The following is a 56,966-nucleotide window of genomic DNA, read 5'->3' as shown; positions in this document are numbered from 1 at the left end:
AAGCCGGAATTCGTGCGCATCACCGGCGCCGGCATGGCCGAGTCCCATGTCCACGACGTGCAGATCACCAAGGAAGCGCCGAACTACCGCGTAGGTTAAGGCTTCCAGCAAAACGTTAATCACCGGGGCTGTTCATTCAGCCCCGAGTTGTTTCTGATTCACTACATGAGAATGAGTCATGGCCCTCGACATTCACGCTCACCGCATCCTGATCCTCGACTTCGGTTCCCAGTACACCCAGCTGATCGCCCGCCGCGTGCGTGAAATCGGCGTGTACTGCGAGCTGCATCCGTTCGACATGGATGACGAAGCGATTCGCGAATTCGCTCCGAAAGGCGTCATCCTCGCCGGCGGCCCCGAGTCTGTGCACGAAGCCGACAGCCCGCGCTGCCCGCAGGCGGTGTTCGACCTGGGCGTGCCGGTCTTCGGTATCTGCTACGGCATGCAGACCATGGCGGAACAGCTGGGCGGCAAGGTCGAAGGTTCGGACCTGCGTGAGTTCGGTTATGCCCGCGTCGACGTGGTCGGCAAGAGCCGCCTGCTGGATGGCATCGAAGACCACATCGACGCCGACGGCCTGTTCGGCCTGGACGTGTGGATGAGCCACGGCGACAAGGTCACCAAGATGCCGGAAGACTTCCACATCCTGGCCAGTACCCCGAGCTGCCCGATTGCCGGCATGTTCAACGATGATCGCCGTTACTACGGCGTGCAGTTCCACCCTGAAGTGACCCACACCAAGCAGGGCGGCCGCATCCTGTCGCGTTTCATCCTCGACATCTGCGGGTGCGAAGCCCTGTGGACCCCGTCGAAAATCGCTGAAGACGCCATCGCCCAGGTCCGTGCCCAGGTCGGTACCGACAACGTGCTGCTGGGCCTGTCCGGCGGCGTCGACTCCTCGGTGGTTGCCGCATTGCTGCACAAGGCCATCGGCGACCAGCTGACCTGCGTCTTCGTCGACAACGGCCTGCTGCGTCTTCACGAAGGCGAGCAAGTGATGGCCATGTTCGCCGAGAACATGGGCGTCAAGGTGATCCGCGCCAACGCCGAAGAGCAGTTCCTGAACAACCTGGCCGGCGAGTCCGACCCGGAGAAGAAACGCAAGATCATCGGCCGCACCTTCATCGACGTGTTCGATGCCGAATCCTGCAAGCTGGACAACATCAAGTACCTGGCCCAGGGCACCATCTACCCCGACGTGATCGAGTCGGCCGGCGCCAAGAGCGGCAAGGCCCACGTGATCAAGTCCCACCACAACGTCGGTGGCCTGCCAGAGGAAATGAACCTCAAGCTGGTCGAGCCGCTGCGCGAACTGTTCAAGGACGAAGTGCGTCGCCTCGGTCTCGAACTGGGCCTGCCCTACGACATGGTCTACCGCCACCCCTTCCCGGGCCCGGGCCTGGGCGTGCGGATCCTCGGTGAAGTGAAGAAGGAATACGCCGACCTGCTGCGTCGCGCCGACCACATCTTCATCGAAGAACTGCGCAAGGCCGACTGGTACCACAAGGTCAGCCAGGCGTTCGTGGTGTTCCAGCCGGTGAAATCGGTGGGCGTGGTTGGCGATGGCCGTCGTTACGCCTGGGTCGTGGCCCTGCGTGCCGTGGAAACCATCGACTTCATGACCGCTCGCTGGGCACACCTGCCCTATGAGCTGCTGGAGACTGTTTCCGGTCGGATCATCAATGAGATCGAAGGTATTTCCCGCGTCACTTATGACGTGTCGAGCAAGCCGCCAGCGACGATTGAGTGGGAATGATGAGGCGTCCGACATTGTCCGGCACCCTCTAGCAAGAAATGTCCTGAAGCCCGCGTAATTGCGGGCTTTTGGCTTTTTTGGCCTGGCAAGTTCTGGCCGCTTTGTGCATCGCCGAGACCGTGTTTATGCGGTGTGGTACGGGGCATTGGCTGAGCCAAATGCCCTGCTGGGTGCTCGATGGTGTTATTTTTCGTGCGCGGCGATGAACATGGCGACGGCCGCCCGGCAATAGGATTCGATTTCGTTGTCGTCCTCTGCTCTGGCCTCATCGAAGCGCGCGATTATCAGGAGATCGGATCCTTTGAAAAGCGCGGCAAACAAACGGGCGGACCGCAGAGGATCGGGCACGTTCAGAACCGCCTTCGCGTGCAACTGACGCAACAGGGCCTCGATCTGGGCAATGACATAGGCGGGACCGGCTTCGTATTGGCGCTTGCTTAACGACTTTTGATTCGTCTTGTCGGCCATGATCATGGCTTCGACACTGCGCACGTCCGGACTCAATAGCGTGCGAAGCAAGGTTGTTCCCACCGCCATGAGCTGATCTTCGGCTGAACCGTCGACGCCTGCAAAAAGGGCCTGTGGTGCAAACTGCTGGCAGTGGGCCGCAATGGCCGCACTGAACAGCGCCTCCTTGTTCTCGAAGTGCCGATAGATGCTGAGCTTGGATATCTTCGCCCGCTGGGCGACCTTGTCCATTGTCGTCGCTTGAAAACCCAATTCCACAAAAAGTTCGCCCGCGGCGTCGACTATCGTTTGGCCAAGTGCCTCGTTGGCGGGCCGGCCGCGACGGGCCTGGCTGTTTTTGGTCATAAAAATTCCAGTACTTGACAGTATTATAATTCTTGAATTATGGTACTTAAAAGTATCTTAAAGTACAAACCAATCTCCCTCCATCCATAAACGGAGCCCATCACCATGAATGATGTCATCATCATCGGCGGCAGTTTTGCCGGTCTTGCCGCCGCCTTGCAGCTCGGCCGTGCCCGCCGCAAGGTCACCGTCCTCGATACCGGCCTGCCGCGCAATCGCTTCGCCGACCACTCCCATGGCCTGCTCGGCCACGACCACAAGCCACCGCTGGAGATCCTGGCCGAGGCGCGGCAGCAACTGGCACGCTATCCCACAATCCAACTGGTCAATGCCCGGGCCGAGAGCGTCTCCGGCGCCATCGACGATTTTTCCGTCCTCACGGGCGAGGGCGAAACCCTCAGGGCGCGCCGCCTGATTCTGAGCTATGGCGTCGCCGACCAGATGCCTGAACTTCCCGGCTTTGCCGAAGGTTGGGGCACCTCCATCGTGCCTTGCCCCTATTGCGACGGCTTTGAAGTTGCCGGCCGGCATTGGGGCCTCGTCTGGTCCGGCCCAATGTCGCACAACTACGTCAGGCTGTACCACGATTGGACCGACACATTGACGGTCTTCGCCAATGGTCACGACATTCCACCCGACATCCGGGCCGATCTGGCTCGCCGTGGCATCCCTGTCGTCGATGGCCGGGTCACCGAAATCGACCATGACGAGAGCCATAACGCCACCGTCAGGCTCGACGCCGGCCCCTCTGTCGCGGTCGACATCCTGTTCGCGCATCCGCGCAACAAACCGTCCGCACGCCTGCATGAATCGCTGGGTCTCGCCACGGTCGATACGCCCCAGGGCATCGTCCTCAAGGTCGACGAGCGCCGCGAAACCAGCGTGCCCGGCATCTACGCCGCTGGCGACCTCGCCAACCCCGCAATGCCCTCGGTCACCACGGCATCATGGCAAGGCGCGACGGCGGGCATCTCCGCCCAGCAGTCGATGCTGGTTTGATGGCACAGATTCCAACGATCAGGACTGAGATAACATGACAGAGCAAAAAGCCTATCAGGTCGCCGACTGGAATGGCCAAAGCGGTGAGTACTGGGCTGCCAACCAGGCCCGGCTCGACGCCATGTTTGCGGTGTTTGGCCAGGCCGCGATCGAAGCCGCCGCGCCCGCCATGGGCGAACGCGTGCTGGATGTCGGCTGCGGCGCGGGCGCATCGAGTCTGGAGCTGGCTGGCCGCGTCGGCGCGGGCGGCCATGTGCTGGGCGTGGATATCTCCGAACCGCTGATCGGCCGAGCGCGCGCACTGGCGCCACAGGATAAGCCGGCCCTGTTCCGGGTAGCCGACGCCAGCCGCGCCGAGCTGCCCGAGGGCGCGTTCGACATCCTGTTCTCGCGCTTCGGAGTCATGTTCTTCGACGATCCGACAGGAGCCTTCACCCATATGCGACGCGCGCTCCGGCCGGGCGGGCGGGTCGCTTTCGTCTGCTGGCGCGGCGTGGCCGAGAACGATTGGGTGCGCCTGCCGATGGGCGCGCTCAAGGGCATTGTCCCAATGTCCGCGCCGCCCGGTCCCGAAGCGCCCGGCCCATTCTCGTTCGGCGACCGGGGGCGGGTGACACGCATCCTGACGGCGGCCGGCTTCACCGATATCGCTATCGCGCCCTTCGATGCTTCTATCCCGTTCGGTGAGGGCGGGACGCGGGACGAGGCGATCGACGACGCGGTGAAGATGGCGTTCGAGGGCGGCCCGCTGTCGCTTGTGCTCGCTGACCAGCCCGACGACATCCGCGCCCGCGCCTGGGCCGCGGTTCGTGCCGCCTTCGCGGGCCTTCCCGGCGAGCGGTCGGTGATGATCGACGGCGCGGCGTGGATCGTCACGGCACGCAATCCGGCAAGCTGACAGGGATTCCTGGCGGTGAAAGCCGTCATGAATCGGAGGAAAAACCTCGATGCTTACCGACACCGCACGGCACAACTTCAAACCGGGTCCAAGACGCTTGCCCTAGAACCGATCGAACGGTTTGCGATCCAGGAGACAGTCGATGAACGCCCCGAGGAGGGCTGGTCGATACTGGCGGCTCGGCCGGAACGGATTACGAGGGCGGCAAGAAAATCGTCATGGGTTGGCTGGGAGGAATTCCAGTGGGCCGATTTGAGCGCTTTCCTGGCGTCTCCTCGGTCCGGTATCAATGTCCACCCGCAAACGCCCCGTCGCTACAGTCAAAGCTCTGTTTTCAAACTGTCAAAGGCGTCCTGCAGGAATTTGGCCACCGGCTTTCGCTGGCCGGTCTGATCCCGCCACGCCTGGAGCGCGAGCCTCATCGCACCGACGGACACCACAGCCACCATCCGAAGGGCCAACCGCCGCTCAGGCTGCCGCCAGACCTCACACAGCGTGTTGAACAGCGCTTGTTCCTGTTGCGCGTAGTACGCCTGCTTGCGCGCAAGAAGCGATTCGCTCGAACGCATGAGATTGTCCACGGCTGTCATCTGCTCGGTCGTATAGCGCGCGATGTGCTTGACCATCACATCGCGCACGGCATCGAGTGGCGGTACGTCGGGCGATGTCTTCAGCAGATCGGCAATCAGCCTGGCCGAATCGGCGTCCTGCCAGAACAAGATGATGTCGTCCTTCGATTTGAAGTACGAGAAAAACGTGCGGCGCGAGATGCCAGCCGCTGCCGCGATGGTGTCCAGCGTTGTGCCTTCGTAACCGTTGGCGAGGAACAAGCGCTGGCCGGCCTCGGCGATGCGCTGGCGTGTTTCGCGGCGCTTGCTTTCCCGCAAGCCTTCTGTGGGTGCTGCATCTGCGGGAGGGAAGGATTCTGACATTCCGATGGCCTATTGCATTTCTGCACTAAGTGCAGCAGAGTTAGCACTGAGTGCATATTTATATGCACCTAGTGTATATTCCTACTTCTCGGCAGGCAAGGATCATGACCCACTGGACAGTTTCCGACATCCCTTCCCAACGCGGCCGTACGGCGGTCGTCACCGGTACTGGCGGCCTTGGCTTGCAAGATGCACTGGCGCTGGCCCGTGCCGGTGCGAATGTCATCATCGCCGGTCGAAATCCGTCGAAAGGCGCCGCAGCAGTCGATCAGATTCGCCAAAGGGTTCCCGGCGCGAATGTGACTTTCGGGGCACTGGACCTTGCCAGCCTCGAATCCATCGAGTCGTTCGGCGAGCGTCTGCGGAGTTCGCGCGACAGCCTGGACTTGCTGATCAACAACGCGGCAGTGATGGCGCCGCCCAAGCGTCAGGTAACTTGCGACGGATTCGAGTTGCAGTTCGGCACGAACTACCTGGGGCACTTCGCCTTGACCGCCCAGCTGCTGCCGCTGCTGCGCAAAGGCAACAAGCCACGGGTGGTCAGTCTTTCAAGCGTCGCCGCCCGAAGCGGCACGATCAACTTCGATGATCTGCAAGCTCAGCGCAGCTACAAGCCGATGCCGGTTTACAGCCAATCGAAACTCGCTTGCCTGATGTTCGCCCTTGAATTGCAACGCCGCAGCGATGCTGCGGACTGGGGCATTCAGAGCATCGCTGCCCATCCTGGCATTTCGCGCACCGATCTGTTGCCCAATGGCGCCGGCGCACGGAGCATTCCGGGTATGGCTCGCCGTTACATGTGGTTCCTGTTCCAGCCGGCAGCGCAGGGGGCGTTGCCGACACTCTTCGCCGCGACGTCACCGCAGGCTCAAGGCGGTGCCTATTACGGCCCGGACAGGCTCGGCGAAACACGCGGCTATCCGGCCATTGCCAAGGTTCCTGCGCAAGCACTGGACACGAGCGTCGCTGCGAGGCTGTGGATTGAGTCGCAAGGGCTTACGGGAGCGGTCTTTCGGTAAACCAGCCATGTACAAATACGTTGTCGTCGAACGGCCTGTACTGGGTCGGTGAGGCTAGATGCGTTCTATACTCTTGGCACCCATTGCGACGATGAGAGGTCGCAATAAGGAGCCTGCCATGAATGACACTCAGAAACTGGCCGCCTTGCGCATCGTTTTGATCGTCGTCGGTCTGATAGCCATATTCGCGATCTGGCCGCTGATGATCCTGTGGCCGTCCGGCTGGGCGTGGCACAGCGGCCATTCCCAGTACCCGCTGATGATCGTCGGCATTTACGCGACGCTCGGTGTGTTCTTGCTGATGGCGTCGCGCGATCCGATGAAGCATCTGAGCCTGATCTGGTTCACCGTGTGGTCGAGCGTCGTGCACGGCGCGATCATGGCCGTGCAGTCCTTCGGCGAGATGGACGGGGCAAGCCACATCGGCCATCTGGTGGGCGACGTGCCCGCGTTATTCATCGTTGCGGCGGCGTTAGCCTTCTTCACGCCGCGGCGCAGCCATGCATAACCAGCGAATGGATTGATCCTGTCGAAAAGGCTTGCTTCGATGTGCACGAAAAAATGCCCTGTGGATAACTTCCCCAGGGCATTTTCATTTTGTTTTTTTCATTTTCGCTGGCCTTACTGTTTCTCATCTGCGGGTGTATCGTATTCGCCTTTTGCGGGCCCAACGGTTCGCGCGGATTCAATAGGTGGTTGCGTTCATGTCCTTTACCCGTCGCCAAATACTCGGTGGCCTGGCCGGTCTTGTTGTCGTTGGTGTGGGTGCAGGCGGCGCGTCGCGGTATTGGCTGGGCAAGCGGGCCGACGCCGAAGCCGGCCACGACTATGAATTGATCGCCGCGCCCTTGGACGTCGAGTTGGTGGCGGGGCACAAGACCCAGGCCTGGGCGTTCGGCCCTTCGGCGCCGGGCACCGAGCTGCGGGTGCGCCAGGGCGAGTGGTTGCGGGTGCGCTTCATCAATCACCTGCCGGTCGCCACCACCATCCACTGGCACGGTATCCGTTTGCCGCTGGAGATGGACGGCGTGCCGTATGTCTCGCAACTGCCGGTGCTGCCGGGCGAGTATTTCGACTACAAATTCCGTGTGCCGGACGCCGGCAGTTACTGGTACCACCCCCACGTCAACAGCAGCGAAGAGCTCGGGCGTGGGCTGGTAGGGCCGCTGATCGTCGAGGAACGTGAGCCGACTGGCTTCAAGTACGAACAGACCCTGAGCCTCAAGAGCTGGCATGTGGACGAGCAAGGCCAGTTCGTGGAGTTCAGCATTCCCCGCGAGGCGGCGCGTGGCGGCACGGCCGGGCGGCTGGCGACCATCAACGGTGTGCCGCAGGCGGTGATCGACCTGCCGGCCGGGCAGATCACCCGGGTGCGTTTGCTCAACCTCGACAACACCCTGACTTACCGTATCAACATCCCTGGCGTTGAAGCGCAGATCTATGCGCTGGACGGCAACCCCATCGAACCGCGCCCGCTGGGCAAGGAATACTGGCTGGGCCCGGGCATGCGCATTTGCCTGGCGATCAAGGCGCCGCCGGCCGGCGAGGAATTGTCGTTGCGCAATGGCCCGGTGCGCCTGGGCACCTTGCGTTCGGTGCCCAACAGTGACGCCCCGACCCAGTGGCCGCCGGCACTGCCAGCCAACCCGGTGTCCGAGCCGGACCTGGCCAATGCCGAGAAGCTCAACTTCAATTTCGAATGGGTCGGCTCGGTGTCGGTCAATGTCGACAATGGCAAGCCGCCGAGCCTGTGGCAGATCAACGGCAAGGCCTGGGACATCACCGACAAGACCTGCGCCGACCGGCCGATCGCCACGCTGAAGAAAGGCCAGAGCTACATTTTCGAATTGAAGAACATGACCCAGTACCAGCATCCGATCCATTTGCACGGCATGAGCTTCAAGGTGATCGCGTCGAACCGGCACAAGGTCGTGCCGTACTTCACTGACACTTACTTGCTGGGCAAGAACGAACGGGCGCAGGTGGCGCTGGTGGCGGATAATCCAGGGGTGTGGATGTTCCACTGCCATGTGATCGACCACATGGAAACCGGCCTGATGGCCGCCATCGAGGTGGCGTGATGCGCCAGATTCGTCCCGCCAGAATCATCGACCGTAGCCGCGACCAGGACTTCATGCGCGAAGCCCTGGCCCTTGCCGCCCAAGGCGCCGCCCTGGGGGAAGTGCCGGTGGGCGCGGTGCTGGTGCAGGACGGCGAGATCATCGGGCGCGGCTTCAACTGCCCGATCAGCGGCCACGATCCCAGCGCCCATGCGGAAATGGTCGCCATCCGCGCCGCTGCCCAGGCAGTGAGCAATTATCGTCTGCCCGGCAGCACCCTGTATGTGACGCTGGAGCCGTGCAGCATGTGCGCCGGCCTCATCGTCCACTCGCGCATCGCCCGGGTCGTCTACGGCGCCCTGGAGCCCAAGGCTGGCATCGTGCAGAGCCAGGGGCAGTTTTTCAGCCAGGATTTCCTGAACCATCGGGTGATGTTCGAGGGCGGGGTGTTGGCCGAGGAGTGCAGTACGGTGCTGAGTGAGTTCTTCAAGGCCCGAAGAGCCAAAGCCCCGGACTGAACACCGAGCCCTTGTGGGAGCGAGCTTGCTCGCGATAGCGGTGGGTCAGTCAACATCTGTCTTAACTGACTGTCCGTCATCGCGAGCAAGCTCGCTCCCACAGGGGACTTGTGGTGTTTGGGCGTTTTATTTACGCGCCACAATCACCGCCCGCATCGGTGCCGGCAGCCCTTCGATGGTCTTGCTGTGGTCGGCAGGGTCGAGGAAATCACTCAATGACTGATACTTCATCCACTCGGTGCTGCGCTGTTCTTCCACGGTCGTCAGGCTCACGTCCACGCAACGCACGTCCCTGAACCCCGCGCGGCGCAGCCAGCGTTCCAGGGCCGGGACCGATGGCAGAAACCACACGTTGCGCATCTGCGCGTAGCGGTCCTCGGGCACCAGCACCTGGTGTTCGTCGCCTTCGATCACCAGGGTTTCCAGCACCAGTTCGCCGCCCTTGACCAGGCAATCCTTCAGGGCGAGCAAGTGTTCGATCGGCGAGCGGCGATGGTAGAACACGCCCATGGAAAACACCGTGTCGAAGCCTTCCAGTTCCGCTGGCAGGGCCTCGAAGGGAAATGGCAGATGCCAGGCGTTGGGCTGCGACAGGTAGCGTTGTACCGCCTGGAACTGGCAGAAGAACAGCCAGTTGGGGTCGACGCCGATCACCGTGTCCGCCCCGGCGCCGAGCATGCGCCACATGTAGTAGCCGTTGCCGCAGCCCACATCGAGGATGCGCTTGCCCGCAAGATCCAGGTGCGGAGCCACCCGCGACCACTTCCAGTCCGAGCGCCATTCGGTGTCCACGTGCACGCCGAACAGGTCGAAAGGCCCTTTGCGCCAGGGTGACAGGCCCATCAACGCGGTACGCATTTGCCCACGGGCTTCATCGGAACAATCGGTGTCGAGCGTCAGGCCGTTCAGCAGGTCGACGGTGGTGGGTTGCAAAACCGGCAGTGCATCGAGGGCGCTTTGCCAACGTTCCAGGTCGCCGTGGCCCTTTTCCATCTTGCTGTCGAGTTGCGTCTGCAGCGTCGCGGCCCAATCGGCCAGGGGCGTGCCGGCCAGATGGCGGGCGAGGGGGGACAAATCGATCATGGCAGGGCAATCAACGAGGCGAAGTTAAGACACTGGAACCATGGCACGACTTTCGAGAAGCCGGCCGCCAAGAGGCGCTCGCGGTGCTCTTCGAGGCTGTCGGGCTTCATGACGTTTTCGATGGCGCTGCGTTTCTGGGCAATCTCCAGCTCGCTGTAGCCGTTGGCGCGCTTGAACGCCACGTGCAGGTCGGTGAGCAGGGCGTGTTCCTCTGCATCGTTGAAACGCAGTTTTTCCGACAGGATCAGGGCGCCACCCGGCAGCAGGGACTGGCGGATGCGGCTCAACAGGGCGGTGCGCTGGTCCGGCGCGATGAATTGCAGGGTGAAATTCAGTGCCACTACCGAGGCTGGCTGGAACGTCAGGGCGAGGATGTCGCCTTCGATCACTTCCACCGGCAGCAGCTCCTGGAACATCGAGTCCTGGCCGTTGAGGTATTCACGGCAGCGCTCGACCATGGCCGCCGAGTTATCCACCGCGATCACCCGGCAACCGTCGGTGCGCACATGGCGGCGCAGGGCCTGGGTCACCGCGCCCAGGGACGAGCCGAGATCGTAGAGCACGCTGCCCGGCTGGGCGAATTGCGCGGCGAGCACGCCGAGGTTTTCGACGATGGTCGGGTAACCCGGCACCGAACGCTTGATCATGTCCGGAAACACCCGCACTACGTCCTCGTTGAAGGCGAAGTCCGGCACTTGGGCCAGGGGTTGGGCGAATAGGCGATCAGGGTCTTTGCTCACGGCGGTTCCAGCGGCATGGGTGGTGAAAAGGCCGGCATTTTAACCAAAAAACCAGTGGGAGCGAGCTTGCTCGCGATGGCGATGGTTCAGCCGGCCATAATGTTGACTGACAGACCGCTATCGCGAGCAAGCTCGCTCCCACATTATTTGGCTCAGTGTGGCTTTTGGGCGAACGCCGACGCGGTAATGCCCCATTGGCCCAGCCAATAACTGACGATGATCAGGTAAGGCGCGGCATGGAAGGGTTGCACGAACCGGTTGATGCCGATGAGGCTGTCGGAAAACACAAACGCCAGCGCCCCGGCGGCGGCCAGCCAAGCCGGACGCTTGGGCACCTCGGTGCCCAGTCGTGCCAACGCCCGCCAGAGCATGGCGCTGATGACCAGGCCGTAGATCACCACCGGCACCAGCAACGGCCCGAGACCGCTCGACACCAGGATTGCCAGGAGCGCCGCGCCGATGCCCAAGGCCAGGGCCAAGGGCAGCAGCGCCGGTCGGCGGCAGTCGCTGAGGTAGGCTTTCAGGTAGGCCAGGTGCGCCAGCAGAAACGCACCAAGGCCGAACACGAACAGGTCTCCCGGCCAAGCCAGCACCATATCGCCCACCAGAGAGAAAATCAGCCCGAGGCTGATCCAGCGCCGATATTCGCTGGGCGGCGCATCGTGCAGCCAGCCGAGCAGGGCCAGCACCGGCATGGGCTTGACCAGCAGGCACAGCAGCGTGGCATGCATGGCCAGGCCGTACAGGTAGGTGGCCGCACCCATCAGTGCGAGGATCAGCCAACCCACGGTCAGTTCACCGCGATAGCGCAGTCAAAGGTTTCCACGGGCGGCACTTCCGGCGCCCAAGGCTGTTGATAAGTCAGGCGCAAACGCCCGGTGCCGGCGCTGAACGCCTGGAAGCGCCAGGTCGAGACCCCCGCGGCGCCAACGATGCCGGCGTCTTCCGGATTGCGATAAACCTCCGGCCCCAAGCCCTTCAACACGCCACCGGCCGAATCCTGGATCGCCCAGCGATAACCGGTGCTGGGGTTGCTGGGCAGGCTCAGGATCAGGTTCTGTCCGTTATTGAGCCTCACGGGGCACTGGCTCAGTTTTTCCACGGTCACGTTGTTGCTGGTTTGCGTGGCGCAGGCGCTCAGCAGGGCGAGGCTGAGGGGGACGAGCAGGCGAGTGGGGGACATAAGGGCAACGGCTCCGGCATTCACGACGAACGGTGAGCATAACCGAAGATGCTACTGGGTGTGTCAGGTGGGGATGTGTTGTTGCTGATGGCGCCATCGCGAGCAAGCTCGCTCCCACAGGGGATTTGTGGTGTTCACAGCATTTGTGATCCACACCAAACCCTGTGGGAGCGAGCTTGCTCGCGATCAGGCCGGCACAGCCGCTACAAAACCCTCAGAACAACACCTTCGCCACATCCGCAAACCGCTTGGCAAAGTGCACCGTCACCCCTTCCTTGAGGTAGTCCGGCAATTCTTCGAAGTTGCCCCGGTTGGCTTCCGGCAGGATCAGTTCGTTGATTTTCTGCCGGCGCGCCGCGATGACCTTCTCGCGTACGCCGCCAATCGGCAGGACGTGCCCGGTGAGGGTCAGTTCGCCGGTCATGGCCACGCCTTTTTTCGGCGGCTGGTTGCGGGCCAGGGACAGCAAGGCACTGGCCATGGTCACGCCGGCGCTCGGGCCGTCCTTGGGTGTGGCGCCTTCCGGTACGTGCAGGTGAACGAAGGCCTCGTCAAAGAACTTCGGATCGCCGCCGAATTGCTTCAGGTGCGAACTGACGTAGCTGTGGGCGATCTCCGCCGACTCCTTCATCACCTCTCCCAGTTGCCCGGTCAGCTTGAAGCCGCGATTGAGGGTGTGGATGCGCGTCGCTTCGATCGGCAAGGTCGCGCCGCCCATGCTGGTCCAGGCCAGGCCGGTAATCACGCCGATGCCGGACAACACCTGCTCGTTGCGGAACACGGGTTTGCCCAGGGAGGCCTCGAGGTCCTTCGGCCCGAGCTTGATCACCGCTTTCGGGTCGTCGATCAGCTTCATCACCGCCTTGCGCACCAGTTTGCCCAGCTGTTTCTCCAGCTGTCGCACCCCGGCCTCACGGGCGTAACCGTCGATCAGGGCCTTGAGGGCGCTGTCGTTGATGCTCAGGCTACTCTTGGACACACCGGCCTTGGCCAGTTGCTTGGGCCACAGGTGGCGCTTGGCGATGGCGACTTTTTCTTCGGTGATGTAGCCCGACAGGCGGATCACTTCCATCCGGTCCAGCAGCGGGCCAGGGATCGAGTCCAGGGTGTTGGCGGTGCACACGAAGAGCACTTTCGACAGGTCCAGGCGCAGGTCCAGGTAGTGGTCGAGGAATTCGACGTTCTGTTCCGGGTCGAGGGTCTCCAGCAAGGCCGAGGCCGGGTCGCCCTGGTAGCTCTGGCCCATCTTGTCGATTTCGTCGAGCATGATCACCGGGTTCATCACTTCGACATCCTTGAGCGCCTGCACCAGCTTGCCCGGCTGGGCACCGATGTAGGTGCGTCGATGGCCCTTGATCTCGGCTTCATCGCGCATGCCGCCGACGCTGAAGCGGTAGAAAGGCCGGCCCAGGGATTCGGCGATGGACTTGCCGACGCTGGTCTTGCCCACGCCCGGCGGGCCCACCAGCAGCACGATGGAGCCGCTGATCTCACCTTTGTAGGCACCGACGGCGAGGAATTCGAGGATGCGGTCCTTGATGTCGTCCAGGCCGGCGTGGTGCTGGTCGAGCACCTTGCGTGCATGCTTGAGGTCGAGTTTGTCCTGGCCATACACGCCCCACGGCACCGAGGTCGCCCAATCCAGATAATTGCGGGTGACGGCGTATTCCGGCGAGCCGGTTTCCAGGATCGAGAGTTTGTTCATCTCCTCTTCGATACGCTTCTGCGCCTGGGCCGACAGCACTTTGCCTTCCAGCCGCTGCTCGAATTGTTCGATGTCGGCGCTGCGGTCGTCCTTGGTCAGCCCCAGTTCCTGCTGGATGACCTTGAGCTGCTCCTTGAGGAAGAACTGGCGCTGGTGTTCGCCGATCTTGTTGTTGACCTCGGCGGAAATCTCTTTCTGCAACCGCGCCACTTCGACTTCCTTGCGCAGCATCGGCAGCACTTTTTCCATGCGCTTGAGCATGGGCACGCAGTCGAGCACTTCCTGCAGCTCATTGCCGGTGGCGGAGGTGAGCGCGGCGGCGAAGTCGGTCAGCGGCGAAGGGTCGTTGGGGCTGAAGCGGTTGAGGTAGTTCTTCAGCTCTTCGCTGTACAGCGGATTGAGGGGCAGTAGTTCCTTGATCGCGTTGATCAGCGCCATGCCGTAAGCCTTGACCTCGTCGGTTGGCTCGCTCGGCTGGTGCGGGTATTCGACTTCCACCAGGTACGGTGGGCGATGGTGCTTGAGCCAGGTGCGGATGCGCACGCGGGTCAGGCCCTGGGCGACGAATTGCAGCTTGCCGCCTTCCCGGCTGGCGTGATGGACCTTCACCAGCGTGCCGTACAGCGGCAGTTTCGAAGTATCGAAATGGCGCGGGTCTTCCTGGGGCGTGTCCATGAAGAACAGGGCCAGGGAGTGGTGATCGGACTTGGCCACCAGTTCCAGGGTCTCGGCCCACGGTTCTTCGTTGACGATGACCGGCAACACCTGGGCCGGGAAGAAGGGGCGATTGTGAATGGGGATGATGTAGACCTTGTCCGGCAGGTTCTGGCCGGGCAGCGCCAGGCCGGTGCCGGAGGACGTGTGTTCGATGTGTTCGGAATCAGCGTAGTCGTTAGTGGCTTCAGTAGAGTGCTGGTCGCTCATGGGGCACCTGCGCAATGGGGTATGGGTCTTAGATGGGGCAGGTGGGGGGTGGTTTCAATGGTGGGCGATTGTTAACGGTTATTTCATTGGCCGGTTTTACCCCGTAGGAACTGCCGAACGAAGCGAGGCTGCGATCTTTCCTCTGACGCTTGCTTGAGTCTCAAGTGAAAGACCAAAAGATCGCAGCCTGCGGCAGCTCCTGCGGGAGGCGCGTCAGGCGACCCGGTTCAAGTCGTTGTGGCGCGTTTCCTTCAGGCACAGCACGGCGATGACGCTGAGCAGCGCGGCCGCTGAAACATAGCCTCCGACATAGCTCAGGCCGCCCATCGCCACCAGTTTCTGGGCGAAGAACGGTGCGGCCGAGGCACCGACGATACCGCCCAGGTTGTAGGCCGCCGAGGCGCCGGTATAGCGCACGTGGGTCGGGAACAGTTCCGGCAGCAAGGCGCCCATGGGGGCGAAGGTCACGCCCATCAGGAACAGCTCGATGCACAGGAACAGCGCCACGCCGCCGGTCGAGCCGTGGGTCAGCAACGGTTCCATGAGAAAACCCGAGGCAATCGCCAGCAGGCCACCGATGATCAAGATCGGTTTGCGCCCGTAGCGGTCGCTGGCCCAGGCGGACAACGGCGTAGCGGCGGCCATGAACAGTACGGCAAAGCACAGCAGGCCCAGGAATGTCTCGCGGCTGTAGCCCAGGGTGGACACGCCGTAGCTCAGGGAAAACACCGTCGAGATGTAGAACAGCGCGTAACACACCACCATCGCCGCGGCGCCCAGCAAGGTCGGTGCCCAGTATTGGCTGAACAGCTCGACCAATGGCACCTTGACCCGCTCCTGGCGGGCCATGGCATTGGCGAACACCGGGGTTTCATGGAGCTTGAGCCGCACATAGAGGCCGACGATCACCAGCACGGCACTGAGCAGGAACGGAATCCGCCAGCCCCAGGCGCGGAACTGCTCGTCATCCAGGCTCATGGCCAGGGTCAGGAACAGCCCGTTGGCCGCCAGGAAGCCGATGGAGGGCCCCAGTTGGGGAAACATGCCGAACCAGGCGCGCTTGCCCTTGGGGGCGTTCTCGGTGGCCAGCAGTGCCGCTCCGCCCCATTCACCCCCCAACCCCAGGCCCTGGCCGAAACGCAGCAGGCACAGCAGGATCGGCGCCCAGGCGCCAATGCTGGCGTAGCCGGGCAGCACGCCAATGAGCGTGGTGCACACGCCCATCAGCAGCAGGGAGGCCACCAGCGTCGACTTGCGCCCGATCCGGTCGCCGAAATGGCCGAACAGCGCAGAACCCAGCGGACGGGCGAGGAAGGCGATGCCGAACGTCAGGAAGGACGACAGCATCTGTGCCGTGCCTGAGGTTTGTGGGAAGAACACCGGCCCGATCACCAGGGCCGCCGCCGTGGCATAGACGTAGAAGTCGTAGAACTCGATGGCAGTGCCGATGAAACTCGCGGTCGCCACGCGAGTGGCCGAGTTGGTCGGCTGGGCAGGCACAGCCTCGTTGCAGGTAGCGGTCGTCATGCGGTGATCCCTGACAGTCATGTGCTCCGTTGGAGCGAATTATTATGGTCGAACGCCCAGGGATGCGGGCGGGTATCCCGTCGCTGTTTCGGGTAGGAACAGTCCCAGGGTTGATGCGGATTTTGCCGATGGTCTGGCCGGAACCGACCGGGCGCGGGGTAGGCACGGGGTTCGGGCGGAGCTGGGTAAGCGGGTTGAGTATAGGAAGGGGGCTAATGAATCAACAATACCTGTTGACGCCGAAACGAGCTTTTGTGGCGAGGGGATTTATCCCCGTTGGACTGCGAAGCAGTCCCAAAAAGACGTTGCGCCGAATCTGAGGCAACTGACTAAGAGTTTGGGGCCGCTGCGCGACCCAACGGGGATAAATCCCCTCGCCACAACTGTGTTTCACTTTGGGACTGTTGGGAACTAAGAGGCGGCAGGCACCGAACTGTTATGCCACGCCAGCACCTGGCTGACGCGGTTGTCCACGGTCTCGATGATTTCCAACCGATAACGCCCGATTTTCAGACAGACCGGGCTTTCGGGGATGGTTTCCAGGGCTTCGGTCACCAGCCCGTTGAGGGTCTTGGGACCGTCGCAAGGCAGATGCCAGCCCAGGGTCCTGTTCAATTCGCGGATCGACGCCGCGCCATCGATCATCAGGCGGCCATCGGGCTGGGGATGGACGTGGGGGTTGTCGAGGCTGTGCTGGCTCTCGAATTCGCCGACGATTTCTTCGAGGATGTCTTCCAGGGTGACGATGCCCAGTACTTCGCCGTATTCGTCCACCACCATGCCCAGGCGCCGCTGCTGCTTGTGGAAATTCAGCAGTTGCAGCTGCAAGGGGGTGCTTTCGGGCACGAAGTAGGGTTCATGGGAGGCGGCCAGCAGCGCTTCCTTGGTCAGGCTCGCGTCCGCCAGCAGGTGGCGGATCTGGCGGGTGTTGAGCACCGCTTCGACCTGGTTGATATCGCTGTGGAACACCGGCAGGCGTGTCCGTCGGTTCAGGCGCAACTGTTCGATGATCTCGCCGATGGGGTCGTCGAGGTTGATCCCATCGACCTCGCTGCGGGGCACGAGGATATCGTTGACGGTGATGTTGTCCAGGGCGTGGATGCCGGAAATCGGATGCAGCCGGCCGCTGCCCTGCTCTGACTCCTGCTCGCTGCGCGGTGGCGCGGGCATTTCGTCGTCGCTCTGCTGCACCATGCCGGGCTTGCGGGCAAATGGACGCAGCAACAACTGGCTGGCGCCATTCAACAGCCAGGCAAATGGATAGAGGATCTTCAACGGTATGCCCAGCAGGGTATTACCCAGTGCCAGCACCGCGTCGGGCTGGCGGCTGGCCAGGGTGCGCGGCAGGTAATCGGCGAACACCAGCAGGGCGGCGCTGGTGCCGAGCCAGGCGACCCAGGGGCCGTTTTCCAGCCAGATAAAAATCGCCAGCAAGGTGCCGATGACCACGGCCAGGGCGCGGCAGAGGGTGTTGCACAGGATCAGGCTGGGCAGCGGGAAGGTCAGTGTCGCCAGTGGTTTGTCACTGGCGCGCGAAGCCGTGCGCTGGGCCAGCAGATATTGCTGGGCGGCTTCGATGGCGGTGAACAGGGCCGACCAGAGGATCAGCACCACCAGCACGGCGAACAACGGCGCTACGGGCAACGTATCCATCAGGGCCGTCCGTCAGATATGCAGGATGTATTCACGGACCAGCTTGCTGCCGAAGTACGCCAGCATCAGCAGGCAGAAACCGGCCAGGGTCCAGCGAATCGCTTTGTGCCCACGCCAGCCGAGGCGGTTGCGGCCCCACAGCAGCACGCTGAAGACCACCCACGCCAGGCAGGCCAGCAGGGTCTTGTGCACCAGGTGCTGGGCGAACAGGTTCTCGACGAACAACCAGCCGGAGATCAATGACAGCGACAGCAGGCTCCAGCCGGCCCAGAGGAAACCGAACAACAGGCTTTCCATGGTTTGCAGCGGCGGGAAGTTGCGGATCAGCCCGGAGGGGTGCTTGTTCTTGAGCTGGTGATCCTGCACCAGCAACAACAGGGCCTGGAACACGGCGATGGTGAACAGGCCGTAGGCGAGGATCGACAGCAGGATGTGGGCGAGGATGCCCGGCTCTTCGTCGATGATCTGCACGGTGCCCGACGGTGCGAACTGCGCCAGCAACACCGTGGCCAGCCCCAGTGGGAACAGCAGCACCAGCAGGTTTTCCACCGGGATGCGCGAGCAGGCCAGCAACGTCAGGGCGATCACGGCGACGGCGATCAGGCTGGCGGCGTTGAAGAAATCCAGGCCCAGGCCGATCGGCGTCATCAAGTGGGTATAAAGGCTGGCCGCGTGGCCGAGCACCGCCAGCACGCCAAGCGTGACCAGCAGGCGTTTGTTCGCCTTGGCACCGGTGGCCAGGCGGGTGCCTTGATAGAAGGTCGCAGCGGCATAAAGGCAAGCGGCGGCGAGGGTGGCAAGCAAGCTGGGTGACAAGGGGAGCATAAATCCTGTTAGGCAAGCCCGAAAGGCGCTGAGTTTGGCATAGAACCCCCTTCACACGAAAGACCACAGCAGGTGTACGCCGCACGCTTCTTCGCTATAATCCGCGACCTGCCCACGCCGCAGGCTCGCCGAGCACATTTTTCACGGTCTGGGCCGCCATTATCCCGGTCTCATCTGGGCCTGAAAGGATCGCGCATGTTTGAAAACCTAACCGACCGTCTCTCGCAGACGCTGCGCCATGTCACCGGCAAGGCGAAGCTGACCGAAGACAACATCAAAGACACCCTGCGCGAAGTGCGCATGGCGTTGCTCGAAGCCGACGTCGCCCTGCCGGTGGTCAAGGACTTCGTCAATTCGGTCAAGGAACGCGCCGTCGGCACCGAAGTGTCGCGCAGCCTGACGCCGGGCCAGGCGTTCGTGAAGATCGTCCAGGCCGAGCTCGAAAGCCTGATGGGCGCCGCCAACGAAGACCTGAACCTCGCCGCCGTACCGCCAGCGGTGGTGCTGATGGCCGGTCTGCAGGGCGCGGGCAAGACCACGACAGCCGGCAAGCTGGCGCGTTTCCTTAAAGAGCGCAAGAAGAAGTCGGTGATGGTGGTCTCGGCGGACATCTACCGTCCTGCGGCGATCAAGCAACTGGAAACCCTGGCCAACGACATCGGCGTGACGTTTTTCCCGTCCGACCTGAGCCAGAAGCCGGTGGACATCGCCCAGGCGGCTATTAAGGAAGCGAAGCTCAAGTTCATCGACGTGGTCATCGTCGATACCGCCGGTCGCCTGCACATCGATGAAGAGATGATGGGTGAGATCAAGGCGCTGCATGCCGCGATCAACCCGGTGGAAACCCTGTTCGTGGTCGACGCCATGACCGGCCAGGACGCGGCCAACACCGCCAAGGCGTTCGGTGATGCGCTGCCGCTGACCGGCGTGATCCTGACCAAGGTCGACGGTGACGCCCGTGGCGGTGCCGCGCTGTCGGTACGGGCCATCACGGGCAAACCGATCAAGTTCATCGGCATGGGCGAGAAGAGCGAAGCGCTCGAGCCGTTCCACCCCGAGCGTATCGCCTCGCGCATCCTGGGCATGGGCGACGTGCTCAGCCTGATCGAGCAGGCCGAGCAGACCCTCGACAAGGACAAGGCCGACAAACTGGCCAAGAAGCTGAAGAAGGGCAAGGGCTTCGACCTCGAAGACTTCCGCGACCAGCTGCAACAAATGAAGAACATGGGCGGCCTTGGCGGGCTCATGGACAAACTGCCGAACATCGGTGGCGTGAACCTGGCGCAGATGGGCAATGCCCAGGGCGCGGCTGAAAAGCAGTTCAAACAGATGGAAGCCATCATCAACTCCATGACCCCGGCCGAGCGCCGCGACCCTGAGCTGATCAGCGGTTCGCGCAAGCGCCGCATCGCCATGGGTTCCGGCACCCAGGTGCAGGACATCGGTCGCTTGATCAAGCAACACAAGCAGATGCAGAAGATGATGAAGAAATTCTCCGCCAAGGGCGGGATGGCCAAGATGATGCGCGGCATGGGCGGTATGTTGCCCGGCGGCGGCATGCCGAAAATGTAAAGAATCTGCGCCGGCTGTCATGCCGGCGTTGCCCCGCACGGATGCGGGGATCTCCAGCAAACCCGTGCTATGCGGGAGCTGACCTGCCGTTTTTCATGACGGCTCTATGGCAAATCTTGATCGCATGGCGCATGGCGCCGGAAAAAGACATTTGCAAAAGTCCGGATATTCCTTAGAATATGCGGCCTTTCGGGCACCCATGCCCGCTGTGCATTTAGATTTGCAGCACCGACTACAGGAACGATGTTCACATGCTAACAATCCGTCTTGCCCTTGGCGGCTCCAAAAAGCGCCCGTTTTACCACCTGACCGTAACCGACAGCCGCAACCCGCGTGACGGTTCCCACAAGGAGCAGGTTGGTTTCTTCAACCCTGTTGCCCGTGGTCAGGAAGTTCGTCTGTCCGTGAACCAAGAGCGCGTAGCCTACTGGCTGAGCGTTGGTGCACAACCTTCTGAGCGCGTTGCTCAGTTGTTGAAGGAATCGGCTAAGGCTGCGGCCTGAGCAATATGAACGCGACGCCAAAAGATGCTGATGATTTGATCGTTGTCGGCAAGATCTATTCAGTACATGGCGTTCGCGGCGAAGTGAAGGTGTATTCCTTTACTGATCCGATCAAGAACCTGTTGGACTACAAAACCTGGACGCTCAAGCGCGAAGGTAGCGTGAAACAGGTGGAGCTGGTCAGCGGACGCGGGAACGACAAGTTCCTGGTCGCGAAGCTCAAGGGTCTCGATGATCGTGAAGAAGCTCGTCTTCTGGCCGGTTATGAGATCTGCGTGCCGCGCAACCTGTTCCCTGAACTGACCGACGGCGAGTACTACTGGTACCAGCTGGTGGGTCTGAAGGTCATCGACCACCTCGGGCAATTGCTCGGGAAAATCGATCACCTGCTCGAGACCGGTTCGAACGATGTCATGGTGGTCAAGCCTTGCGTCGGCAGCCTGGATGATCGCGAACGCCTGTTGCCCTATACCGAGCAATGCGTGTTGGCCGTCGACCTTGCCGCAGGCGAGATGAGGGTGGAATGGGATGCGGATTTCTAAACGTGGCTAATTTGCGCGTTGAAGTCATTACATTGTTTCCCGAGATGTTTTCCGCCATCAGCGAGTACGGCATAACCAGCCGCGCGGTGAAACAGGAGCTGTTGCAGCTCACCTGTTGGAATCCGCGGGACTACACCACGGATCGGCATCACACTGTGGACGATCGCCCGTTTGGCGGTGGTCCGGGCATGGTGATGAAGATCAAGCCCCTGGAAGATGCGCTGGTTCAGGCCAGGACGGCAGCCGGGGAGGGTGCGAAGGTGATCTACCTGTCGCCCCAAGGCCGCCAGCTGACTCAGTCGGCGGTACGCGAGCTGGCGAATTCGGATGCATTGATCCTGATTGCCGGCCGTTATGAAGGCATTGACGAGCGTTTCATTGAAGCTCATGTCGATGAAGAGTGGTCGATTGGCGACTATGTACTGTCTGGCGGCGAGCTGCCGGCGATGGTCCTGATCGATGCGGTTACACGACTGCTGCCTGGAGCTTTAGGGCATGCGGATTCCGCTGAGGAAGATTCCTTTACGGATGGTCTGCTGGATTGCCCGCACTACACCCGACCGGAGGTGTATGCGGATCAGCGTGTTCCCGACGTGTTGCTAAGTGGCAACCACGCGCACATCCGGCGTTGGCGTTTGCAGCAGTCCCTTGGTCGGACCTACGAACGACGCGCCGATCTTCTGGAAAGCCGCTCGCTTTCTGGAGAAGAGAAGAAGCTGCTCGAGGAATACATCCGCGAGCGGGACGATAGTTAACAACGTATCGATGGTGAGTCCGACGACTCGCCTTAGGAGCACAGCATGACTAACAAAATCATCCTTGCACTCGAAGCAGAGCAGATGACCAAAGAAATCCCTACCTTTGCCCCAGGCGACACCATTGTCGTTCAGGTGAAAGTGAAGGAAGGCGACCGTTCCCGTCTGCAAGCGTTCGAAGGCGTCGTTATCGCCAAGCGTAACCGTGGCGTGAACAGTGCATTCACCGTTCGTAAAATCTCCAACGGTGTTGGCGTAGAGCGTACTTTCCAGACCTACAGCCCGCAAATCGACAGCATGGCTGTCAAGCGTCGCGGTGACGTACGTAAAGCCAAGCTGTACTACCTGCGTGACCTGTCGGGTAAAGCAGCTCGCATCAAGGAAAAACTGGCTTAAGTCCAGCTTCCGATGCAAAAAAAGCAGCCTGCGGGCTGCTTTTTTGTTGCCTGCGATTTGCGCTTTGAGCACCCTGCATAGCTTCATTTTCCATTTCGATGCCGTGTGTGCCCACATCCTTCAAGAGTTCTTATGCCAGCCATCGATCATCCGCTGATAGACCAGTTTCTCGACGCCCTGTGGCTGGAGAAGGGCCTGTCCGATAACACCCGCGATGCCTACCGCAGCGACCTGGCGTTATTCAACGGCTGGTTGCAGGAAAATCACCTGGAACTGGTCAATGCCGGCCGGGAGTTGATCCTCGATCACTTGGCGTGGCGCCTGGAGCAGAACTACAAACCCCGCTCGACCGCGCGGTTTCTCTCCGGTCTGCGTGGGTTTTATCGCTATTTGCTGCGGGAAAAGCTGATCGCGGTAGACCCGACCTTGCGTGTGGAAATGCCGCAACTGGGGCGTCCGCTGCCCAAGTCCCTGTCGGAAGCCGATGTGGAAGCGCTGCTGGCGGCACCCGATCTCAGCGAGGCCATCGGTCAGCGCGACCGGGCCATGCTGGAAGTCCTGTATGCCTGTGGCTTGCGCGTCACCGAGTTGATCAGCTTGACGCTGGAGCAGGTCAACCTGCGCCAGGGCGTGCTGCGGGTGATGGGCAAGGGCAGCAAGGAGCGCCTGGTGCCGATGGGCGAGGAAGCGATTGTCTGGGTCGAGCGTTACATGCGCGATGCCCGTCATGAATTGCTGGGAGGGCGCCCCAGCGATGTGCTGTTCCCCAGCCTGCGCGGCGAGCAGATGACTCGCCAGACGTTCTGGCACCGCATCAAGCACCAGGCCAAGGTGGCCGGGATCAATAAATCCCTTTCGCCCCACACCTTGCGCCATGCCTTCGCCACACACCTGCTCAATCACGGTGCCGACTTGCGGGTGGTGCAGATGCTGCTCGGCCATAGCGACCTGTCCACCACCCAGATCTACACCCACGTCGCCCGGGCGCGGTTGCAGGACTTGCATGCCAAACACCACCCTCGTGGCTGACATCTGCCGCGATGTTGTCAATGCTGACGCCATCGCGAGCAAGCTCGCTCCCACATTTTGGAGCGGTGCCGGACCAATGGCGTGTCCACCACAAATCCCTGTGGGAGCGAGCTCGCTCGCGATGACGGCGTGTCAGCCGATGTCAATCCTGTGTGTGCTTACAAAACGTCGTGCGTCAGCGGCATTCGGCCACGCCAGCCTTATGTGGTAGGCTTTGCCGGTTTGCACAGTGGGCGGTTGGAACCCGAATCTGCGGGTCGGCGTTTCCCGTCTCATTTGTTCGCCTCAGGAGTCCCCATGCGTTTGATCCAGATGTTCACCGCCGCCGCCATTGCGTTGGCCAGTACTTTCGCCGTCGCCGACGACGCGGCCGACAAGGCTATCCGCAAAAGCCTGGAAAACCTCCAGCTCGAAGTGCCGATCGAAGCCATCTCGGCCAGCCCCATGGCCGGCCTGTATGAGGTCAAGCTCAAGGGCAGCCGCGTGCTGTACGCCAGCGCCGACGGCCAGTACATCGTCCAGGGCAACCTGTTCGAGCTCAAGGACGGCAAACCGGTCAATCTCACCGAGATGACCGAGCGCCAGGGCATTTCCAAATTGATCAACGGCATTCCGGTCGCTGAAACCGTGGTTTACCCGGCGATCGGCGAAACCAAGTCCCACATCACCGTGTTCACCGACACCACCTGTCCGTATTGCCACAAGCTGCACGCCGAAGTGCCGGAGCTGAACAAGCGCGGTATCGAAGTGCGCTATGTGGCGTTCCCGCGCCAGGGCCTGGGCTCGCCGGGCGATGAGCAGTTGCAGGCGGTCTGGTGCTCCAAGGACAAGAAAGCAGCCATGGACAAGATGGTCGACGGCAAGGAAATCAAGGCCGCCAAGTGCGAGAATCCTGTTTCCAAGCAGTTTGCGCTCGGACAGTCAATAGGCGTGAACGGTACGCCGGCGATTGTTTTGGCCGATGGTCAGGTAATTCCGGGCTACCAGCCGGCGCCACAAGTGGCCAAACTGGCCTTGGGCGCGAAATGAACATGGGCGGTCCGCTTTTGAAGATCACGGCTCGGCGAACACATTCGTCGGGCCGTTAAACACAGAGCCGCGTTGCTGCGCGGCTGTATTTCACGGCCGACCTTGCGTCGGCCGTTTCATGGGGAGTCAAGAGTGAATCCGGTCAAAGTAGGCATCTGTGGGTTAGGTACCGTCGGTGGCGGCACCTTCAACGTACTTCAGCGCAACGCCGAGGAAATTTCTCGTCGTGCCGGGCGTGGGATCGAAGTGGCACAAATTGCCATGCGCACGCCAAAGCCTCAGTTCCAGACGACCGGTATTGCGATTACCAACGATGTCTTCGAAGTGGCCACGAACCCTGAGATCGACATCGTCATAGAGCTGTTGGGCGGCTATACCGTTGCCCGCGAGCTGGTACTCAAGGCCATCGAGAATGGCAAGCATGTGGTCACCGCGAACAAGGCGCTTATCGCTGTTCACGGTAATGAGATTTTCGCCAAGGCCCGCGAGAAGGGCGTGATCGTGGCATTCGAAGCCGCCGTGGCCGGTGGTATCCCGGTGATCAAGGCGATCCGCGAAGGCCTGTCGGCCAACCGCATCAACTGGGTCGCGGGGATCATCAACGGCACCGGTAACTTCATCCTCACCGAGATGCGCGAGAAAGGGCGCACCTTCGAAGACGTGCTCGCCGAAGCCCAGGCCCTGGGTTACGCCGAGGCCGATCCGACGTTCGACGTGGAAGGCATCGACGCGGCGCACAAGCTGACGATCCTGGCGTCCATTGCGTTCGGCATTCCATTGCAGTTCGACAAGGCCTACACCGAAGGCATCACCAAGCTGACCACCGCTGACGTGAACTACGCCGAAGCCTTGGGCTACCGCATCAAGCACCTGGGCGTGGCGCGCAGCACCGCCAGCGGCATCGAGCTGCGCGTGCACCCGACCCTGATCCCGGCCGACCGCCTGATCGCCAACGTCAACGGCGTGATGAACGCGGTGATGGTCAACGGCGATGCTTCTGGCTCGACGTTGTTCTACGGCGCTGGCGCGGGCATGGAACCGACCGCTTCGTCGGTGGTGGCCGATCTGGTGGACGTGGTTCGCGCCATGACCTCGGACCCGGAAAACCGTGTGCCGCACCTGGCCTTCCAGCCGGATTCGCTGTCGGCGCACCCGATTCTTCCGATCGAAGCGTGCGAAAGCTCCTACTACCTGCGCATCCAGGCCAAGGACCATCCGGGCGTGCTGGCCCAAGTGGCGAGTATCCTCTCGGAGCGCGGCATCAACATCGAGTCGATCATGCAGAAGGAAGTCGAGGAACACGACGGCCTGGTGCCGATGATCCTGCTGACCCACCGGGTGGTCGAGCAGAACATCAACGACGCGATTGCGGCGCTGGAAGCGCTCCAGGGTGTCGTTGGGCCGGTGGTCCGTATCCGCGTCGAACATTTGAATTAATTTAGCGGCAAGTTATAAGCTGCAAGCCGCAAGTGGAAGCCGAGCCGCTTTGACTTGACGCTTGCAGCTTGACCTTGAAGCTCAAACCGAAGGTTTGCCAAAAAATGCGCTATATCAGCACCCGCGGCCAGGCACCGGCCCTGAATTTCGAAGATGTCCTCCTGGCCGGCCTGGCCACGGATGGCGGTCTCTACGTGCCGGAAAACCTGCCGCGCTTCACCCAGGAGGAAATCGCTTCCTGGGCCGGCCTGGCGTACCACGAGCTGGCGTTCCGGGTCATGCGCCCGTTCGTCACCGGCAGCATCCCGGACGCCGATTTCAAAAAGATCCTGGAAGAGACCTATGGGGTCTTTTCCCACAATGCCATCGCACCGCTGCGCCAGCTCAACGGTAACGAATGGGTCATGGAGCTGTTCCACGGCCCGACCCTGGCGTTCAAGGACTTCGCCCTGCAACTGCTCGGTCGCCTGCTGGACTACGTGCTGCAAAAGCGTGGCGAGCGCGTGGTGATCGTCGGTGCCACCTCTGGCGACACCGGTTCGGCGGCCATCGAAGGCTGCAAGCATTGCGAGAACGTCGACATTTTCATCCTGCACCCGCACAACCGGGTCTCGGAAGTGCAGCGTCGCCAGATGACGACGATTTTCGGCGACAACATCCACAACATCGCCATCGAAGGCAACTTCGATGACTGCCAGGAAATGGTCAAGGCCAGCTTCGCCGATCAGAGCTTCCTCAAGGGCACGCGGCTGGTGGCGGTGAACTCGATCAACTGGGCGCGGATCATGGCCCAGATCGTCTATTACTTCCACGCAGCCCTGCAATTGGGCGGCCCGGCCCGTTCCGTATCGTTCTCGGTGCCGACCGGCAACTTCGGCGATATCTTCGCCGGTTACCTGGCGCGCAACATGGGGCTGCCGATCAACCAATTGATCGTCGCCACCAACCGCAACGACATCCTGCACCGCTTCATGAGCGGCAACCAGTACGTCAAGGAAACCCTGCACGCCACGCTGTCGCCTTCGATGGACATCATGGTGTCGTCGAACTTCGAGCGCCTGCTGTTCGACCTGCACGGTCGCAACGGTGCGGCGATTGCCGGGCTGATGGACAGCTTCCGCCAGGGCGGCGGTTTCAGCGTCGAGCCTGAGCGCTGGACCGAAGCCCGCAAGTTGTTCGACTCCCTGGCCGTGGACGATGAGCAGACCTGCGAAACCATCGCCGAGGTGTTCGCCCAGAGCGGCGAACTGCTCGACCCGCACACGGCCATTGGCGTCAGGGCGGCTCGTGAATGCCGTCGCAGCCTGGACATCCCGATGGTGATCCTGGGCACGGCTCACCCGGTCAAGTTCCCGGAAGCGGTGGAGAAAGCCGGTGTAGGAAAAGCGCTCGAACTGCCTGCGCATCTTTCTGATTTGTTTGAGCGAGATGAGCGTTGCACCGTGTTGCCCAACGACTTGAAAGCCGTGCAGGCCTTTGTCAGCCAGCATGGCAATCGCGGCAAGCCTCTCTGACCGGGTAAACCTGTCACATTTTGAAGCCCGTCTCCTGACGGGCTTTCTTGTTTCTGCATGCCAAACTGGCCGGGTTTTCGCCCTTGGAGGGATGGGCGAGTCATCTCGAAGGAAATGCAGATGTCGTTTTTTATCAAAGGCAAACCAGCACTGGGCTGGGTAATGGGCCTGGCCCTGATGTACTGGACGCAGGGAGGCAACGCGGCGCCGCTGGCGGCTTTCGAAACGCCACCGCCCAACCCTGGCGAACGGCTGGTGCTGGACGCGCAGGAGTTGAAATGGATCAAGGAGAACCCCCGGGTCATCGTGGCCACGATGCAGTTTCCGTTGTACCTGTTCAAGAACGAACAGGGACAGTGGAATGGGCTGAACCACGACGTTCTCCAGCGCATCGCGCACATGACCGGTCTTGAGTTCGTGCATCGGGAATCGTTCTCCCCCGGCGAGTTGCTGACAATGCTGGAGAATGGCGAAGCCGACATGACGACCCTGCTGGCGATGAATGAAGAACGTCGGGACTTCCTGAGTTTCAGCCATGCATTCGGTGGTTCCGGTTGGGTATTCGTCGGCCGTGACGGGGAATCGTCCCTGCATTCGCTCGAGCAGCTCGAAGGCAAGGTCCTGGCACTGCCGGCACGGCATGCATTGGAGGCGGAAATCAGGCGCGATTACCCGGCGATCGAATTGCGCACGACCAAGACCTTTGGCGAGGCGCGGGCGCTGGTGGAGAGCCGGGAAGCCTATGCCACCATCGAAAATGAAACCGGGGTGCATCTCTATCCCGCCGGGCAGTTGCAGGTCGGCAGCGGCCTTGAGGGCAAGTGGGAGCCGGACTACCTGGCGGTGCGCCAGGACCTGACCGTGCTGTTGAATATCTTGAATAAAGCGCTGGAAGCCTTCCCCGCCGAGGACATGCGTGCACTGCGTTCGAAATGGATGGCTGGTGCGACGCCCGTCCAGGTGCCATCGATCTGGGAGCGGATGTCCCGCTGGGGCTACTGGTGTGTGACCGTGGTCGTGGTGTTTGGCCTCTTGTCCCTGCTGTGGAACCGCCGCCTGCAGATACAGATCGACCAACGCCTCAAGGCTGAAGCGGTCCTCAAGGACCAGTTGATGCTTCAGCGGGCCTTGATGGATGCCATCCCCGACCCGATTTTCATCTGTGATCTGGAAGGGCGCCTGATCATGTGCAACAAAAGCTATGAAGACCAGTTTGCGACCCGCTTCGAAAAACTGCGGGGCACGCGGCTTACCGACTCGGCGTCATTCCCGCCGGCCACCGCCGAGCTGCTGCATGGGGAAGTGATGGAGCAATTGCGCACCGGCCAGTCTCGATTCGTCGACCGGCAATTGATGTTCAGCGGCGGATTGCGGGAAATCTATCATTGGTCGGTACCGTTCTATGGGGCTGATGGACAGCTGCGCGGCATTCTGGGCGGCTGGACCGATGTCGGGCGGCGGTGGCGCCGTTGCGACAGGGGCCTGGCTGAGCCGGCCGTCACCCCGTAACGGTTGTCGCAGAACGCTGTTGTTTGCCTGTCATATTGGACGCGCATGCTCGGTTGAACAGGTTGAAGGCATGCCGGTTCGGTGCGCTGACGAACTTTCTGCTGCGGCCCACGGTCATTTACTGTGCACATGCAGTTGTTTCGGACTATTGAAGGGTGAGCGAATGGAAAGTATCAGCCTATTGCTGAATGAAGCCTTGAGCCCGTATCAGGTCTCGCTGACTCCCTCCGGCGCCAAGGGCGAATGCCGGGTGACGCTGAAGAATGCCAGCGGGGTCATCATGGTCGAGCGAGCGTTCAATCAGGCCCAATTGACCGACAAGCGTCAGTTGACGGACGTAGTCGATGGCCTGCATCGCGATGTGCTGATTGCCGAGGGGCGCCTGGAGCCCTGTGTGATTGCGGCGCTGCGCAATCTGGCGCGCGACAAGGTCATGATCGCGGCGAATTGACTGGGCTTTTGTGGGAACCTTCCTACGTCTTGACGAGTCAGACCCTTTACCAGCAAGAGCGAGCATTGTGCTCCGGTGCTTGTCGCTTGTTGTACGGACCTTGAATGGTCACGTTTAACCCCGAGTCGTCTCCCCACTTCTCGGGGTTTCTTTTTGCCCGGTGTTTATGTTTTTGGTGTGTTCTGTCGGGCGCTGGAAGCTTTTGTGGGAGCGAGCTTGCTCGCGATAGCGGTGTGCCAGTCAACATCAAGTCGACTGGGCCGACGCTATCGCGAGCAAGCTCGCTCCCACAGTTTTATCTCCAGGGGCTGCTCCTGCCGTGCCTCAAATGGCGCCGTCGGCGCGCAGTTTGGCGATCTGCTGTGGGTCGTAGCCCAGCTCACCGAGCACTTGTGCGTTGTGTTCACCCAGTGCCGGCCCGACCCATTCGCAGGTGCCCGGGCTGTCGGAGAGCTTCGGTACGATCCCTGGCATCTTGAACGCCTTGCCGTCCGGCAGCTTGGCCTGCAGGAACATTTCACGGGCGAGGAACTGCGGGTCGCTGAACATATCCTCGGCGCTGAAAATCCGACTGGCCGGCACCCCGGCCTGGTTCAACTGGTCGATAACGCTATCGAGCGGCAGCGCGTTGACCCAGCGATCGATGACCCCATACAGCTCGTCACGCCGGCTGTCACGGCCATCATTGCTGGCCAGTTGCGGGTCATTGGCCAGGTCGTCACGGCCGATGATCTGCATGAAACGCTTGAAGATCGCATCGCCGTTGGCGCCAATCTGCACGTGCTTGCCGTCGGCGCTGGTGTGGATGGACGAGGGGGTGATGCCGGGCATGATATTGCCGGTGCGCTCGCGGATGAAACCGAACACGTCGAACTCCGGCACCATGCTTTCCATCATGGCGAAAATCGCCTCGTACAGCGCCACGTCCACCACTTGTCCGGTTCCGCCATTGATCTCCCGGTGACGCAGGGCCATCAATGCGCCGATCACGCCCCAGAGGGCGGCGATGGAGTCGCCGATGGAAATCCCGGTACGCACTGGCGGACGGTCCTCGAAGCCGGTGATGTAGCGCAGGCCGCCCATGGATTCGCCCACCGCGCCAAACCCCGGCTGATCTTTCATCGGCCCGGTCTGGCCGAAGCCCGAAAGCCGCACCATCACCAGTTTCGGGTTCAGTGCATGCAGCACATCCCAGCCCAGGCCGAGCTTTTCCAACACGCCGGGGCGAAAATTTTCGATCAGGATGTCGGCTTCGCCGAGCAGTTTTTTCAGGATCGCCAGGCCTTCGGGGTGCTTGAGGTTCAAGGTCAGGGACTGCTTGTTGCGTGCCTGGACGAACCACCACAACGAGGTGCCTTCGTACAGCTTGCGCCACTTGCGCAGCGGATCACCGCCGTCGGGCGATTCGACCTTGATGACTTCGGCACCGAATTCGCCGCAGATGCGCGAGGCGAAGGGCCCGGCGATCAAGGTGCCCAGTTCGATGACTTTGACGCCGGCAAGGGGTTTGGCAGTAAGCGACATGAACGGATCCTGTAGGACAAAGGCAGAACGAATAGAGCGTTTTATCACAGGCCAGGGCCGGTCGCCGCAGGTCGATGGTCGGCAATTCGTGGATTGCCTGTGTCATCGGTTAGACTTGCCGCCTTTCCTCGTATCAAGAAGCCCGTTCATGGCCCAGCCGTCCACGACCTACAAGTTTGAACTGAACCTCACCGACCTCGACCGCAATGTGTACGAGAATGTGAAGCAGACCATCGCCCGCCACCCTTCGGAAACCGAAGAGCGCATGACCGTGCGCCTGCTGGCCTACGCGTTCTGGTACAACGAGCTGCTGGCGTTTGGTCGTGGTCTGTCAGACGTCGATGAACCTGCGCTGTGGGAAAAAAGCCTGGATGACCGTGTGCTGCACTGGATCGAAGTCGGCCAGCCGGATGCCGATCGCCTGACCTGGTGCTCGCGCCGGACCGAGCGCACCAGCCTGCTGGCCTATGGCAGCCTGCGGGTCTGGGAAGGCAAGGTGATCCCGGCGGTCAAGAACCTGAAGAACGTCAACATCGCCGCCGTGCCCCAGGAAGTGCTCGAAACCCTGGCCCAGGACATGCCCCGGGTGATCAAGTGGGATGTGATGATCAGCGAGGGCACGATTTTCGTGACCGACGACCGTGGCCAGCATGAAGTCCAGCTGCAATGGTTGCTGGGTGAGCGTGGTTGATCCCGCCGGGCCATGTAGGAGCTGCCGAGCGAAGCGAGGCTGCGATCTTTCCCCTGACGCTTGAGTCTCAAGCGAAAGATCAAAAGATCGCAGCCTTCGGCAGCTCCTACAGAGGCCAGCGGGAGCAAGCGCCCTCGCCACAAAAAATCAAAACTCCACCGTTTTAAAGAGAAATGTCGTCACCCCATGCGCATAGAACCCCGCCAACTGCCCGACACCCTGCCATTTCTCGGTGACCTGCCGCCCCTGTTGACGCGCCTGTACGCGGCACGCGGCGTACAGTCCGAGGCTGAACTGGACAAGAGCCTGGCGCGCCTGATTCCCTTTCAGCAACTCAAGGGGATCGACGCCGCGGTGGATCTGCTGGTGACCGCGTTGGAGCAGCGCCAGCGCATCCTGATCGTGGGTGACTTCGATGCCGATGGCGCGACCGCCAGCACCGTGGGGATGCTGGGGTTGCGCCTGCTCGGTGCAGCCCATGTCGATTACCTGGTGCCCAATCGCTTCGAATATGGCTACGGGCTGACCCCGGAAATCGTCGAAGTCGCCCTGGCCCGCGCACCGCAGTTGCTGATCACCGTGGATAACGGCATCTCCAGCGTGGAAGGCGTGGCGGCGGCGAAAGCGGCGGGGCTCCAGGTGCTGGTCACCGACCACCACTTGCCTGGCCTCGAATTGCCGGCGGCCGATGCCATCGTCAATCCGAACCAGCCGGGCTGCGAATTCCCGAGCAAGGCCCTGGCCGGTGTCGGGGTGATTTTTTACGTACTGATGGCCCTGCGGGCGCGTCTGCGCAGCCTGGGGTGGTATGCCAGCATCCCCCAGCCGAACATCGGCGAATTGCTCGACCTGGTGGCCCTGGGCAGCGTGGCCGACGTGGTGCCCCTGGACGCGAATAACCGGATCCTGGTGCACCAGGGCCTGGAACGGATTCGCGCCGGACGCGCCCGGCCCGGCATCAAGGCGATCCTGGAAGTGGCCAAGCGCGACGCTTCACGGATTACTTCCACCGACCTCGGATTTATCCTCGGGCCGCGTCTGAATGCGGCAGGGCGCCTGGACGACATGAGCCTGGGCATCGAATGCCTGCTCACCGACGACCCGGCCCTGGCGCGGGAGATGGCGGCGCAACTGGACGGTATGAACCAGGACCGCAAGTCCATCGAGCAGGGCATGCAGCGTGAAGCCCTGGCTCAGCTCAAGGACCTGCCAGTGGAGTCGATGCCATTCGGTTTGTGCCTGTTCGACCCGCAGTGGCACCAAGGGGTCATCGGCATTCTCGCCTCGCGGATGAAAGAGCGCTATTTCCGCCCGACCATTGCCTTTGCCGATGCCGGGGACGGTTTGCTCAAGGGCTCGGGGCGCTCGGTACCGGGCTTTCACATTCGCGATGCGCTGAGCGTGGTGGCGGCGCAGCATCCGACCCTGATCAGCAAATACGGCGGCCACGCCATGGCGGCGGGGCTGACGTTGCCGGAAGCGAATTTTCCGCTGTTCGCCGAAGCGTTCGACGCGGAAGTGCGCCGGCAATTGCGCGAAGAAGACCTGACCGGCCGGTTGTTGTCGGATGGCACCCTGGCGGTGGAGGAGTTCCACCTCGAACTGGCCCGGGCGTTGCGCCATGCCGGTCCCTGGGGCCAGCATTTCCCGGAACCGATGTTCCATGGTGTGTTCCAGTTGGTCGAACAACGTGTGGTGGGCGAACGGCACCTGAAGGTCATTCTCAAGAGCGAGTGCGGCTCGGTGAAGCTCGACGGCATCGCCTTCGGCATCGACCGCGAGATCTGGCCAAACCCAACCGTGCGCTGGGTGGAACTGGCCTACAAGCTCGACCTCAACGAGTTCCGCGGCCAGGAAACGGTGCAGTTGATGATTGCCCATATCGAACCGCGCTAGCCGATGGGCCTTCGTGGCGAGGGAGCTTGCTCCCGCTGGGCGCTGTAGGAGCTGCCGAGCGAAGCGAGGCTGCGATCTTTCCAAATTCAATTGAGTATTCAGCGAAAGACCAAAATCAAAAGATCGCAGCCTTCGGCAGCTCCTACAGGCCCATTGCGTCACACCGTCGGTTTTTAAGTTCTGAACCCTCCCGCCCCCCGGGTTGTCGACTAGGCTCTAAGCACTGCTTGATAGCCCTTGTGACGTCTTGTCGAATTTTTTGCCCGCGGGGGCGGGTGTTGCACCTTCCTGTCACTCGTCGACTTTTCAAACAGAACCCTGGAGCCTGCCCACTGATTCGAGAGGTGCCCCATGAGTCTGCTGCTGGAACCCTATACCCTTCGTCAATTGACCCTGCCCAATCGCATCGCGGTATCGCCGATGTGCCAGTATTCGAGCACCGATGGCCTGGCCAACGATTGGCACCTGGTGCATTTGGGCAGTCGCGCCGTGGGCGGTGCCGGCCTGGTGTTCACCGAAGCCACCGCCGTGACCGCCGACGGTCGTATCACCGCCCAGGACCTGGGGCTGTGGAACGATGAACAGATCGAACCCTTGCAACGCATCACCCGGTTCATCACCGCCCAAGGGGCCGTGCCGGGCATACAGCTGGCCCATGCCGGGCGCAAGGCCAGCACCTGGCGACCTTGGCTGGGCAAGCATGGCAGCGTCAAACCGGAGGATGGCGGTTGGGTGCCGGTCGGTCCGTCGCCGATTGCCTTCGACCCGCAACACACCCCGCCGGTGCAGTTGGACGAAGGGCAGATCGCCGGGGTGATCCAGGCCTTCGTGGATTCGGCCAAGCGCGCCCTCACGGCCGGCTTCAAGGTGGTCGAAGTCCACGCGGCCCATGGTTATCTGCTGCATCAGTTCCTGTCGCCCTTGAGCAATCAGCGGCGCGATCAATACGGCGGCTCGTTCGAGAACCGCATCCGCCTGGTCCTGCAAGTCACCGAAGCGATCCGGGCCGTATGGCCGCAAGAGCTGCCGGTGTTCGTTCGCGTCTCCGCCACCGATTGGGTCGAGGACGGTTGGAACCCGGATGAAACCGTGGAGCTGGCGCGGCGCTTCAGGGCGCTGGGGGTGGACCTGATCGATGTGTCATCGGGCGGCACGGCCGCCAATGCGGAAATCCCCACCGGCCCGGGTTACCAGACACGCTTCGCCGAGCGGGTGCGCAAGGAATCGGAAATCGCCACCGGCACCGTCGGCATGATCACCGAGCCGGCCCAGGCCGAACACATCCTGCGCACCTGCCAGGCCGACATCATTTTCCTGGCCCGCGAATTGTTGCGCGATCCGTATTGGGCCCTGCATGCCGATGATGACCTGGGCGGCCGCAAGGCCACGTGGCCGGCGCAGTACCAGCGAGCCACGCATCGGGACCAGCCGATTCATGAGTCGGATTTGCGCGATTGAGTGCCCAGTAAAAAAAGCCCCGGTCGTGTTGGCCGGGGTTTTTTTTATCTGGCTGAAATGTTCGGTGCCTGTACTTGCCTCATCGCGAGCAAGCTCGCTCCCACAGGGATTTCTGTAACCACAGATCCCGTGTGGGAGCGAGCTTGCTCGCGATAGGGCCAGCCCAGGCACCCGATCCCTATCAGGGATACTTGCGCTTATCCGGTGCCGGCGGGAAGTACTGGTACAACCAGGTCTCGCTCAAGGTGCGGTCCTTGGTGCGAATGAACAGGCGCATCTGCACCGGGTCCACCCGGTCGTCGGTCGGGTACCAGTCGAAGGTAATGCGGTAGCCCTTGATCGCATCCAGCACTAACACGTTGAAGTCCTTCACTTCGCCGTGGGAGCAGGTCACCACCGGTTCGATGCCGGTGCCCGGCGGCAGTTGGTCGAGGCCGCCGCCGCTGAAGTCCACGGCGAAACGACGTGCCCAGACGGTCGGGTAATGCTCGCCCGGTGCCCAGCCTTCGATGAAACCGCCCATGCCTGAACGGGTGGCGTCGACGTGGGCCAGGTCGGTGCTGACCGGCGGCAGCGCGCTCCAGTAGAGCTTGTAGCCATAGTTCAGCGAATCACCGGCGGCCACCGGTTTTTTCGGCGTCCAGAACGCGACGATGTTGTCCAGGGTCTCTCCGGTGGTAGGAATTTCCAGCAGGTCCACCGAGCCTTCGCCCCACGCCGTCGTCGGTTCGACCCACAGGCTTGGGCGCTTGCTGTACCAGTCCACGGTGTCCTGGTAACTGGCGAAGTCGTGGTCGGTCTGCACCAGGCCGAAACCTTTCGGATTGTTGTCGGCGTAGGCATTGAATTGCAGGGTGGCAGGGTTGTTCAACGGACGACAGACCCACTCGCCGTTGCCGCGCCACATGGCCAGCCGGTCGGAGTCGTGGATTTGCGGGTGAATGGTGTCGCACATGCGCCGTTCGACGGTGCCGCAGCTGAACATGCTGGTCATGGGGGCGATACCCAGTTGCTCGATGGCGGTACGGGCATTGATGTGCGCATCGATTTCCATCACCACCCGGGTCGGCTGGCAATCGATGTCGAACCGATAGGCGCCGGTGGCGCTGGGGGAGTCGAGCAGGGCGTAGACCACGAAACGGGTGCTGTTCTTGTCCGGGGTTTCGAACCAGAACTTGGTGAAGTCCGGGAATTCCTCACGCTTCTTGGCATAGGTGTCGATGGCCAGGCCGCGGGCCGACAGCCCGTACTGGCCGCTGGCATCCACGGCGCGGAAATAGCTGGCCCCCAGGAACGAAACGATGTCGTGCCGATCCAGCTCCGGCGCCTTGAAGACACGAAAGCCGGCGAAGCCCAGGTCACCCGTCAGTTGCGAGGTGTTGACCGTGGTTTTCTCATAGTTGAACAGTTCCGTACGGAAGTGCACCTCGCGGGCCATACGCGTCTTCGGGTCGACGCTGTACATGCGTACCGGCTGCTTGAAGCCCATGCCGACATGGAAGAACTGTGCATCCAGTTGTCGCCCTTCCAGGTCATTCCATAACGAGTGATTGACGTCGTATTGGATGGCGTTGAACTGCAGCGGCGACATTTGCGCCAGGGTGGGTGGCAGGACTTGCTTGGTGTCGACGTAGCGGCTCTCGGCCAGCCGCCGGGCCTGATCCTTCAAACCGTTGAAATCGAAGGGACGGGCTTCGCCGTCGGCAGTCTGATCGGCGGCCCAGGCGCGTGCGGCCATGAGCCCGGAGGCCGACAGCCCGGTGTAGGCGGCGAAGGCCATGGAGGCCTTGAGCAGATTCCTGCGGTGCATAAATACAACCTTTCTCGAAACAATCCCGCGCCGATCCTGGCGACAGAGATTGGTAAATGAGTTCGGACATGCCTTTGGCCAAACGCGACGAACGTTAGAACAGATGCCTGAGAGCTGGATCGGTTCACCGAGGCGCAAAATCATAGGGGAAATGCGGGTTTTGAGAGAAAGGAAAGCGTGGCTTGGTCAAATTTTCTTACAGTTATTTCTTTTTTTATAAGGATTGCGGCATTTTTTGACTAATTACTCTAAAACTCCCTTCTCACGCTTCGAATCCTCCCTATTCTTTAGCGTGATAGACGATCTAACCCGGGTTCAGACGGCGCTATCAGGTCAACCTCGACGTAAAGAAGGACAACTCATGACAAAAATACAGGGCATTACCGAAATGCTGGGGATCTTTCCAGGCCTGACCAACCCGCGCAGGACACGCCGGCTCAGCCTTGAAGAATTGAGACTGGTGGAGCGCTATCGGGAGTTGTCGGAAAACGACCGTATCGCCATGCGCTACCTGGTGGATGCGATGAGGAGTGTTTCGCGGTTTTGAAGCGTGGCGCAGGTGAGCGGTCGGGGCAGGCGCGCCGACCGACATCACTCCACCGACCAGTCCTGGGGACGTTCGGTGCGCTGGTGCAGTATCCGCAGGACTTGCAGTTGCCCCTGCTGGAGCCGATAGGGGGCAACGAACGGGTAGCGTGTCAACACCAGCTCTCGAACATCGGGAATGACCGAAGGACGGCCCGAGCCGGGAAAGCGTTGCAGTTGGCGCAGTGTCTCCAGGATGGCGAGGATGACCTCATCGGCGCCTTCTGCGCCGATAGCGCTTTGGTAATGTTCGTGGATCGAGTCGAGGTCACTCTGTGCTTTGTCGGTCAGTACGATGCTCGGCACGCTTTGCCCACTTAGCCTTCACGGCGTCCAGATCGGTCAGGTTTCCAGCGTCGGCATCGGCCATGCCTTCGCTGATGGCTTGCAGATGCCAGGATTCGGCTTCCACATATCGGACCAGTGCACGCTTGAGGTGATATTGGCGGTCGCGGTCGGTGGCGGCAGCCAGCAAGTCCAGCTGTTGGGCCAGACCTTCTTCCACACGAAAGGACAAAACGGGCGAGGCCATGGCTGATCTCCAAGGTGTATACGTTGTAGACACCCTAGGTGCTGCCAGGATTTCCGTCAACCGGCGGGCGTGCACCGATCGACGAAAACCTTAGCAGGACGAACGCCGGGCAGGCGCGAGCATGTGTTGCCAACGTTGTCTTGTCGTCAATGCTTGAACATCACATGCCGCACCACCGTGTAGTCCTCCAGCCCATACATGGACATGTCCTTGCCATAGCCAGAACGTTTCTGACCGCCATGGGGCATTTCACTGACGAGCATGAAGTGGGTGTTGACCCAGGTGCAGCCGTATTGCAGGCGTGCCGACAGGCGATGGGCGCGGCCGATGTCGGCGGTCCAGACCGATGAAGCCAGGCCGTAGTCCGAGTCGTTGGCCCAGGCCAGCACTTGCGCTTCGTCGAGGAACGGGGTGACGGACACCACCGGCCCGAAGACTTCCCTCCGGACGATTTCATCATCCTGTTGGGCGTCGGCCAGCACCGTCGGCTCGAAGAAGAACCCGTTGCCGTCCACGGCCTTGCCACCGGTGACCAGGCGGATATGCGGCTGGGCGATGGCCCGCTCGACGAAAGCGGCCACGCGGTCGCGGTGCTGGGCGGTGATCAGCGGGCCCATCTCGGTGTCGGATGCGGTTTGCAGGCCGTACTTGATGCTGCCCACTGCGGCGCCGAGTTTCTCGACGAATTGTTCGTAGATGCCTTGCTGGGCATAGATGCGGCAGGCGGCGGTGCAGTCCTGGCCGGCGTTGTAGAAACCGAAGGTGCGGATGCCTTCCACGGCCGCGTCGATGTCGGCATCGTCGAAGATGATCACCGGGGCTTTGCCGCCCAGTTCCATGTGCATGCGCTTGACGCTGTCGGACGTGCTGGAAATGATGTTCGAGCCGGTGGCGATGGAGCCGGTCAGCGACACCATGCGCACTTTCGGGTGGGTGACCAGCGGGTTGCCGACTGTCTGCCCACGGCCGAAGATCACGTTGAGCACGCCGGCCGGGAAAATCTCCGACGCCAGTTCCGCCAGGCGCAGCGCCGTCAGCGGGGTTTGCTCCGACGGCTTGAGCACCACGGTATTGCCGGCGGCCAGGGCCGGGGCGATTTTCCAGGCGACCATCATCAGCGGGTAATTCCACGGCGCGATGGAGGCGATGACGCCCACCGGGTCGCGACGGATCATCGAAGTGTGCCCCGGCAGGTACTCGCCGCCCGCCGAACCGCTCATGCAGCGGCTGGCACCGGCGAAGAAGCGGAACACGTCGGCAATCGCCGGGATCTCGTCGTTCAGTGCGGCGCCAAGGGGTTTGCCGCAGTTGTCCGACTCCAGCTTCGCCAGTTCCTCGCCGTGGGCTTCGATGGCGTCGGCCAGTTTGAGCAGCAACAGGGATCGGTCCTTGGGCGCAACCTGCGACCAGCTGTCGAAGGCGTTGTCGGCCGCGCGGACGGCGGCATCGACCTGGGCTTCGCTGGCCTCGTTGATTTCCACCAGCACTCGCCCCAGCGAGGGGTTAAACACGGCCTGGCCGGGGCCTTCGCCGTCTATCAGATGGCCGTTGATCAGCAGTTTGGTTTGCATGTCCAAGTCCTCTTTTGAATGTTTTCCCAAGTCCCCTGTGGGAGCGGTTCCCCAGTGAGCGATCACTGTTGATTATTTCCCGCCGCTACCGGCCACGCTCTCACCTCCACGGGTCAGGTAATACGCGCCCAATATCGGCAACATCGTGACCATCATCACCAGCATCGCCACCACGTTGGTCACCGGCACGTCACGCGGGCGGCTGAGCTGGTTGAGCAGCCACAGCGGCAGGGTGCGTTCGTGGCCTGCGGTGAAGGTGGTGACGATGATTTCGTCGAACGACAGCGCGAAGGCCAGCATCCCACCGGCCAGCAGTGCCGACCCCAGGTTAGGCAGGATGATGTAGCGAAAGGTCTGCCAGCCGTCGGCGCCCAGGTCCATCGAGGCCTCGATCAGGCTGTGGGAGGTGCGGCGCAGGCGGGCGATCACGTTGTTGTAGACGATCACCACGCAGAAGGTGGCGTGGCCGACGACGATGGTGAACATCCCCGGTTCGATGCCCAGGGTCTTGAAGGTCGCCAGCAGGGCAATGCCGGTGATGATTCCCGGCAAGGCAATCGGCAGGATCAGCATCAGCGAAATGCCCTGTTTGCCGAAGAACTCGCGACGGTACAGCGCCGCCGAAGCCAGGGTGCCGAGCACCATGGCGATCAGCGTGGCGATGGCCGCGACCTGCAACGACAGCTTGATCGCCTCCAGCACATCCGGGCGCGAGAAGGCGACGCTGAACCACTTCAGGGTCAGGCCCTTGGGTGGGAAACTGAAGGCCGCGTCCTCGGTGTTGAAGGCGTAGAGGAAGATGATCAGGATCGGGAAATGCAGGAACACCAGCCCGCCCCACGCCGCGATCCGCAAGCCCCACGAGGCTCGGTCTTGAGAGTCAGAGCGCATCGAAAGCTCCCAGTCGCTTGACGATGGATAGATAGACTGCGATCAGCACGATAGGCACCAGCGTGAACGCCGCGGCCATGGGCATGTTGCCGATGGCGCCTTGCTGGGCGTAGACCATGCTGCCGACGAAATAACCCGGCGGGCCCACCAACTGGGGCACGATGAAATCCCCCAGGGTCAGCGAGAAGGTGAAGATCGAGCCGGCGGCAATGCCCGGGATCGACAGCGGCAGGATCACCTGCGTGAACGTCTGGCGTGGCCTGGCGCCCAGGTCCGCCGAGGCTTGCAGCAGCGAGGGCGGCAGGCGCTCCAGGGACGCCTGGATCGGCAGGATCATGAACGGCAGCCAGATGTAGACGAACACCAGGAAACGCCCCAGGTGCGAGGTGGACAAGGTGCTGCCACCCACGCCCGGGATTCCCAGTACGAACTGCAATACCGGCCCCAGGCCCAGGTGCTGGACGAACCACTGCGCCACGCCGCCCTTGGCCAGCAGCAGCGTCCAGGCATAGGCCTTGACGATATAGCTGGCCCACATCGGCAGCATCACCGCGATGTAGAAAAACGCCTTGGTCTTGCCGCGGGTGTAGCGCGCCATGTAGTAGGCGATCGGGAACGCGACGATGGCGCTGGCGATGGACACGGCAATCGCCATGCTCAGGGTGCGCAAAATGATGTCGAAGTTCGAGGGTTGGAACAGCGCCGCGAAGTTCGCCAGGGTCAGGTCCGGCGTGACCGCCATGGTGAAGTCATCGAAGGTGTAAAAACCTTGCCACAGCAACGTCAGCAGCGAGCCGAGGTAGATCGCGCCGAACCAGAGCAGCGGCGGCACCAGCAACATCGACAGGTACAGGTTGGGCCGTCGGTACAGCAGGTTGGCAAAGCGCCGCAGCGGCGAACCGGGCGCAGGCGCTTGGGTGATGGCCAGGGTGTTCATCTCACACCTCGCCACTGACGGTGTCGTGCAGCGCCACCATCGCCTCACGGGCCCAGCGAACGCTGAGGTGCTGGCCGGTCTGGTGTTGAGCCGCGTTGTCGAGCCACTGGGTGTTGGCCTGGCTGAGGTTCAGGGTCTGGCCGTTGGCAAGTTTCAATTCGTAGCGTGTGGCGCTGCCCTGGTACTGGATGTCGTGCAGCAGGCCGTGGACCTCGATTTCATCGCTGGCCAACGGGCCCTCGGCGAAACGCACGTGTTCCGGGCGGATCGAGAACGGCTGTGGATAACCGCTCAGTTCCCGGGCCAGCTCGCCACGAATCACGTTGGAAGTGCCGACGAATTCGGCGACGAAGGTGGTCGCCGGTTTCATGTACAGGTTGCGTGGGGTGTCGACCTGTTCGATGCGCCCCTTGTTGAACACCGCCACGCGGTCGGACATCGACAGCGCTTCGGTCTGGTCGTGGGTGACGAAAATGAAGGTGATGCCCAGCTGGCGTTGCAGCTTCTTCAATTCGCCCTGCATCTGTTCACGCAGCTTCAGGTCCAGGGCGCCCAGGGGTTCATCGAGCAACAACACCCGCGGACGGTTGACCAGCGCCCGGGCCAGGGCCACGCGTTGGCGCTGGCCGCCGGAGAGCTGCACCGGCTTGCGTTCGCCGTAGCCACCCAAGGCGACCATTTCCAAAGCTTCGTTGGCGCGCTGGATGCGCTCGGCCTTGGCGACGCCTTTGACTTTCAAGCCGTAGGCCACGTTGTCGCGCACGTTCATGTGGGGGAAGAGGGCGTAATCCTGGAAAACGGTGTTGACGTCTCGCTGGTACGGCGCGAGCCCGGTGGCTTCTTCGCCGTGGATACGAATCGAACCGGCACTGGGTTGCTCGAACCCGGCGATCAGCCGCAGGCAGGTGGTCTTGCCCGAGCCGGACGGGCCCAGCATGGAAAAGAACTCGCCGTCCTGGATATCAATGGAGACCCGGTCAACGGCTTTCACATCGCCGAACTGACGGGATACCTGGGTGAACTGGACTGCAAGCGTCATGGTGCGGAGCTCCAAAAGCGGGGCTTATGTTCTGAGTTATCGGGCATGGACCTGTGGCGAGGGGATTTATCCCCGTTGGGCTGCGAAGCAGCCCCAAAGCAGTCGACTCAATCTGCCCGATAGTCAGAGGCGTCAGTTTTGGGGGCGCTTCGCGCCCCAACGGGGATAAATCCCCTCGCCACAAGAGCAGATGTTCATCTGCTATTTTCATGCGACTGAAGGGACTTAGCGCCCACCCATGATCGCAATGTAGTCCTGGGTCCAGCGGCTGTACGGCACGAACTTGCCGCCCTCGGCCTGTGGGGTTTTCCAGAAGGCGATCTTGTCGAACTGATCGAAGCCGTTGGTCTTGCAGCCTTCGGCGCCCAGCAGTTCGCTGCCCTTGCACGCTGCCGGCACCGCAGGCAAGGAACCGAACCACGCAGCCACGTCACCCTGGACTTTCGGTTGCAGCGACCAGTCCATCCACTTGTACGCGCAGTTGGGATGCTTGGCCTCGGCGTGGAGCATCGTCGTATCGGCCCAGCCGGTGGCGCCTTCTTTCGGAATGGTCGAGGCGATCGGTTGCTTCTCGTTCATCAGGCCGTTGACCTGGTACGGCCAGGCACCGGACGCCACCACGCCTTCGTTCTTGAAGTCGCTCATCTGCACGGTGGTGTCGTGCCAGTAGCGGTGGATCAACGGCTGCTGGGCCCTCAGCAATTCCAGCACGGCCTTGTACTGGGCTTCGTCGAGTTGGTACGGGTCCTTGATGCCCAGTTCAGGCTTGGCGGTCTTGAGGTACAGCGCCGCGTCGGCGATGTAGATCGGGCCATCGTAGGCCTGCACGCGCCCCTTGTTCGGCTTGCCGTCGGGCAGGTCCTGGGCGTTGAACAGCACGCTCCAACTGGTGGGCGCCTGCTTGAACACGTCGGTGTTGTACATCAGCACGTTCGGCCCCCATTGATACGGGGTGCCGTAGGTCTGCTGGTTGACCACGTACCACGGCGCATCCTTCAGGCGCGGGTCGAGATTCTTCCAGTTGGCGATCAGCGCGGTGTTGATCGGCTGCACGCGCTTGCCGGCAATCAGCCGCAACGAGGCGTCGCCGGAAGCGGTGACCAGGTCATAGCCGCCCTTGGTCATCAGGCTGACCATTTCGTCGGACGTGGCGGCGGTTTTCACATTGACCTTGCAGCCGGTTTCCTTCTCGAAACCGCTGACCCAGTCGTAGGCCTTGTCGCTTTCGCCGCGTTCGATGTAACCCGGCCAGGCAACGATATCCAGCTGGCCTTCGCCGGCACCGATGGCCTTGAGCGGTTCGGCGGCCTGGAGGCTGACGCTGGTCAGCAGCGCCGTGGTGAGTGCACTGAGCAATACGGTCTTGTGCGCGTACATGGAAATCCCTCTTGCTTTAATTATGGTCGGGGCAGTTTTCGAACCGGGTGAAACGCCATGGCTGGCCTGTTATTAGAGTAGTGCTATTGGCTACAGATGCTGGCCGTGGCGGGCCATGATGTGGCGCACCACGCTGTAGTCCTGGAGCGAATCGCTGGACAGGTCTTTCCCATACCCCGAACGTTTCAGGCCGCCGTGGGGCATTTCGCTGACCAGCATGAAATGGCTGTTGATCCAGGTGCAGCCGTATTGAAGCCGCGCCGCCACCTGCATGGCCTTGTCCAGGTTCTGCGTCCACACCGAGGAGGCCAGGCCGTATTCGGAGTCGTTGGCCCAGTCCACCGCCTGGCTGAGTTCGTCGAAACGGGTCACGGTGACGACCGGGCCGAACACCTCGCGCTGGACGATTTCATCGCTTTGCTTGCAGCCGGCCAGCAGCGTGGGTTGGTAATAGAAACCGGCGCCGGAATGCACCGCCGCGCCAGTGATGCGTTCGATGTGCGGCTGGCCGAGGGCGCGCTCGACAAAACTGGCCACGCGGTCGCGCTGGCGGGTGCTGATCAGCGGGCCGATCTCATTGTCGGCGTCGCGCTTGCCGGCAAAGCGCAGGCTGCTGACCGCCGCGCCGAGCTCCGCCACCAGGCGGTCGTGAATCCCGTCCTGGGCGTAGATCCGGCAGGCTGCGGTGCAATCCTGCCCGGCGTTGTAATAGCCGTAGGTGCGCACGCCTTCGACCACGGCCTGGATATCGGCGTCGTCGCACACGATCACCGGCGCCTTGCCGCCCAGTTCCAGGTGCGTGCGCTTGAGGGTTTTCGCCGCTGCCTGGAGGATCTTCTGCCCGGTGACGATGTCGCCGGTCAGCGAGACCATGCGCACTTTCGGGTGGCTGACCAGATGGCTGCCCACACCTTCGCCGCCCCCGCAAATGATATTGATGACGCCTCGCGGCAGGATCCTGGCCAGTGCCGGCGCCAGGGCCAGGATCGACAGCGGCGTGTGTTCCGAGGGCTTGAACACCAGCGTATTGCCGGCGGCCAGGGCCGGGGCGATTTTCCAGGCGGCCATCATGATCGGGTAATTCCACGGCGCAATGGACGCCACCACGCCGATCGGATCGCGGCGCACCATGCTGGTGTAGCCGGGCAGGTATTCGCCACTGAGCTGGCCGGTCTGGCAGCGCACGGCGCCGGCGAAGAAACGGAACACGTCCACCGTGGCGCTCAGGTCGTCCTGGCGCGCCAGGTGCAGCGGCTTGCCGCAGTTCAGGGATTCGAGGCGGGCCAGCTCATCGGCGTTCTTTTCGATGGCGCTGGCGATGTCCAGCAACAGGTTCGAGCGTTGTTGCGGCGTGGTGCGCGACCAGCCGTCGAAGGCGCGATGGGCGGCGAGGATCGCGGCTTCCACCTGTTCGGTGCTGGCCTCGGCGATGTGAGCCATCACCTCACCGGTGGCCGGGTTGAGGATCGGCTCGACAAGGCCTTCACCGGCAACGAGCTCTCCGTCGATCAGCAACGCGGTGCACAACGGGGTTTGTGTGCCAGCCATGTCCGGTTTCTCTTTTTATCGGTTGAAACACAGAACCTGTGGGAGCGAGCTTGCTCGCGATGGCGGTCTATCCGTCGACAATTGTTTTGCTGACACTCCGCCATCGCGAGCAAGCTCGCTCCCACAAGGGATCGTGGTGATGCAGCAAGACTAGTGCCCAGCCTCTAGGCCGACAAATTCGAAATACTCAAGGCTGCATTCGATTAAATAGATGGCTTGCGCCCGCCATGAGGTTGTTCCCGGGCGACGGCCAGGAACGGGTCGACCGACGCCGGTCGCGCCGTGCCCCGGCGCCAGGCCAGGCCTACGTCGAGGGTCTGGTTGAGGTCGGCGATCGGTCGGGCTTCGATGATGTCGCCTTCCAGCGACCAAGGGCGGTAGGTCATGTCCGGCTGGATCGACACGCCCAATCCCGCCGCCACCAGGCTGCGCACCGCTTCGGTCGAGGCGGTGCGCAGGGTGACCCTCGGTTGCAGGCCGGCGCCGCGCCACAGGCGCTGGGCGTTGCGGTCCATTTCATCGACATTCAGCTGGATCAGCGGTTCGCGGGCCACGTCGGCCAGGTTGATGCTGTCGTGTTCCAGCAGTGGGTGCTGTGCAGGCAACCACAAGCGGTGTGGCGAATGGGTCAGGACTTCGGTCTGCAAGGCATGACGGTCTTCCAGGTTGGACAGGATCAGCACCCCGACATCGATTTCGCCGCTGACCAGCAAATGCTCGATGTACGGCCGTTCGTCCTCCATCACGCGGATCTCCACGTTGGGGTAGGCACGCTGGAAACGGGTGAGCAGGTCCGCCAGGTAATAGCCGGCGACCAGGCTGGTGACGCCAATGGTGACTTGGCCGGCCACCTGATCGGTGCTTTGTTGCAGGCTGCGCTTGGCGTTGTCGACAGTGGCCAGGATCAAATGGGCCTGGCGCAGGAATTGATGGCCCTGGTGGGTCAGGGTCATGCCCTTGGCGTGGCGGCTGAACAGGCTGACGCCGATGTCCTGCTCCAGTTGCTGGATCGCCAGGGTCAGGGTGGACTGGGAAATGAACGCCGTCTGCGCAGCCGCGGAGATGGAGCCGGTTTCGGCCACGGCGATGAAGTGGCGGATCTGACGCAGGGTCATCATGGGCATATACCCGGTGGGCGATTTTATCGATGTGTTGGAGTGTATATCGTTTTTTCAGAAGGGTAGGTGAGTGCGTCTTCAATGAGCCAGGCAACATCTGGAAGCAATCTCGCCTGCGGCGCCAGGGCACTTTCGATCTAGGCTGGGGGCCTTACGTTGACCCGACAATGTGGAGGCAACACATGAACACCCGTGGATTGCTCGATCAGCTTCTCAAGTCCGGCCAGGAAATGTTGCAGAACAAGGCTGGCGGCTCACAGGGCAAGTCGTCCGGCGGCCTGGGCGGGTTGCTCGGCGGCTCCGGCAACCTGGGCGGGATGCTTTCCGGCGCGGGCGGCGGGGCCCTGGCCGCCGGGGCCATGGGCCTGTTGCTGGGCAACAAGAAAGCCCGCAGCTTCGGTGGCAAGGCCCTGGCCTACGGTGGCCTGGCTGCCTTGGGCGTGATCGCCTACAAAGCCTATGGCAACTGGCAGGCCCAACAGGGCACCGCGCCGAAAACCGAACCGCAGACCCTCGACCGCGTGCCTCCGGCGCAGGTTGAACAGCATAGCCAGGCGATCCTCAAGGCCCTGGTGGCGGCGGCCAAGGCCGACGGTCATGTGGACGAGCGGGAGCGGCAGTTGATCGAAGGTGAATTCACCAAGCTCGACAACGACCAGGAGCTGCAACACTGGCTGCACGCCGAGCTCAACAAGCCCCTGGACCCCACCGACGTCGCCCGCGCCGCCAGCACCCCGGAAATAGCCGCGGAAATGTACATCGCCAGTGTGATGCTGGTGGACGAGGAAAACTTCATGGAGAAGTCCTACCTCGACGAACTGGCGCGTCAACTCAAGCTGGAGCCGGGGTTGAAGGTGGAACTGGAAAAACAGGTGCGCCAGGCGACCGCCTAGAACAACCCCAACGCGATTCCCTGTGGGAGCGAGCCTGCTCGCGATGGCGCCCGGTCAGTCACAGCGTTTTTGACTGGTACACCGCTATCGCGAGCAAGCTCGCTCCCACAGTGGTTTTGGGGTGTTTGGCAGCCCTGTGTCCCAACGCGATTCCCTGTGGGAGCGAGCCTGCTCGCGATGGCGCCCGGTCAGTCACAGCGTTTTCGACTGGTACACCGTTATCGCGAGCAAGCTCGCTCCCACAGGGATGCACTCCATCGCGAACCTCGGCCTGGTCAAAATCCTCCCTCGTGGCCATACAGACGCCACGCCGCCCTCGGCTATACTCCCCAGCATTTCAAAGGCCCGAGGTTTTACTGTGAAGAATTGGACATTGCGCCAACGCATCCTGGCGAGTTTTGCGGTGATCATCGCCATTATGCTGCTGATGGTGGTTGTCTCTTATTCACGGTTGTTGAAGATCCAGGACAGTGAAGAAAGGGTCCGGGCCGATGCGGTGCCGGGGGTGTATTACAGCTCCATGATCCGGGGTGGCTGGGTCGACAGCTATGTCCTGACCCAACAGATCGTCGGCCTCTCGGGCAACCGGGAAATCACCGCCGAGGACAAGGCCCGCTACCAGGGTTTCGAGCAGCACCTGCGCGAAGAGATACAGAACTATCAGAAGTTGATCCAGAACCCGGCCGACCAAGCCTCGTTCGACGAGTTCGAGGCCTTCCACCTGGCGTTCAATCAGGCTGTGGCAAAGGTTCTGGACTTGTACCAGCGCAAGGATTACGAGGGGGCGCGGCTGGCGCTGGAGAAAGACCTGACGCCCGCATGGATCGGTGGCCGCGGGCATTTGAATCAGATCATCGAGCGTAATCGCGAGCTGGCGCAAAGCGCCACCCAGACCATTGGCGATGCGGTGACGGCGGCCAAGGTCGCCATGGGCCTGTCGTTTCTGGTCGCACTGATCATCGCCTTGCTCTGCGGCCTATTGCTGATGCGGGCGATCATGGCGCCGATGAACCGTATCGTCGAGATCCTCGCGATCATGCGCAGTGGCGATCTGAGCGGGCGCCTGAACCTGGCGCGCAAAGACGAATTCGGCGCCGTGGAAACCGGCTTCAACGACATGATGGCTGAACTGACCTCGCTGGTGTCCCAGGCCCAGCGCTCTTCCGTGCAGGTCACCACCTCGGTCACCGAAATCGCCGCCACCTCCCGCCAGCAACAGGCCACGGCCACCGAAACCGCCGCCACCACCACCGAGATCGGCGCGACGTCCCGGGAAATCGCCGCCACCTCCCGGGATCTGGTGCGCACCATGACCGAAGTCTCCACTGCCGCCGACCAGGCTTCGGTGGCCGCCGGCTCTGGCCAGCAAGGCCTGGCGCGCATGGAGGAAACCATGCATTCGGTGATGGGCGCCGCCGACTTGGTGAACGCCAAGCTGGCGATCCTCAACGAGAAGGCCGGCAACATCAACCAGGTGGTGGTGACCATCGTCAAGGTGGCCGACCAGACCAACCTGCTATCCCTTAACGCGGCCATCGAGGCCGAGAAGGCCGGTGAGTACGGGCGCGGTTTCGCCGTGGTGGCCACGGAAGTGCGGCGCCTGGCCGACCAGACCGCCGTGGCGACCTATGACATCGAGCAGATGGTGCGCGAGATCCAGTCCGCGGTGTCGGCCGGTGTGATGGGCATGGACAAGTTCTCCGAAGAAGTGCGCCGGGGCATGGCCGAAGTGCAGCAGATCGGCGAGCAACTGTCGCAGATCATCCATCAGGTCCAGGCCCTGGCCCCGCGGGTGCTGATGGTCAACGAAGGCATGCAGGCCCAGGCCACCGGTGCGGAGCAGATCAATCACGCCTTGGTGCAACTGGGCGATGCCAGCAGCCAGACCGTTGAGTCCCTGCGCCAGGCCAGTTCCGCCATCGACGAGCTGAGCCAGGTCGCCGTGGGGCTGCGCAGCGGCGTCTCGCGTTTCAAAGTCTGATGGGCGAAATCGATACCCGGCGTGGCGCCGCACCGACGGCCCGCCAGTCGTTGTTCCTGGTGTTCAGTATCGGCAACGAACGGTACGCCCTGCAGGCCATCGATGTGGTGGAGGTGCTGCCGCGCTTGCCCCTCAAGCCGATTGCCCGGGCGCCGTCCTGGGTGGCGGGGGTGTTTGCCTGGCGCGGCACGATGGTGCCGGTGATCGACCTGTGCGCCCTGACGTTCGGCCAGAATGCCGAGGCCCGGACCAGTACGCGGCTGGTGCTGGTGCGTTATCGAAGCGATGGGCAACAAGCCGGGCAAGTGCTGGGACTGATCCTGGAACAGGCGACCGACACCGTGCGTTGTGATCCGGCCGATTTCAAACCCTATGGCCTGGACAATCGGCAGGCGCCGTATCTCGGCCCCGTACGCGAGGATGTTCACGGATTGCTGCAATGGGTGCGGGTCAATGACCTGCTCGACGAATCCGTTCGGGCGCTGCTGTTTCCTGCGCCGCCGCTGGACCTCGACGACCTCGGGGCAACGCCATGAACGACGATCAGCGTTTTTTCGATTTTCTCAAGGAACGCATCGGCCTCGATGTGACCTCCGTCGGCACCGCGATCATCGAGCGGGCCGTGCGCCAACGGATCAGTGCCGTGCCCGGTCGAACCGCCGATGAGTACTGGCAGACCTTGCAGCATTCGGCCCCGGAGCAGCAGGCGCTGATCGAAGCGGTGATCGTCCCGGAGACCTGGTTTTTCCGCTATCCCGAATCCTTCGCGACCCTCGCCAGGCTGGCCGTCAAGCGCTTGGCCGAGATCAAGCACCTGCGTGCGCTGCGCATCCTCAGCTTGCCGTGTTCCACGGGCGAAGAGCCTTATTCCATCGCCATGGCCTTGCTCGACGCGGGCCTGGGGCCACATCAGTTCAAGGTCGAAGGCCTGGACGTCAGCCCGCTGTCGGTGGCGCGGGCCAAGGACGCGCGCTACGGCAAAAACTCCTTCCGTGGCGCCGACCTGGTTTTTCGCGAACGGCATTTCGACGTCGCGGACGAGGGTTACCGTCTCAGCGAACGGGTGCGTGAACAGGTGCGCTTGCAGGTGGGCAACCTGCTGGATCCGGCCTTGCTGGTGAACGAGGCGCCTTATGATTTTGTGTTCTGTCGCAACTTGCTGATCTATTTCGACCAGCCGACCCAGCAGCAGGTGTTCGAGGTGCTCAAGCGCCTGACCCATCAGGACGGCGTGCTGTTTATCGGCCCCGCCGAGGGCAGCTTGCTGGGACGCCTGGGCATGCGCTCGATCGGGATAGCCCAATCGTTCGCCTTCAGTCGCCACGGGGCTGTGGAGCCTCAACCGGTGCCGGCGTTGATGCCGCCGCCGTTGCCGATTCGTCAGCCGCCGCCCCGGGCCGTTGTGCCGGTGATTCGGCCGCGGCCGTTTGCCGCGAACGTCACGCCGATTGCCCCACCCAAGAGCAGCGACGCCGCGACCTTGCTGGCCAATATCGCCGCCCTGGCCAACGGTGGCAAAAGCGCCGAGGCCCGTGGGGCGTGCGAAGAGTATTTGCGCAGCCATGCGCCGAACGCCCAGGTGTTCTATTGGCTGGGCCTGCTCAGCGACATGGCCGGCAGTGCGCTTGAAGCCCAGGGTTTTTATCGCAAGGCGCTTTATCTTGAACCGCAACACGCCGAGGCCCTGGTGCATCTGGCGGCGCTGCTGGCTTCCCAGGGAGACGCGGCCGGAGCCCGTCGATTGCAGGAACGCGCCGCCCGTAGCGGGCGCACGGCAGACAGTGAGCACAAACGATGAGCGGTTCGGCTTCTTACAACGTCACCCATGACGATGCCCAGGCGATCGATGATTGCTGGAACCGCATCGGGGTGCATGGCGATAAATCCTGTCCACTGTTGGTCGAGCATATCCACTGCCGCAATTGCTCGGTGTACTCGGCGGCCGCCACCCGGCTGCTCGACCGTTACACCTTGCCGCAGGATCAACGGGACTTGTCCCTGGCCCCGGTGGACAACGAGGTGGTCACACGCTCGCTGCTGATGTTCCGCCTCGGCGAGGAATGGCTGGGCCTGACGACGCGCAGCCTGGTGGAAGTGGCACCGTTGCAGCCGATCCACTCGTTGCCCCACCAACGCTCACGGGCCTTGCTGGGCGTGGTGAATGTACGTGGGGCACTGGTGGCCTGCCTGTCGCTGGTGGAGCTGTTGGACCTGGAGCCCGGCGCGGCGGTGGCCGGTACACGGGTCATGCCGCGCATGTTGATTGTCGCGGCCAAGGGCGGGCCGGTGGTGGTGCCGGTGGATGAGGTGGACGGCATCCACGCCATCGATGAGCGCATCCTGGCGAGCGCTTCGCTATCGGCGGGCAAGTACACCCGTGGCGTGTTGCCCTACAAAGGCCGCAGCCTGCGCTGGCTGGATGAAGAACAGCTGCTGTCCGCCGTGGCCCGGAGCCTGTCATGACCCCTGACCAGATGCGCGACGCTTCGCTGTTGGAACTGTTCAGCCTGGAGGCCGATGCCCAAGTCCAGGTGCTGAGCACCGGGTTGCTGGCCTTGGAGCGCGATCCGACCCAGGCCGATTACCTCGAATCGTGCATGCGCGCGGCGCATTCCCTCAAGGGCGCGGCACGTATCGTCGGGGTGGACGCCGGCGTCAGCGTGGCCCACGTCATGGAGGATTGCCTGGTCGGCGCCCAGGAGCGGCGCCTGATGCTGGGGGCCGAACATATCGATGCTTTGCTGCAAGGTACCGACTTGCTGACGCGCATCGCCACGCCGGGCAACAACGTCGGCGCCCAGGACATCGACGCCTATGTGGCGTTGATGGGGCGTTTGCTCGACCCCAACGCCGCACCAATGCCGGCGCTGGTACCGACAAGCATCGAGGTGCCTGTCGACCCCGTCAGTGTCGAGCTGCTCGTTCCGGAACCGTTCGCGGCACCGGAGCCGGCTCCGAAGAATAAACGGGTTACCGAAGGCGGCGAGCGAGTCTTGCGGGTCACGGCCGAACGCCTCAACAGCTTGCTCGACCTGTCGAGCAAGTCCTTGGTCGAGACCCAGCGCCTCAAGCCCTGGCTGGCGACGATGCAACGGCTCAAGCGCCAGCAAGGCACTGGCTTGCGCGCCCTTGAAGAGCTGAATATGCACCTCAAGGATCATGCCCTGAGCCTGCAGGCCCAGGAAGCCCTTGGCGATGCCCGCCGCTTGCTCGCCGAGACCCAGCAGTTGCTGGCGCAGAAAACTGCCGAGCTGGATGAGTTCGCCTGGCAGGCCAGCCAACGGGCGCAGGTACTGTACGACACGGCGCTGGCCTGTCGCATGCGGCCGTTCGCCGACGTGCTTACGGGCCAGGTGCGTATGGTCCGTGACCTGGGCCGCAGCCTGGGCAAACAAGTGCGCCTGGAGATCGAAGGCGAGAAAACCCAGGTCGACCGCGATGTCCTGGAAAAGCTCGAAGCGCCACTGACCCACTTGCTGCGCAACGCCGTGGACCATGGCATCGAAGCCCCGGAGCAACGAATACTGGCCGGCAAGCCCGCCGAAGGCCTGATCCGCCTGCGCGCCTCTCATCAGGCTGGCCTGCTGGTCTTGGAGTTGGTGGACGACGGCGCCGGGGTGGACCTGGAGCGGGTGCGCCGCAGTATCGTCGAGCGCGGTCTTTCCCCTGAGCAAACCGCCGCCAGCCTGAGCGAAGAGGAGCTGCTGACCTTCCTGTTCCTGCCCGGTTTCAGCCTGCGCGACAAAGTCACCGAAGTGTCCGGGCGCGGCGTCGGCCTGGATGCGGTCCAGCACATGGTCCGGCAGTTGCGCGGGGCGGTGGTGCTGGAGCAGACGGCGGGCGAGGGCAGTCGTTTCCATCTCGAGGTGCCACTGACGCTGTCGGTGGTGCGCAGCCTGGTGGTGGAAGTCGGCAATGAGGCGTATGCCTTCCCCCTGGCCCACATCGAACGCATGTGCGACCTGGCGCCGGAAGACATCGTCCAGGTCGAAGGGCGTCAGCATTTCTGGCACGAAGGCCGGCATATCGGCTTGGTCGCCGCCAGCCAGTTGCTCGATCGCCCGTCGACGCAGAACGGCGGCCAGACCCTCAAGGTCGTGGTGATCCGCGAGCGCGAGACGATCTACGGGGTGGCGGTGGAGCGGTTCATCGGCGAGCGAACCCTGGTCGTCCTGCCCTTGGACGAACGCCTGGGCAAGGTCCAGGACATTTCCGCCGGGGCCCTGCTCGACGATGGCTCGGTGGTGTTGATTATCGATGTCGAAGACCTGTTGCGCTCGGTGGAAAAATTGCTCGATACCGGGCGCCTGGAGCGCATCGCCCGGCAGAACCAGGCCCAGGCCCCGCGCAAGCGGATCCTGGTGGTGGACGATTCCCTGACCGTACGCGAGTTGCAACGCAAGTTGCTGCTCAATCGCGGCTATGACGTGGCGGTGGCGGTGGATGGCATGGATGGCTGGAATGCATTGCGCTCAGAGGATTTCGACTTGCTGATCACCGATATCGACATGCCGCGCATGGACGGTATCGAGCTGGTGTCGCTGTTGCGGCGCGACAACCGCTTGCAGTCGCTGCCGGTGATGGTGGTGTCCTACAAGGATCGCGAAGAAGATCGTCGCCGTGGCCTCGACGCCGGCGCCGACTATTATTTGGCCAAGGCGAGTTTCCACGACGACGCCTTGCTCGACGCCGTGGTTGAACTGATCGGAGGAGCGCGCGCTTGAAGATCGCCATCGTCAATGACATGCCCCTGGCGGTCGAGGCCCTGCGCCGGGCCCTGGCGTTCGAGCCGGCGCATCAACTGGTCTGGGTGGCCGCCAACGGGGCCGAGGCGGTGCAGCGTTGCGCCGAGTTCACCCCGGACCTGATCCTGATGGATTTGCTCATGCCGATCATGGATGGGGTGGAGGCCACTCGGCGGATCATGGCCGACAGCCCCTGCGCGATCGTGATTGTCACCGGGGACAGCCAGCAGAACGTCCACCGGGTGTTCGAGGCCATGGGCCATGGCGCGCTGGATGTGGTCGATACCCCGGCCCTGGGGGTCGGTAATCCGGCGGACGCGGCTGCACCGCTGCTGCGCAAGATCGCCAACATCGGCTGGCTGATCGGTGAGCGCAACAAGCATGAGCGCCCCGCGCCAGCGGCGCAGCGAACGGCGGTGTCGCGCAAGAGCCTGGTGGCCATCGGGTCGTCGGCGGGCGGGCCGGCGGCGCTGGAAGTGCTGCTCAAGGCCTTGCCGCGGGACTTTGCCCCAGCGATCGTACTGGTCCAGCATGTGGACGAGGTGTTCGCCGCGGGCATGGCCGAGTGGCTGGGCAGTGTGTCGGGCCACACGGTGCGCCTGGCCCGGCACGGTGAGACGCCGCAAAGTGGCACGGTGCTGCTGGCCGGGACCAACCATCATCTGCGTTTGTTGAAGAACGGCACCCTGGCCTATACCGCCGAGCCGGTGAACGAAATCTACCGGCCCTCCATCGACGTGTTTTTTGAAAGTGTCGCCCAGTACTGGAGCGGTGACGCGGTGGGCGTATTGCTCACCGGCATGGGCCGCGATGGTGCGCAAGGGCTTAAACTCATGCGCCAGCAGGGCTATGTGACCATCGCTCAGGACCAGCGCAGCAGCGCGGTGTATGGCATGCCCAAAGCAGCGGCCGCTATCGATGCCGCCGTCCATATTCTTGCCCTGGACGCCATCGCGCCACGGCTGTTGGAGATTGTGACCCCATGAAGAACCCCGCGAGCCTTGCCCCGGGCCGTACCCAGGTAAGCCATCATGAATGATCTGCAGCTCGACGATTTCAAGCGCGATGAGAACGCCGCCATGGTCTTGCTCGTCGACGATCAGGCGATGATCGGCGAAGCGGTGCGGCGTGGGTTGTCGAATGAAGAAAACATCGACTTCCATTTCTGCTCCGACCCCCATCAGGCCATCGCCCACGCGATTCGCATCAAGCCGACGGTGATTCTCCAGGACCTGGTGATGCCCGGCCTGGATGGCCTGAGCCTGGTGCGCGAGTACCGTAACCATCCCTCCACCCGCGATATCCCGATCATTGTCCTGTCCACCAAGGAGGACCCGCTGGTCAAGAGCGCGGCGTTCGCCGCCGGGGCCAACGACTATCTGGTCAAGTTGCCGGACAACATCGAATTGGTGGCGCGCATCCGCTATCACTCGCGGTCATACATGATGCTGTTGCAGCGCGACGCGGCCTATCGCGCGCTGCGGGTCAGCCAGCAGCAACTGCTCGACACCAACCTGGTGCTGCAACGGTTGATGAACTCCGACGGCCTGACCGGGTTGTCCAATCGCCGGCATTTCGATGAGTACCTGGAGCTGGAATGGCGCCGGGCGATGCGCGACCAGAGCCAACTGTCGCTGCTGATGATCGACGTGGACTACTTCAAGGCCTACAACGACAATTTCGGTCATCTGGAGGGCGACGAAGCCCTGCGCAAGGTTGCCACGGCGATCCGCGAGGCGTGCAGCCGTCCGTCCGACTTGCCGGCCCGCTATGGCGGCGAGGAGTTCGCCCTGGTGCTGCCGGGCACCTCGCCGGGCGGCGCCCGGTTGATGGCCGAAAAACTGCGCCAGAGCGTCGTCGCCCTGAAAATCCCCCACACCACGCCCGATGGCGGCGAGAACCTGACCGTCAGCATCGGTGTCTCGACGGTCACGCCGCAGCAAGGTGGCGATTGCCGGCAACTGATTTCGGCGGCGGACAAGGGGCTGTACCTGGCCAAGCACAATGGGCGCAATCGGGTGGGCGTCGAATAACCTTCGGTCGATGATGGACGCTTTTGTGGCGAGGGGATTTATCCCCGTTGGGCTGCGAAGCAGCCCCAAATTCAGCTGACACGATTTGCCTGAAGCACCGCAGGGTCCGATTCTGGGGCTGCTTCGCAGCCCAACGGGGATAAATCCCCTCGCCACAGGGGTGTGTACCAGGCTCGGTCTTGATTTCATTGCCCCTAAAGCCGCCAGGCGGGCTGCCGCTGGCGCTTGATTACGTTATACTCGCCGGCTTTCAAAAGTTCGCCTACGAGTGCTGCCCGCCATGGAAATCAACCCGATCCTTAACACCATCAAGGACCTGTCCGAGCGCTCCGAAACTATTCGGGGGTATCTTTGACTACGATCAAAAGCATGAGCGCCTGACCGAAGTCAATCGCGAGCTTGAAGATCCGAGTGTCTGGAACAACCCTTCGTACGCCCAGGAACTGGGCCGCGAGCGTTCTGCGCTGGCGCAGATCGTCGAGACCCTGGACGAGTTGTCCAGCGGCCTGGCCGATTGCCGCGACCTGCTGGACATGGCTGTCGAAGAGAACGATGAAGGCGCGGTCGGCGATGTCGTCGCCGAGCTGACACGCCTCGACGAGAACCTCGCCAAGCTGGAATTCCGTCGCATGTTCAGCGGCGAGATGGACATGAACAACGCCTACCTGGACATCCAGGCCGGTTCCGGCGGCACCGAGGCCCAGGACTGGGCCAACATCCTGTTGCGCATGTACCTGCGCTGGGCTGACAAGCGCGGTTTCGACGCCACCATCATGGAACTGTCGGCCGGCGAAGTCGCCGGGATCAAGGGCGCCACCGTGCACATCAAGGGCGAATACGCCTTTGGCTGGCTGCGGACCGAGATCGGCGTGCACCGCCTGGTGCGCAAGAGCCCGTTCGACTCCGGTAACCGTCGCCACACCTCGTTCTCGGCCGTGTTCGTTTCGCCGGAAATCGACGACAAC

General features: G+C 62.3%; 53 protein-coding genes (2 of these 53 only partly in view). 32 read left to right on the top strand and 21 right to left on the bottom strand.

What is annotated here, in order from left to right; translation table 11 throughout:
• Together guaB and guaA are read left to right on the top strand one after the other, a co-directional pair.
• Window positions 1-99 carry the 3' end of an IMP dehydrogenase gene (guaB, locus tag BLU85_RS08190; RefSeq protein ID WP_060739079.1) on the top strand. It extends 1,371 nt beyond the left edge of the window, so 99 of the gene's 1,470 nt are visible here — the last part of the coding sequence; the start codon falls outside the window, past its left edge; it ends in the stop codon at window positions 97-99.
• Between the two features lie 79 nt (window positions 100-178).
• Window positions 179-1,756 (top strand): glutamine-hydrolyzing GMP synthase, encoded by a 1,578-nt coding sequence (guaA, locus tag BLU85_RS08185; RefSeq protein WP_072408106.1) that lies wholly within the window; start codon window positions 179-181, stop codon window positions 1,754-1,756.
• A gap of 183 nt (window positions 1,757-1,939) precedes the next feature.
• Here guaA and BLU85_RS08180 read toward each other — a convergent pair whose 3' ends face one another.
• A complete protein-coding gene (locus tag BLU85_RS08180) occupies window positions 1,940-2,569 on the bottom strand; it encodes a TetR/AcrR family transcriptional regulator (RefSeq protein WP_092202341.1) in 630 nt (209 codons plus the stop codon).
• A gap of 105 nt (window positions 2,570-2,674) precedes the next feature.
• Here BLU85_RS08180 and BLU85_RS08175 point away from each other — a divergent pair, with 105 nt between their 5' ends.
• Together BLU85_RS08175 and BLU85_RS08170 are read left to right on the top strand one after the other, a co-directional pair.
• Window positions 2,675-3,568 (top strand): NAD(P)/FAD-dependent oxidoreductase, encoded by an 894-nt coding sequence (locus tag BLU85_RS08175; protein WP_092202339.1) that lies wholly within the window; start codon window positions 2,675-2,677, stop codon window positions 3,566-3,568.
• Window positions 3,569-3,602: 34 nt separating this feature from the next.
• Entirely contained in the window at window positions 3,603-4,466 is an 864-nt protein-coding gene (locus tag BLU85_RS08170; RefSeq protein WP_092202337.1) for a class I SAM-dependent methyltransferase, read from the top strand.
• A gap of 320 nt (window positions 4,467-4,786) precedes the next feature.
• On the opposite strand, the gene BLU85_RS08160 is transcribed toward BLU85_RS08170, so the two are convergent.
• The gene (locus BLU85_RS08160; protein WP_092202335.1) at window positions 4,787-5,398 is read right to left on the bottom strand and encodes a TetR/AcrR family transcriptional regulator; all 612 of its coding nucleotides are present in this window, start codon (window positions 5,396-5,398) and stop codon (window positions 4,787-4,789) included.
• 104 nt (window positions 5,399-5,502) lie between these two features.
• On the opposite strand from BLU85_RS08160, the gene BLU85_RS08155 reads away from it, so the two are divergent.
• The 4 genes from BLU85_RS08155 to tadA all read left to right on the top strand — a co-directional run bounded on the left by BLU85_RS08155 (window position 5,503) and on the right by tadA (window position 8,995).
• Window positions 5,503-6,417: an SDR family oxidoreductase gene (locus BLU85_RS08155; RefSeq protein WP_092202333.1), complete on the top strand. Its 915-nt coding sequence runs from the start codon at window positions 5,503-5,505 to the stop codon at window positions 6,415-6,417.
• Between the two features lie 118 nt (window positions 6,418-6,535).
• Complete coding sequence (locus BLU85_RS08150) at window positions 6,536-6,925, top strand: DUF6632 domain-containing protein (protein WP_092202331.1); 390 nt, start codon at window positions 6,536-6,538, stop codon at window positions 6,923-6,925.
• A 196-nt stretch (window positions 6,926-7,121) separates the two neighbouring features.
• Window positions 7,122-8,498 (top strand): multicopper oxidase family protein, encoded by a 1,377-nt coding sequence (locus tag BLU85_RS08145; RefSeq protein WP_063322835.1) that lies wholly within the window; start codon window positions 7,122-7,124, stop codon window positions 8,496-8,498.
• Window positions 8,498-8,995 (top strand): tRNA adenosine(34) deaminase TadA, encoded by a 498-nt coding sequence (gene tadA / locus BLU85_RS08140; protein WP_092202329.1) that lies wholly within the window; start codon window positions 8,498-8,500, stop codon window positions 8,993-8,995. Before BLU85_RS08145 ends, tadA begins: the two co-directional genes overlap by 1 nt.
• A 126-nt stretch (window positions 8,996-9,121) precedes the next feature.
• Here tadA and cmoB read toward each other — a convergent pair whose 3' ends face one another.
• The 8 genes from cmoB to BLU85_RS08100 form a co-directional block, all read right to left on the bottom strand.
• Window positions 9,122-10,078, bottom strand: coding sequence for a tRNA 5-methoxyuridine(34)/uridine 5-oxyacetic acid(34) synthase CmoB (cmoB, locus tag BLU85_RS08135; protein ID WP_092202327.1), 957 nt, complete (start codon window positions 10,076-10,078; stop codon window positions 9,122-9,124).
• Complete coding sequence (cmoA, locus tag BLU85_RS08130; protein WP_018611163.1) at window positions 10,075-10,818, bottom strand: carboxy-S-adenosyl-L-methionine synthase CmoA; 744 nt, start codon at window positions 10,816-10,818, stop codon at window positions 10,075-10,077. The genes cmoB and cmoA overlap by 4 nt, the downstream gene beginning before the upstream one ends.
• A gap of 152 nt (window positions 10,819-10,970) precedes the next feature.
• Window positions 10,971-11,606, bottom strand: a complete 636-nt coding sequence (locus BLU85_RS08125; protein WP_092202325.1) for a lysoplasmalogenase — start codon at window positions 11,604-11,606, stop codon at window positions 10,971-10,973.
• Between the two features lie 2 nt (window positions 11,607-11,608).
• Window positions 11,609-12,001: a protease inhibitor I42 family protein gene (locus tag BLU85_RS08120; protein ID WP_092202323.1), complete on the bottom strand. Its 393-nt coding sequence runs from the start codon at window positions 11,999-12,001 to the stop codon at window positions 11,609-11,611.
• A gap of 214 nt (window positions 12,002-12,215) precedes the next feature.
• The gene (lon, locus tag BLU85_RS08115) at window positions 12,216-14,630 is read right to left on the bottom strand and encodes an endopeptidase La (RefSeq protein WP_092202321.1); all 2,415 of its coding nucleotides are present in this window, start codon (window positions 14,628-14,630) and stop codon (window positions 12,216-12,218) included.
• A gap of 213 nt (window positions 14,631-14,843) precedes the next feature.
• The gene (locus BLU85_RS08110) at window positions 14,844-16,157 is read right to left on the bottom strand and encodes an MFS transporter (RefSeq protein WP_092202319.1); all 1,314 of its coding nucleotides are present in this window, start codon (window positions 16,155-16,157) and stop codon (window positions 14,844-14,846) included.
• Window positions 16,158-16,568: 411 nt separating this feature from the next.
• Entirely contained in the window at window positions 16,569-17,810 is a 1,242-nt protein-coding gene (locus BLU85_RS08105; RefSeq protein ID WP_092202317.1) for an HlyC/CorC family transporter, read from the bottom strand.
• Between the two features lie 12 nt (window positions 17,811-17,822).
• Complete coding sequence (locus tag BLU85_RS08100) at window positions 17,823-18,635, bottom strand: cytochrome C assembly family protein (RefSeq protein ID WP_092202315.1); 813 nt, start codon at window positions 18,633-18,635, stop codon at window positions 17,823-17,825.
• A 195-nt stretch (window positions 18,636-18,830) separates the two neighbouring features.
• Here BLU85_RS08100 and ffh point away from each other — a divergent pair, with 195 nt between their 5' ends.
• The 11 genes from ffh to BLU85_RS08045 all read left to right on the top strand — a co-directional run bounded on the left by ffh (window position 18,831) and on the right by BLU85_RS08045 (window position 29,372).
• Window positions 18,831-20,207, top strand: a complete 1,377-nt coding sequence (gene ffh / locus BLU85_RS08095; RefSeq protein ID WP_060739058.1) for a signal recognition particle protein — start codon at window positions 18,831-18,833, stop codon at window positions 20,205-20,207.
• A 251-nt stretch (window positions 20,208-20,458) separates the two neighbouring features.
• Entirely contained in the window at window positions 20,459-20,710 is a 252-nt protein-coding gene (gene rpsP, locus BLU85_RS08090) for a 30S ribosomal protein S16 (RefSeq protein WP_003198088.1), read from the top strand.
• 5 nt (window positions 20,711-20,715) lie between these two features.
• On the top strand, window positions 20,716-21,252 hold the full coding sequence (gene rimM, locus BLU85_RS08085; RefSeq protein ID WP_092202313.1) for a ribosome maturation factor RimM: 537 nt from the start codon (window positions 20,716-20,718) through the stop codon (window positions 21,250-21,252).
• A complete protein-coding gene (trmD, locus tag BLU85_RS08080; protein ID WP_170845966.1) occupies window positions 21,234-22,007 on the top strand; it encodes a tRNA (guanosine(37)-N1)-methyltransferase TrmD in 774 nt (257 codons plus the stop codon). The genes rimM and trmD overlap by 19 nt, the downstream gene beginning before the upstream one ends.
• Window positions 22,008-22,052: 45 nt before the next feature.
• Window positions 22,053-22,403: a 50S ribosomal protein L19 gene (gene rplS / locus BLU85_RS08075; RefSeq protein WP_003175895.1), complete on the top strand. Its 351-nt coding sequence runs from the start codon at window positions 22,053-22,055 to the stop codon at window positions 22,401-22,403.
• Window positions 22,404-22,535: 132 nt separating this feature from the next.
• Window positions 22,536-23,432 (top strand): site-specific tyrosine recombinase XerD, encoded by an 897-nt coding sequence (gene xerD / locus BLU85_RS08070; protein WP_092202311.1) that lies wholly within the window; start codon window positions 22,536-22,538, stop codon window positions 23,430-23,432.
• A gap of 297 nt (window positions 23,433-23,729) precedes the next feature.
• Window positions 23,730-24,461: a DsbC family protein gene (locus BLU85_RS08065; RefSeq protein WP_092202309.1), complete on the top strand. Its 732-nt coding sequence runs from the start codon at window positions 23,730-23,732 to the stop codon at window positions 24,459-24,461.
• Between the two features lie 132 nt (window positions 24,462-24,593).
• The gene (locus BLU85_RS08060; RefSeq protein ID WP_092202307.1) at window positions 24,594-25,898 is read left to right on the top strand and encodes a homoserine dehydrogenase; all 1,305 of its coding nucleotides are present in this window, start codon (window positions 24,594-24,596) and stop codon (window positions 25,896-25,898) included.
• A 104-nt stretch (window positions 25,899-26,002) separates the two neighbouring features.
• A complete protein-coding gene (gene thrC / locus BLU85_RS08055; protein ID WP_092202305.1) occupies window positions 26,003-27,412 on the top strand; it encodes a threonine synthase in 1,410 nt (469 codons plus the stop codon).
• 120 nt (window positions 27,413-27,532) lie between these two features.
• Window positions 27,533-28,921 (top strand): transporter substrate-binding domain-containing protein, encoded by a 1,389-nt coding sequence (locus BLU85_RS08050; RefSeq protein WP_092202303.1) that lies wholly within the window; start codon window positions 27,533-27,535, stop codon window positions 28,919-28,921.
• A gap of 163 nt (window positions 28,922-29,084) precedes the next feature.
• Window positions 29,085-29,372 (top strand): DUF3509 domain-containing protein, encoded by a 288-nt coding sequence (locus BLU85_RS08045; RefSeq protein ID WP_092202301.1) that lies wholly within the window; start codon window positions 29,085-29,087, stop codon window positions 29,370-29,372.
• Window positions 29,373-29,696: 324 nt separating this feature from the next.
• On the opposite strand, the gene BLU85_RS08040 is transcribed toward BLU85_RS08045, so the two are convergent.
• Window positions 29,697-30,896, bottom strand: coding sequence for a CaiB/BaiF CoA transferase family protein (locus tag BLU85_RS08040; RefSeq protein ID WP_092202299.1), 1,200 nt, complete (start codon window positions 30,894-30,896; stop codon window positions 29,697-29,699).
• Window positions 30,897-31,044: 148 nt separating this feature from the next.
• Between BLU85_RS08040 and BLU85_RS08035 the strand changes: the two genes are divergently transcribed.
• The 3 genes from BLU85_RS08035 (at window position 31,045) to BLU85_RS08025 (ending at window position 34,941) form a co-directional block, all read left to right on the top strand.
• Complete coding sequence (locus tag BLU85_RS08035) at window positions 31,045-31,587, top strand: YaeQ family protein (protein WP_003198109.1); 543 nt, start codon at window positions 31,045-31,047, stop codon at window positions 31,585-31,587.
• A gap of 186 nt (window positions 31,588-31,773) precedes the next feature.
• Window positions 31,774-33,483, top strand: coding sequence for a single-stranded-DNA-specific exonuclease RecJ (gene recJ / locus BLU85_RS08030; protein ID WP_092202297.1), 1,710 nt, complete (start codon window positions 31,774-31,776; stop codon window positions 33,481-33,483).
• A 351-nt stretch (window positions 33,484-33,834) separates the two neighbouring features.
• A complete protein-coding gene (locus BLU85_RS08025) occupies window positions 33,835-34,941 on the top strand; it encodes an NADH:flavin oxidoreductase/NADH oxidase (protein ID WP_092202295.1) in 1,107 nt (368 codons plus the stop codon).
• Window positions 34,942-35,122: 181 nt separating this feature from the next.
• Here the strand turns inward: BLU85_RS08025 and BLU85_RS08020 are convergent, their stop codons facing one another.
• A complete protein-coding gene (locus tag BLU85_RS08020; protein ID WP_092202293.1) occupies window positions 35,123-36,751 on the bottom strand; it encodes a glucan biosynthesis protein D in 1,629 nt (542 codons plus the stop codon).
• A 361-nt stretch (window positions 36,752-37,112) separates the two neighbouring features.
• On the opposite strand from BLU85_RS08020, the gene BLU85_RS08015 reads away from it, so the two are divergent.
• Window positions 37,113-37,298 (top strand): hypothetical protein, encoded by a 186-nt coding sequence (locus BLU85_RS08015; protein WP_003198116.1) that lies wholly within the window; start codon window positions 37,113-37,115, stop codon window positions 37,296-37,298.
• Between the two features lie 44 nt (window positions 37,299-37,342).
• Here the strand turns inward: BLU85_RS08015 and BLU85_RS08010 are convergent, their stop codons facing one another.
• The 9 genes from BLU85_RS08010 to BLU85_RS07970 all read right to left on the bottom strand — a co-directional run bounded on the left by BLU85_RS08010 (window position 37,343) and on the right by BLU85_RS07970 (window position 46,349).
• Window positions 37,343-37,642 (bottom strand): type II toxin-antitoxin system RelE/ParE family toxin, encoded by a 300-nt coding sequence (locus BLU85_RS08010; RefSeq protein ID WP_092202291.1) that lies wholly within the window; start codon window positions 37,640-37,642, stop codon window positions 37,343-37,345.
• The gene (locus BLU85_RS08005) at window positions 37,605-37,868 is read right to left on the bottom strand and encodes a CopG family ribbon-helix-helix protein (protein ID WP_063322816.1); all 264 of its coding nucleotides are present in this window, start codon (window positions 37,866-37,868) and stop codon (window positions 37,605-37,607) included. Before BLU85_RS08005 ends, BLU85_RS08010 begins: the two co-directional genes overlap by 38 nt.
• A 146-nt stretch (window positions 37,869-38,014) precedes the next feature.
• Window positions 38,015-39,439 (bottom strand): gamma-aminobutyraldehyde dehydrogenase, encoded by a 1,425-nt coding sequence (locus BLU85_RS08000; RefSeq protein WP_092202289.1) that lies wholly within the window; start codon window positions 39,437-39,439, stop codon window positions 38,015-38,017.
• 72 nt (window positions 39,440-39,511) lie between these two features.
• Window positions 39,512-40,330: an ABC transporter permease gene (locus BLU85_RS07995; RefSeq protein WP_092202287.1), complete on the bottom strand. Its 819-nt coding sequence runs from the start codon at window positions 40,328-40,330 to the stop codon at window positions 39,512-39,514.
• Window positions 40,320-41,267, bottom strand: a complete 948-nt coding sequence (locus tag BLU85_RS07990) for an ABC transporter permease (RefSeq protein ID WP_072408186.1) — start codon at window positions 41,265-41,267, stop codon at window positions 40,320-40,322. The genes BLU85_RS07995 and BLU85_RS07990 overlap by 11 nt, the downstream gene beginning before the upstream one ends.
• A gap of 1 nt (window position 41,268) precedes the next feature.
• Entirely contained in the window at window positions 41,269-42,306 is a 1,038-nt protein-coding gene (locus BLU85_RS07985) for an ABC transporter ATP-binding protein (protein ID WP_092202285.1), read from the bottom strand.
• Window positions 42,307-42,531: 225 nt separating this feature from the next.
• A complete protein-coding gene (ydcS, locus tag BLU85_RS07980) occupies window positions 42,532-43,683 on the bottom strand; it encodes a putative ABC transporter substrate-binding protein YdcS (protein WP_092202283.1) in 1,152 nt (383 codons plus the stop codon).
• A 90-nt stretch (window positions 43,684-43,773) separates the two neighbouring features.
• Window positions 43,774-45,231, bottom strand: a complete 1,458-nt coding sequence (locus tag BLU85_RS07975; protein ID WP_092202281.1) for a gamma-aminobutyraldehyde dehydrogenase — start codon at window positions 45,229-45,231, stop codon at window positions 43,774-43,776.
• A gap of 203 nt (window positions 45,232-45,434) precedes the next feature.
• Window positions 45,435-46,349 (bottom strand): LysR family transcriptional regulator, encoded by a 915-nt coding sequence (locus BLU85_RS07970; protein WP_092202279.1) that lies wholly within the window; start codon window positions 46,347-46,349, stop codon window positions 45,435-45,437.
• A gap of 182 nt (window positions 46,350-46,531) precedes the next feature.
• Here BLU85_RS07970 and BLU85_RS07965 point away from each other — a divergent pair, with 182 nt between their 5' ends.
• From BLU85_RS07965 to prfB, 9 genes are all read left to right on the top strand, one after another.
• Entirely contained in the window at window positions 46,532-47,242 is a 711-nt protein-coding gene (locus BLU85_RS07965; RefSeq protein WP_060739037.1) for a tellurite resistance TerB family protein, read from the top strand.
• 358 nt (window positions 47,243-47,600) lie between these two features.
• Window positions 47,601-49,223, top strand: a complete 1,623-nt coding sequence (locus BLU85_RS07960) for a methyl-accepting chemotaxis protein (RefSeq protein WP_092202277.1) — start codon at window positions 47,601-47,603, stop codon at window positions 49,221-49,223.
• On the top strand, window positions 49,223-49,759 hold the full coding sequence (locus tag BLU85_RS07955) for a chemotaxis protein CheW (RefSeq protein ID WP_092202275.1): 537 nt from the start codon (window positions 49,223-49,225) through the stop codon (window positions 49,757-49,759). The genes BLU85_RS07960 and BLU85_RS07955 overlap by 1 nt, the downstream gene beginning before the upstream one ends.
• Window positions 49,756-51,021 (top strand): CheR family methyltransferase, encoded by a 1,266-nt coding sequence (locus BLU85_RS07950; protein WP_092202273.1) that lies wholly within the window; start codon window positions 49,756-49,758, stop codon window positions 51,019-51,021. Before BLU85_RS07955 ends, BLU85_RS07950 begins: the two co-directional genes overlap by 4 nt.
• Window positions 51,018-51,686, top strand: coding sequence for a chemotaxis protein CheW (locus tag BLU85_RS07945; protein ID WP_092202271.1), 669 nt, complete (start codon window positions 51,018-51,020; stop codon window positions 51,684-51,686). The genes BLU85_RS07950 and BLU85_RS07945 overlap by 4 nt, the downstream gene beginning before the upstream one ends.
• Window positions 51,683-53,947: a hybrid sensor histidine kinase/response regulator gene (locus BLU85_RS07940; protein ID WP_092202269.1), complete on the top strand. Its 2,265-nt coding sequence runs from the start codon at window positions 51,683-51,685 to the stop codon at window positions 53,945-53,947. Before BLU85_RS07945 ends, BLU85_RS07940 begins: the two co-directional genes overlap by 4 nt.
• Window positions 53,944-54,954, top strand: coding sequence for a chemotaxis response regulator protein-glutamate methylesterase (locus BLU85_RS07935; protein WP_092202267.1), 1,011 nt, complete (start codon window positions 53,944-53,946; stop codon window positions 54,952-54,954). Before BLU85_RS07940 ends, BLU85_RS07935 begins: the two co-directional genes overlap by 4 nt.
• A 45-nt stretch (window positions 54,955-54,999) precedes the next feature.
• The gene (locus BLU85_RS07930; RefSeq protein ID WP_092202265.1) at window positions 55,000-56,001 is read left to right on the top strand and encodes a response regulator; all 1,002 of its coding nucleotides are present in this window, start codon (window positions 55,000-55,002) and stop codon (window positions 55,999-56,001) included.
• A gap of 280 nt (window positions 56,002-56,281) precedes the next feature.
• Window positions 56,282-56,966, top strand: a protein-coding gene (gene prfB / locus BLU85_RS07925) for a peptide chain release factor 2 (protein WP_139207972.1) whose coding sequence is annotated in 2 segments (ribosomal slippage) — window positions 56,282-56,353 and window positions 56,355-56,966 — 1,095 coding nt in all (it continues 411 nt past the right edge of the window). Because the reading frame shifts where the segments join, the coding sequence is not laid out codon by codon here.

Origin of the sequence: Pseudomonas sp. NFACC14, from assembly GCF_900106885.1 — a bacterium.
In the GTDB taxonomy this organism is placed as follows: Bacteria; Pseudomonadota; Gammaproteobacteria; order Pseudomonadales; family Pseudomonadaceae; genus Aquipseudomonas; species Aquipseudomonas fluorescens_AA.
The sequence above is the reverse complement of the archived record's forward strand: the minus strand, read 5'-3'. Positions and strand labels throughout refer to the sequence as shown.

Coding starts and splice junctions, on each gene's coding strand:
- BLU85_RS07950 (WP_092202273.1), top strand. CDS start 49,756: ATGAACGACGATCAGCGTTTTTTCGATTTTCTCAAGGAACGCATCGGC.
- BLU85_RS08040 (WP_092202299.1), bottom strand. CDS start 30,896: ATGTCGCTTACTGCCAAACCCCTTGCCGGCGTCAAAGTCATCGAACTG.
- BLU85_RS08175 (WP_092202339.1), top strand. CDS start 2,675: ATGAATGATGTCATCATCATCGGCGGCAGTTTTGCCGGTCTTGCCGCC.
- BLU85_RS07995 (WP_092202287.1), bottom strand. CDS start 40,330: ATGCGCTCTGACTCTCAAGACCGAGCCTCGTGGGGCTTGCGGATCGCG.
- thrC (WP_092202305.1), top strand. CDS start 26,003: ATGCGCTATATCAGCACCCGCGGCCAGGCACCGGCCCTGAATTTCGAA.
- BLU85_RS08155 (WP_092202333.1), top strand. CDS start 5,503: ATGACCCACTGGACAGTTTCCGACATCCCTTCCCAACGCGGCCGTACG.
- ffh (WP_060739058.1), top strand. CDS start 18,831: ATGTTTGAAAACCTAACCGACCGTCTCTCGCAGACGCTGCGCCATGTC.
- BLU85_RS07990 (WP_072408186.1), bottom strand. CDS start 41,267: ATGAACACCCTGGCCATCACCCAAGCGCCTGCGCCCGGTTCGCCGCTG.
- BLU85_RS07940 (WP_092202269.1), top strand. CDS start 51,683: ATGACCCCTGACCAGATGCGCGACGCTTCGCTGTTGGAACTGTTCAGC.
- BLU85_RS07955 (WP_092202275.1), top strand. CDS start 49,223: ATGGGCGAAATCGATACCCGGCGTGGCGCCGCACCGACGGCCCGCCAG.
- BLU85_RS08105 (WP_092202317.1), bottom strand. CDS start 17,810: ATGGATACGTTGCCCGTAGCGCCGTTGTTCGCCGTGCTGGTGGTGCTG.
- BLU85_RS07975 (WP_092202281.1), bottom strand. CDS start 45,231: ATGGCTGGCACACAAACCCCGTTGTGCACCGCGTTGCTGATCGACGGA.
- BLU85_RS07945 (WP_092202271.1), top strand. CDS start 51,018: ATGAGCGGTTCGGCTTCTTACAACGTCACCCATGACGATGCCCAGGCG.
- BLU85_RS08050 (WP_092202303.1), top strand. CDS start 27,533: ATGTCGTTTTTTATCAAAGGCAAACCAGCACTGGGCTGGGTAATGGGC.
- lon (WP_092202321.1), bottom strand. CDS start 14,630: ATGAGCGACCAGCACTCTACTGAAGCCACTAACGACTACGCTGATTCC.
- BLU85_RS07965 (WP_060739037.1), top strand. CDS start 46,532: ATGAACACCCGTGGATTGCTCGATCAGCTTCTCAAGTCCGGCCAGGAA.
- ydcS (WP_092202283.1), bottom strand. CDS start 43,683: ATGTACGCGCACAAGACCGTATTGCTCAGTGCACTCACCACGGCGCTG.
- BLU85_RS07970 (WP_092202279.1), bottom strand. CDS start 46,349: ATGATGACCCTGCGTCAGATCCGCCACTTCATCGCCGTGGCCGAAACC.
- tadA (WP_092202329.1), top strand. CDS start 8,498: ATGCGCCAGATTCGTCCCGCCAGAATCATCGACCGTAGCCGCGACCAG.
- BLU85_RS08110 (WP_092202319.1), bottom strand. CDS start 16,157: ATGACGACCGCTACCTGCAACGAGGCTGTGCCTGCCCAGCCGACCAAC.
- BLU85_RS08025 (WP_092202295.1), top strand. CDS start 33,835: ATGAGTCTGCTGCTGGAACCCTATACCCTTCGTCAATTGACCCTGCCC.
- recJ (WP_092202297.1), top strand. CDS start 31,774: ATGCGCATAGAACCCCGCCAACTGCCCGACACCCTGCCATTTCTCGGT.
- BLU85_RS08180 (WP_092202341.1), bottom strand. CDS start 2,569: ATGACCAAAAACAGCCAGGCCCGTCGCGGCCGGCCCGCCAACGAGGCA.
- BLU85_RS08150 (WP_092202331.1), top strand. CDS start 6,536: ATGAATGACACTCAGAAACTGGCCGCCTTGCGCATCGTTTTGATCGTC.
- BLU85_RS08035 (WP_003198109.1), top strand. CDS start 31,045: ATGGCCCAGCCGTCCACGACCTACAAGTTTGAACTGAACCTCACCGAC.
- BLU85_RS08100 (WP_092202315.1), bottom strand. CDS start 18,635: ATGCTCCCCTTGTCACCCAGCTTGCTTGCCACCCTCGCCGCCGCTTGC.
- BLU85_RS07930 (WP_092202265.1), top strand. CDS start 55,000: ATGAATGATCTGCAGCTCGACGATTTCAAGCGCGATGAGAACGCCGCC.
- BLU85_RS08160 (WP_092202335.1), bottom strand. CDS start 5,398: ATGTCAGAATCCTTCCCTCCCGCAGATGCAGCACCCACAGAAGGCTTG.
- rimM (WP_092202313.1), top strand. CDS start 20,716: ATGAACGCGACGCCAAAAGATGCTGATGATTTGATCGTTGTCGGCAAG.
- BLU85_RS08145 (WP_063322835.1), top strand. CDS start 7,122: ATGTCCTTTACCCGTCGCCAAATACTCGGTGGCCTGGCCGGTCTTGTT.
- BLU85_RS08065 (WP_092202309.1), top strand. CDS start 23,730: ATGCGTTTGATCCAGATGTTCACCGCCGCCGCCATTGCGTTGGCCAGT.
- BLU85_RS08000 (WP_092202289.1), bottom strand. CDS start 39,439: ATGCAAACCAAACTGCTGATCAACGGCCATCTGATAGACGGCGAAGGC.
- rplS (WP_003175895.1), top strand. CDS start 22,053: ATGACTAACAAAATCATCCTTGCACTCGAAGCAGAGCAGATGACCAAA.
- BLU85_RS08120 (WP_092202323.1), bottom strand. CDS start 12,001: ATGTCCCCCACTCGCCTGCTCGTCCCCCTCAGCCTCGCCCTGCTGAGC.
- BLU85_RS08015 (WP_003198116.1), top strand. CDS start 37,113: ATGACAAAAATACAGGGCATTACCGAAATGCTGGGGATCTTTCCAGGC.
- BLU85_RS08020 (WP_092202293.1), bottom strand. CDS start 36,751: ATGCACCGCAGGAATCTGCTCAAGGCCTCCATGGCCTTCGCCGCCTAC.
- rpsP (WP_003198088.1), top strand. CDS start 20,459: ATGCTAACAATCCGTCTTGCCCTTGGCGGCTCCAAAAAGCGCCCGTTT.
- BLU85_RS08045 (WP_092202301.1), top strand. CDS start 29,085: ATGGAAAGTATCAGCCTATTGCTGAATGAAGCCTTGAGCCCGTATCAG.
- guaA (WP_072408106.1), top strand. CDS start 179: ATGGCCCTCGACATTCACGCTCACCGCATCCTGATCCTCGACTTCGGT.
- BLU85_RS07985 (WP_092202285.1), bottom strand. CDS start 42,306: ATGACGCTTGCAGTCCAGTTCACCCAGGTATCCCGTCAGTTCGGCGAT.
- trmD (WP_170845966.1), top strand. CDS start 21,234: ATGGGATGCGGATTTCTAAACGTGGCTAATTTGCGCGTTGAAGTCATT.
- BLU85_RS08005 (WP_063322816.1), bottom strand. CDS start 37,868: ATGGCCTCGCCCGTTTTGTCCTTTCGTGTGGAAGAAGGTCTGGCCCAA.
- cmoB (WP_092202327.1), bottom strand. CDS start 10,078: ATGATCGATTTGTCCCCCCTCGCCCGCCATCTGGCCGGCACGCCCCTG.
- xerD (WP_092202311.1), top strand. CDS start 22,536: ATGCCAGCCATCGATCATCCGCTGATAGACCAGTTTCTCGACGCCCTG.
- BLU85_RS08170 (WP_092202337.1), top strand. CDS start 3,603: ATGACAGAGCAAAAAGCCTATCAGGTCGCCGACTGGAATGGCCAAAGC.